The sequence below is a fragment of the Pseudomonas sp. McL0111 genome (assembly GCF_052567255.1).
On the sequence record NZ_CP199585.1, the window covers coordinates 2,152,282 to 2,209,952 of the forward strand.

Annotated in this window: 48 protein-coding genes and 1 tRNA gene (1 of these 49 running past the window's edge); 22 read left to right on the top strand and 27 right to left on the bottom strand. The window is 59.0% G+C overall.

The window, feature by feature from the left end; genetic code table 11:
• Positions 1 to 83: 83 nt before the first annotated feature.
• The 12 genes from pqqB to rpsU form a co-directional block, all read right to left on the bottom strand.
• Positions 84 to 995, bottom strand: coding sequence for a pyrroloquinoline quinone biosynthesis protein PqqB (gene pqqB / locus ACTWLJ_RS09725; RefSeq protein WP_401216447.1), 912 nt, complete (start codon positions 993 to 995; stop codon positions 84 to 86).
• An 81-nt stretch (positions 996 to 1,076) separates the two neighbouring features.
• The gene (gene pqqA / locus ACTWLJ_RS09730; protein ID WP_003444522.1) at positions 1,077 to 1,151 is read right to left on the bottom strand and encodes a pyrroloquinoline quinone precursor peptide PqqA; all 75 of its coding nucleotides are present in this window, start codon (positions 1,149 to 1,151) and stop codon (positions 1,077 to 1,079) included.
• A gap of 156 nt (positions 1,152 to 1,307) precedes the next feature.
• Positions 1,308 to 3,734, bottom strand: a complete 2,427-nt coding sequence (pqqF, locus tag ACTWLJ_RS09735; RefSeq protein ID WP_445180690.1) for a pyrroloquinoline quinone biosynthesis protein PqqF — start codon at positions 3,732 to 3,734, stop codon at positions 1,308 to 1,310.
• 38 nt (positions 3,735 to 3,772) lie between these two features.
• On the bottom strand, positions 3,773 to 4,567 hold the full coding sequence (locus tag ACTWLJ_RS09740) for a carbon-nitrogen hydrolase family protein (RefSeq protein ID WP_445180691.1): 795 nt from the start codon (positions 4,565 to 4,567) through the stop codon (positions 3,773 to 3,775).
• 12 nt (positions 4,568 to 4,579) lie between these two features.
• Positions 4,580 to 6,262 (bottom strand): flavin monoamine oxidase family protein, encoded by a 1,683-nt coding sequence (locus ACTWLJ_RS09745; RefSeq protein WP_445180692.1) that lies wholly within the window; start codon positions 6,260 to 6,262, stop codon positions 4,580 to 4,582.
• A gap of 223 nt (positions 6,263 to 6,485) precedes the next feature.
• The gene (locus ACTWLJ_RS09750) at positions 6,486 to 6,947 is read right to left on the bottom strand and encodes an Lrp/AsnC family transcriptional regulator (protein WP_445180693.1); all 462 of its coding nucleotides are present in this window, start codon (positions 6,945 to 6,947) and stop codon (positions 6,486 to 6,488) included.
• 317 nt (positions 6,948 to 7,264) lie between these two features.
• Positions 7,265 to 7,813: a PBECR2 nuclease fold domain-containing protein gene (locus ACTWLJ_RS09755; protein ID WP_445180694.1), complete on the bottom strand. Its 549-nt coding sequence runs from the start codon at positions 7,811 to 7,813 to the stop codon at positions 7,265 to 7,267.
• Between the two features lie 201 nt (positions 7,814 to 8,014).
• Positions 8,015 to 8,091 (bottom strand) — tRNA-Ile (locus ACTWLJ_RS09760).
• Between the two features lie 15 nt (positions 8,092 to 8,106).
• Positions 8,107 to 11,853 carry a bifunctional diguanylate cyclase/phosphodiesterase gene (locus tag ACTWLJ_RS09765; RefSeq protein ID WP_445180695.1) on the bottom strand — a complete coding sequence of 1,249 codons (3,747 nt, stop codon included), beginning with the start codon at positions 11,851 to 11,853 and terminating at the stop codon, positions 8,107 to 8,109.
• 126 nt (positions 11,854 to 11,979) lie between these two features.
• Positions 11,980 to 13,821 (bottom strand): RNA polymerase sigma factor RpoD, encoded by a 1,842-nt coding sequence (gene rpoD, locus ACTWLJ_RS09770; protein WP_445180696.1) that lies wholly within the window; start codon positions 13,819 to 13,821, stop codon positions 11,980 to 11,982.
• Positions 13,822 to 13,888: 67 nt separating this feature from the next.
• On the bottom strand, positions 13,889 to 15,853 hold the full coding sequence (gene dnaG / locus ACTWLJ_RS09775; protein WP_445180697.1) for a DNA primase: 1,965 nt from the start codon (positions 15,851 to 15,853) through the stop codon (positions 13,889 to 13,891).
• A gap of 486 nt (positions 15,854 to 16,339) precedes the next feature.
• A complete protein-coding gene (gene rpsU, locus ACTWLJ_RS09780; RefSeq protein ID WP_002551877.1) occupies positions 16,340 to 16,555 on the bottom strand; it encodes a 30S ribosomal protein S21 in 216 nt (71 codons plus the stop codon).
• Positions 16,556 to 16,754: 199 nt separating this feature from the next.
• Between rpsU and tsaD the strand changes: the two genes are divergently transcribed.
• Positions 16,755 to 17,780 (top strand): tRNA (adenosine(37)-N6)-threonylcarbamoyltransferase complex transferase subunit TsaD, encoded by a 1,026-nt coding sequence (tsaD, locus tag ACTWLJ_RS09785; RefSeq protein WP_401221384.1) that lies wholly within the window; start codon positions 16,755 to 16,757, stop codon positions 17,778 to 17,780.
• A 23-nt stretch (positions 17,781 to 17,803) separates the two neighbouring features.
• On the opposite strand, the gene plsY is transcribed toward tsaD, so the two are convergent.
• Positions 17,804 to 18,373 (bottom strand): glycerol-3-phosphate 1-O-acyltransferase PlsY, encoded by a 570-nt coding sequence (plsY, locus tag ACTWLJ_RS09790; RefSeq protein ID WP_445180698.1) that lies wholly within the window; start codon positions 18,371 to 18,373, stop codon positions 17,804 to 17,806.
• A 74-nt stretch (positions 18,374 to 18,447) separates the two neighbouring features.
• Here plsY and folB point away from each other — a divergent pair, with 74 nt between their 5' ends.
• Positions 18,448 to 18,804, top strand: coding sequence for a dihydroneopterin aldolase (gene folB / locus ACTWLJ_RS09795; RefSeq protein WP_445180699.1), 357 nt, complete (start codon positions 18,448 to 18,450; stop codon positions 18,802 to 18,804).
• A complete protein-coding gene (folK, locus tag ACTWLJ_RS09800) occupies positions 18,795 to 19,313 on the top strand; it encodes a 2-amino-4-hydroxy-6-hydroxymethyldihydropteridine diphosphokinase (RefSeq protein WP_445180700.1) in 519 nt (172 codons plus the stop codon). The genes folB and folK overlap by 10 nt, the downstream gene beginning before the upstream one ends.
• A gap of 81 nt (positions 19,314 to 19,394) precedes the next feature.
• Here folK and ACTWLJ_RS09805 read toward each other — a convergent pair whose 3' ends face one another.
• From ACTWLJ_RS09805 to ACTWLJ_RS09855, 11 genes are all read right to left on the bottom strand, one after another.
• Complete coding sequence (locus ACTWLJ_RS09805; protein WP_445180701.1) at positions 19,395 to 20,624, bottom strand: multifunctional CCA addition/repair protein; 1,230 nt, start codon at positions 20,622 to 20,624, stop codon at positions 19,395 to 19,397.
• Between the two features lie 63 nt (positions 20,625 to 20,687).
• The gene (locus tag ACTWLJ_RS09810) at positions 20,688 to 22,250 is read right to left on the bottom strand and encodes a SpoVR family protein (RefSeq protein WP_445180702.1); all 1,563 of its coding nucleotides are present in this window, start codon (positions 22,248 to 22,250) and stop codon (positions 20,688 to 20,690) included.
• Positions 22,247 to 23,518, bottom strand: coding sequence for a YeaH/YhbH family protein (locus tag ACTWLJ_RS09815; protein ID WP_329697247.1), 1,272 nt, complete (start codon positions 23,516 to 23,518; stop codon positions 22,247 to 22,249). The genes ACTWLJ_RS09810 and ACTWLJ_RS09815 overlap by 4 nt, the downstream gene beginning before the upstream one ends.
• Positions 23,519 to 23,637: 119 nt before the next feature.
• Positions 23,638 to 25,560, bottom strand: a complete 1,923-nt coding sequence (locus ACTWLJ_RS09820; RefSeq protein WP_007910115.1) for a PrkA family serine protein kinase — start codon at positions 25,558 to 25,560, stop codon at positions 23,638 to 23,640.
• 295 nt (positions 25,561 to 25,855) lie between these two features.
• Positions 25,856 to 26,185 (bottom strand): thiosulfate sulfurtransferase GlpE, encoded by a 330-nt coding sequence (gene glpE / locus ACTWLJ_RS09825; protein WP_445180703.1) that lies wholly within the window; start codon positions 26,183 to 26,185, stop codon positions 25,856 to 25,858.
• Positions 26,186 to 26,218: 33 nt separating this feature from the next.
• Positions 26,219 to 27,100 carry a symmetrical bis(5'-nucleosyl)-tetraphosphatase gene (locus tag ACTWLJ_RS09830; RefSeq protein WP_445180704.1) on the bottom strand — a complete coding sequence of 294 codons (882 nt, stop codon included), beginning with the start codon at positions 27,098 to 27,100 and terminating at the stop codon, positions 26,219 to 26,221.
• Positions 27,100 to 27,480, bottom strand: coding sequence for a Co2+/Mg2+ efflux protein ApaG (apaG, locus tag ACTWLJ_RS09835; RefSeq protein WP_445180705.1), 381 nt, complete (start codon positions 27,478 to 27,480; stop codon positions 27,100 to 27,102). The genes ACTWLJ_RS09830 and apaG overlap by 1 nt, the downstream gene beginning before the upstream one ends.
• 114 nt (positions 27,481 to 27,594) lie before the next feature.
• On the bottom strand, positions 27,595 to 28,413 hold the full coding sequence (rsmA, locus tag ACTWLJ_RS09840; protein WP_401217726.1) for a 16S rRNA (adenine(1518)-N(6)/adenine(1519)-N(6))-dimethyltransferase RsmA: 819 nt from the start codon (positions 28,411 to 28,413) through the stop codon (positions 27,595 to 27,597).
• Positions 28,410 to 29,399, bottom strand: coding sequence for a 4-hydroxythreonine-4-phosphate dehydrogenase PdxA (pdxA, locus tag ACTWLJ_RS09845; RefSeq protein WP_445180706.1), 990 nt, complete (start codon positions 29,397 to 29,399; stop codon positions 28,410 to 28,412). Before pdxA ends, rsmA begins: the two co-directional genes overlap by 4 nt.
• On the bottom strand, positions 29,396 to 30,718 hold the full coding sequence (gene surA / locus ACTWLJ_RS09850; protein ID WP_401217721.1) for a peptidylprolyl isomerase SurA: 1,323 nt from the start codon (positions 30,716 to 30,718) through the stop codon (positions 29,396 to 29,398). Before surA ends, pdxA begins: the two co-directional genes overlap by 4 nt.
• The gene (locus tag ACTWLJ_RS09855; RefSeq protein WP_445180707.1) at positions 30,693 to 33,491 is read right to left on the bottom strand and encodes an LPS-assembly protein LptD; all 2,799 of its coding nucleotides are present in this window, start codon (positions 33,489 to 33,491) and stop codon (positions 30,693 to 30,695) included. Before ACTWLJ_RS09855 ends, surA begins: the two co-directional genes overlap by 26 nt.
• A 130-nt stretch (positions 33,492 to 33,621) precedes the next feature.
• Here ACTWLJ_RS09855 and ACTWLJ_RS09860 point away from each other — a divergent pair, with 130 nt between their 5' ends.
• Genes ACTWLJ_RS09860 through ACTWLJ_RS09870 form a run of 3 tightly spaced genes read left to right on the top strand, consistent with a single transcriptional unit; the run spans position 33,622 to position 36,078 of the window.
• Positions 33,622 to 34,641, top strand: coding sequence for an aminoglycoside phosphotransferase family protein (locus ACTWLJ_RS09860; protein WP_445180708.1), 1,020 nt, complete (start codon positions 33,622 to 33,624; stop codon positions 34,639 to 34,641).
• The gene (gene murU, locus ACTWLJ_RS09865; RefSeq protein WP_445180709.1) at positions 34,638 to 35,309 is read left to right on the top strand and encodes an N-acetylmuramate alpha-1-phosphate uridylyltransferase MurU; all 672 of its coding nucleotides are present in this window, start codon (positions 34,638 to 34,640) and stop codon (positions 35,307 to 35,309) included. Before ACTWLJ_RS09860 ends, murU begins: the two co-directional genes overlap by 4 nt.
• A 1-nt stretch (position 35,310) precedes the next feature.
• The gene (locus ACTWLJ_RS09870) at positions 35,311 to 36,078 is read left to right on the top strand and encodes a TerB family tellurite resistance protein (RefSeq protein WP_445180710.1); all 768 of its coding nucleotides are present in this window, start codon (positions 35,311 to 35,313) and stop codon (positions 36,076 to 36,078) included.
• Positions 36,079 to 36,194: 116 nt separating this feature from the next.
• Here the strand turns inward: ACTWLJ_RS09870 and ACTWLJ_RS09875 are convergent, their stop codons facing one another.
• Positions 36,195 to 37,178 (bottom strand): alpha/beta hydrolase family protein, encoded by a 984-nt coding sequence (locus ACTWLJ_RS09875; RefSeq protein ID WP_445180711.1) that lies wholly within the window; start codon positions 37,176 to 37,178, stop codon positions 36,195 to 36,197.
• A gap of 74 nt (positions 37,179 to 37,252) precedes the next feature.
• Between ACTWLJ_RS09875 and ACTWLJ_RS09880 the strand changes: the two genes are divergently transcribed.
• The 10 genes from ACTWLJ_RS09880 to trpE all read left to right on the top strand — a co-directional run bounded on the left by ACTWLJ_RS09880 (position 37,253) and on the right by trpE (position 49,729).
• A complete protein-coding gene (locus ACTWLJ_RS09880) occupies positions 37,253 to 39,646 on the top strand; it encodes a PAS domain-containing sensor histidine kinase (protein ID WP_445180712.1) in 2,394 nt (797 codons plus the stop codon).
• 29 nt (positions 39,647 to 39,675) lie between these two features.
• Positions 39,676 to 40,305, top strand: a complete 630-nt coding sequence (locus ACTWLJ_RS09885) for a response regulator (protein WP_008085218.1) — start codon at positions 39,676 to 39,678, stop codon at positions 40,303 to 40,305.
• A gap of 344 nt (positions 40,306 to 40,649) precedes the next feature.
• Positions 40,650 to 41,774, top strand: a complete 1,125-nt coding sequence (locus ACTWLJ_RS09890) for an ABC transporter ATP-binding protein (RefSeq protein ID WP_445180713.1) — start codon at positions 40,650 to 40,652, stop codon at positions 41,772 to 41,774.
• 48 nt (positions 41,775 to 41,822) lie between these two features.
• Complete coding sequence (locus tag ACTWLJ_RS09895; RefSeq protein WP_401217701.1) at positions 41,823 to 42,866, top strand: ABC transporter substrate-binding protein; 1,044 nt, start codon at positions 41,823 to 41,825, stop codon at positions 42,864 to 42,866.
• 262 nt (positions 42,867 to 43,128) lie between these two features.
• Positions 43,129 to 44,376, top strand: a complete 1,248-nt coding sequence (locus ACTWLJ_RS09900) for an ABC transporter permease (RefSeq protein WP_445180714.1) — start codon at positions 43,129 to 43,131, stop codon at positions 44,374 to 44,376.
• A gap of 12 nt (positions 44,377 to 44,388) precedes the next feature.
• Entirely contained in the window at positions 44,389 to 45,213 is an 825-nt protein-coding gene (locus ACTWLJ_RS09905) for an ABC transporter permease (RefSeq protein WP_401217696.1), read from the top strand.
• 211 nt (positions 45,214 to 45,424) lie between these two features.
• Positions 45,425 to 46,573, top strand: coding sequence for an iron-containing alcohol dehydrogenase (locus tag ACTWLJ_RS09910; RefSeq protein WP_445180715.1), 1,149 nt, complete (start codon positions 45,425 to 45,427; stop codon positions 46,571 to 46,573).
• Positions 46,574 to 46,687: 114 nt separating this feature from the next.
• A complete protein-coding gene (gene rpe / locus ACTWLJ_RS09915) occupies positions 46,688 to 47,362 on the top strand; it encodes a ribulose-phosphate 3-epimerase (RefSeq protein ID WP_401217691.1) in 675 nt (224 codons plus the stop codon).
• Positions 47,359 to 48,177 carry a phosphoglycolate phosphatase gene (locus tag ACTWLJ_RS09920; protein ID WP_401217688.1) on the top strand — a complete coding sequence of 273 codons (819 nt, stop codon included), beginning with the start codon at positions 47,359 to 47,361 and terminating at the stop codon, positions 48,175 to 48,177. Before rpe ends, ACTWLJ_RS09920 begins: the two co-directional genes overlap by 4 nt.
• A gap of 70 nt (positions 48,178 to 48,247) precedes the next feature.
• Positions 48,248 to 49,729: an anthranilate synthase component I gene (trpE, locus tag ACTWLJ_RS09925; RefSeq protein WP_445180716.1), complete on the top strand. Its 1,482-nt coding sequence runs from the start codon at positions 48,248 to 48,250 to the stop codon at positions 49,727 to 49,729.
• A gap of 175 nt (positions 49,730 to 49,904) precedes the next feature.
• Here trpE and estP read toward each other — a convergent pair whose 3' ends face one another.
• On the bottom strand, positions 49,905 to 51,815 hold the full coding sequence (estP, locus tag ACTWLJ_RS09930) for an esterase EstP (protein WP_445180717.1): 1,911 nt from the start codon (positions 51,813 to 51,815) through the stop codon (positions 49,905 to 49,907).
• Between the two features lie 404 nt (positions 51,816 to 52,219).
• Between estP and ACTWLJ_RS09935 the strand changes: the two genes are divergently transcribed.
• The 4 genes from ACTWLJ_RS09935 to ACTWLJ_RS09950 all read left to right on the top strand — a co-directional run bounded on the left by ACTWLJ_RS09935 (position 52,220) and on the right by ACTWLJ_RS09950 (position 55,503).
• On the top strand, positions 52,220 to 52,813 hold the full coding sequence (locus tag ACTWLJ_RS09935; RefSeq protein WP_401217680.1) for an aminodeoxychorismate/anthranilate synthase component II: 594 nt from the start codon (positions 52,220 to 52,222) through the stop codon (positions 52,811 to 52,813).
• A 9-nt stretch (positions 52,814 to 52,822) separates the two neighbouring features.
• Positions 52,823 to 53,872: an anthranilate phosphoribosyltransferase gene (gene trpD, locus ACTWLJ_RS09940; RefSeq protein WP_445180718.1), complete on the top strand. Its 1,050-nt coding sequence runs from the start codon at positions 52,823 to 52,825 to the stop codon at positions 53,870 to 53,872.
• Complete coding sequence (gene trpC / locus ACTWLJ_RS09945) at positions 53,869 to 54,705, top strand: indole-3-glycerol phosphate synthase TrpC (RefSeq protein ID WP_445180719.1); 837 nt, start codon at positions 53,869 to 53,871, stop codon at positions 54,703 to 54,705. The genes trpD and trpC overlap by 4 nt, the downstream gene beginning before the upstream one ends.
• A gap of 96 nt (positions 54,706 to 54,801) precedes the next feature.
• Positions 54,802 to 55,503: a lipoate--protein ligase family protein gene (locus ACTWLJ_RS09950; RefSeq protein WP_445180720.1), complete on the top strand. Its 702-nt coding sequence runs from the start codon at positions 54,802 to 54,804 to the stop codon at positions 55,501 to 55,503.
• 8 nt (positions 55,504 to 55,511) lie between these two features.
• Here the strand turns inward: ACTWLJ_RS09950 and crp are convergent, their stop codons facing one another.
• Positions 55,512 to 56,156 (bottom strand): cAMP-activated global transcriptional regulator CRP, encoded by a 645-nt coding sequence (crp, locus tag ACTWLJ_RS09955; RefSeq protein WP_401217668.1) that lies wholly within the window; start codon positions 56,154 to 56,156, stop codon positions 55,512 to 55,514.
• A gap of 236 nt (positions 56,157 to 56,392) precedes the next feature.
• Between crp and ACTWLJ_RS09960 the strand changes: the two genes are divergently transcribed.
• Entirely contained in the window at positions 56,393 to 56,815 is a 423-nt protein-coding gene (locus ACTWLJ_RS09960; protein ID WP_007941657.1) for an OsmC family protein, read from the top strand.
• 237 nt (positions 56,816 to 57,052) lie between these two features.
• Positions 57,053 to 57,671, top strand: partial view of an adenosylmethionine decarboxylase gene (gene speD, locus ACTWLJ_RS09965; RefSeq protein ID WP_401217665.1) — the 5' portion only. The gene runs 176 nt beyond the window's last position; 619 of the gene's 795 nt are visible here — the first part of the coding sequence; its start codon is at positions 57,053 to 57,055; its stop codon lies beyond the right edge, outside the window.

Below are 57,671 nucleotides of genomic sequence, written 5' to 3' on the forward strand. Positions count from 1 at the left end.
GGCTCCCACAGGGGTTTGTGCACACCAAAACCCAATGTGGGAGCCAGCCTGCTGGCGATAGGCCGCGCCGCGGTCTCAACTGCTTACAGCACAATACTCATGCCATCAAACGCCACTTCAACATTGCGCCGCGCCAGTTCCGCGCGCTGCGGCGAATCCTCATCGAGAATCGGGTTGGTGTTGTTGATGTGGATAAGCACTTTGCGCTGTTCAGGCAATTGCTCCAGCACTTCAAGCATGCCGCCGGGGCCGTTCTGCGCCAGATGGCCCATCTCGCGACCGGTGCGGGTGCCGACGCCGCGACGCTGCATCTCATCGTCATCCCACATCGTGCCGTCCACCAGCAGGCAGTCGCTGCCAGCCATGATTTCCAGCAGCGGCGCGTCAACCTTGCCCAGCCCTGGTGCATAGAACAGCTTGCCACCGGTTTTCAGGTCTTCGACGATCAGGCCGATGTTGTCGCCCGGATGCGGATCGAACCGGTGCGGCGAGTACGGCGGCGCCGCGCTGCGCAGAGGCAGCGGGGTGAAGCGCAGGTTCGGGCACGCGGCCACGGTGAAACTCTGGTCGAGTTCGATGCGATTCCAGTTCAACCCGCCATTCCAGTGAGTGAGCATGGTGAACAGCGGAAAACCGCTGCTCAGGTCTTCATGGACCATGTCGGTGCACCAGACCTGATGCGGGCAACCTTCGCGCAGGCTGAGCAGGCCGGTGGTGTGGTCGATCTGGCTGTCCATCAGGATGATCGCGCTGATCCCGGTATCACGCAGAGCGCGGCCCGGTTGCATCGGGGCGAAGCTCTGTAACTGGGCGCGGATATCCGGCGAGGCATTGCACAGCACCCAGTTCACGCCATCGTCAGAAATCGCGATAGACGATTGGGTGCGGGCGTGGGCATTCAGGCTGCCATCACGAAAACCTGCGCAATTGACGCAGTTGCAATTCCACTGCGGAAAACCGCCACCGGCGGCCGAACCCAGAATCTGGACGAACATGAACGCTCCATCATTTCAACGCTGAAAATAAAACGCCCCGGCGAGCCGAGGCGTTGCACTGCAATGTTCCAGAAGCAGAACTCAGCGGCTGGCGAAGTACATGGTGACTTCGAAGCCGATACGCAGGTCGGTGTAAGCAGGTTTAGTCCAAGCCATGGGGTGTCTCCTTCAGGTGGGTGAGATAGCGCTATCCATAGGTATAGTCCACGGCAGCGCTGGGATGTTCCAAATAGTTAGGCTGCTATGTTACTCAAAATTTCAACGGGATTGCCCGTGAATCTTTGAGAAAGCTCCTTGCAGCCCCGGTAATGATCATTTTGCCGCTTGCCACGGCGCACCCGGCGCCGCGCAACTGGCGAGACAGCGCCAGCCGGCCTCGGCGTTGTTCAACCCTTGAGCAGCGGCAAGCAACGTCGGGCGATCCAGTTGACCGATGGCCGCGACCAGTTGTGCCAGATAATCCGACGAATGGCCGGCCAGCTTGCCCTGCCACAGGAGATCGGCGGCTTCTTTGCTGGATAGGGTCTCAATGCTGAACTGGTCAGCCAGTGACTGACGCTGCTGGTTGAAGTTGGCGTCATCAAGCTGTTCGATCAGCATCGGAATGCCATTGAGGAACTGCTGAATGTGTTCGAGCAGTTGCGCAGGGGCGACGTTGGGTGATTGCACACCGAACAGCAACCCGGTCTGACCGTGGATTTGCCGCAAGGCACTGAACACCGCATATCCCAACTGCAACTCGACCCGCAGGCGCTGATAGAACGGCGTCTGGGACAAGTGCGCTAGCAAGCGCCATGCAGCTTCATTTGCTATCTCGCCGCTGGCGGTCGGGCAGAACAGCAACAGTGCATGCTCACCGGATTGGGTGTCGATGTGGTTCCACATATGTTTGGCGTTGTTCGCCACAGGTGCAAACAGTTGATTGTCCGGTACGCCCGGGATGCGGCTCAAAGCCAGGCCCATGGCGGATTGGGTCTGCGGGTTGAGGCCCAGCGCCAGTCCGTCCCAGCGCGCAGTTGTCCACAGGTGTTTGACGTCGTCGGACTGCGCGACCGCTGGCAGGCAAGATTCGGGTAAAACCTTGAGCAGTTGCCGGATCGCAATCAACGGCGATTGCGGCTCGCCCTTGGGCGAGTCGGCGTCAACCTGCGTCAGATATTTCAGCGCGTGTTCAAGGACTTCGGGCATTGGTTCTTGCAGCCCCGTCAGTTTCAGCAACCACTGATTACCCGTCGTGGTCAGGGACACGTCGACCCCGGCCTGAAGCGCGTCGTCCCGCGTTTCCCGAAGACTGCGTTGCAACTTCGCTTGCAGGTCAGCAGTCGCCGCCGCGTCCAGTTGCCAGCGCAGATAAATCGCACCGTGATCAGTATTGTCCGGCAGCGCCAAGCTGAATTGCATAGACGACCGCTCGCGACGACCGCGGGAACGATCCTGCGCAAATGTGCGCAGGCCACGGTGAGCGCTGGTCTGGCCGCGAATCAACCCGGCGTTGGCCAAAGGTTCGGCAGCGCGCAGGAAAGGGTTGGCGGCAGGCAGGTGCCAGTGGCTGCTGAAGTTATCCACAGCGCCGATTTCGCCAAGGATGTGCTTGAGCGCAGCAACCGCGGAATCCGACAAACCGCTGTCGAGTTGTTCGCTGTCGCTGCGTGCCAATTGCAGCGCACCGCTGATTTTCTGTTGTCGCTCAAGCAGGACGGCGTACTGCTCACGCAACGACACCCAATCCTGTTGCGCAGCGAAAAAGCCCAGCCAATCCTGCAGTTGTTCACCGATGGCCGGCGCTGATTCCGCAGGCGCAACAAACTCCAGGTGCAACAAGGCTTGCCCGGCAAAGCGGTACAACGGCGTGGCAGTCAGGCTATCGGCGAGGCCTTGTTGTTGCAAGTGCGCGAGCAGACCGCCCGGTTTGCTGCTGTTCAACCAGTGGCAGAGAAACCCCAGCGCTTCGGCGGAAGACTCGGGCAATGCCTCGAATGCAAAGAGCAAATTGAGGCGTCGATCCGCGACCTGTTGATAACTTTTTGCCGCTGCGTCGATCAATGGCAACGGCGCGACTTGCGCAACGTTATCCCCAACCGGCAACGCCGCCGCAAACTGTTCCGCCAATGCGCGCAACTCTTCCAGATTCTGGGGGCCGACCAGACTCAGGGTCATCTGTCCTGTGCAGTAAAACTGCTGATGGAAGTCCTTCAGTGCCTGCTGAAACGCCGCTTGTTCCACTGGCAGGCTATCTCGGTTACCCGCATGGAATCCGCGCAACGGATGCTCCGCCGACAAGCCTTCGTACAACGCGAGTTCCTGCTGAGCCGCTGGATCTTGCGACCACGCGACAAATTCCGCATCCAACACTTCGCGTTCCCGCAACTGATCGTCCTGATTCATACGCGGGTGGGCGAGCATGTCTGACAGACGCTCAAGCCCTTCATTGAAGGATCGAGGCGGCAGCTCGAAGAAGAAGTCGGTAGTGCGCTCACGGGTGCTGGCATTTACCTGTCCGCCGTGACTCTGCACGTAGGACATCAGCGCCTGGTTTGCAGGAAAACGCTCGGCGCCGAGAAACAGCAGATGCTCAAGGAAATGCGCCAGCCCCGGCCATGCCAAAGGTACGTCGTGGCTACCGGCGGCAACCCGCAACGCCGCGGCACTGCGCGTCAGACCGGGCACGTGACGCAGGGTCACGCGCAAGCCGTTGGCCAGGGTTTCAGTGTGGGGGCGGGGGTGAGTCGGCGCAGGCATGGGCACTTCCAGAACAGTGAAGTGCCAATGCTAGCGGATTAGCGCTTGTTCAGCGCGTCGTAAAGCTCTGGGCGACGGTCATTGAGGTAGCGATTGGCGGCGCGGGAGTCGGCCATCAATTGGCGATCCAGCTCTCCGACGATCAAGGCTTCATCGAGTCCGGCCTGAGCGATGCGCTCACCATTGGGGGCGGCGATGCTACTTTGGCCGCAATAGTGGATATCACCCTCGTGGCCGCAATAGTTGGCGTAGGCCACATAACACTGGTTTTCGAAGGCCCGCGAGCGTACGGAAACGTCCGCGATGAAGTCGAAAGGAATCATGTTCGCCGTCGGCACCAGAATCAGCTCGGCGCCATCGAGGGCCAGACGCCGGGCGTTTTCCGGAAACTCCAGGTCGTAGCAGATCAGGAAGCCGAGCTTCCAGCCGTTGAGTTCTACTACCGGAAACTCACCCTCACCGGGGCTGAACATCGAGCGATCAAGATCGCCGAACAGATGCGTCTTGCGGTAATTGCACAGGCGCTCACCGTGGGCGTCGATCAACTGCACGGCGTTGTAGATCTGTCCGTCAGCGGTGCGTTCGGGGTAACCGTAGAGGATCGCCAGACCGGCAGCCTTGGCGATCCGGCCGATCTGCTGCGCCCATTCCCCGTTGTAGACCTCGGCCAACGTGCTCACCGCTTCGGCACCGATGTTGTAGCCGGTCATGTACATCTCCGGCAGTACCAGCAGGTCGGCGCCTTGAGCCTCCATCGCCAGTTGATGCAGGCGCTGGAGATTGGCGGCCGGGTCCAGCGGCATTGGCGGACATTGGTAAAGGGCTACACGCATCAGGGATTCCTCTTACTCGGGCAGGGCGATAGGGCCAATCTCTTTGAACACATCACCCGGGCCCGGGTTCTCTTTATGTGTGACGCCGCCGAAATGTTTCATGATCCCCCACACCGCATTGAGCGAAGTCTGCACCGCACCTTCGACCCATGCCGGGGTCCACGAGACGTCGTCGCCAGCGATGAAAATCCCGCGCTGCTCGGTCGGCATGTCGTCCTGCATGAAGTGCGCGTACATGCGCTGGTTGTAGCGATAGTGTCCGGGCAGGGCGCCTTTGAATGCGCCGAGGAAATGCGGATCGGCTTCCCATGACACGGTGATCGGATCGCCGATGATGCGTGCGGCGATATCGACTTTCGGGTAGATCTTTTTCAGCGAGTCGAGTGCCAGTTTCACGCGTTTTTCCACCGGGTGTGGAAGCATTTTCAACGCGTCGCTCATCCACGAGTACGACAGGCAGATCACCCCCGGCTTGTCGTCGCCGTTGTCGAACAGGTAGGTGCCACGTGTCAGGCGATCGGTAAGGGTCATGCTCATCAGGTCGCGACCGGTTTCCGGGTCCTTGTCCTTCCAGAATGGCCGGTCGACCATCACAAAAGTCTTCGACGATTGCATGTAGCGCGTGCGGTCGAGGGCCATCCACATCTTCTGCGAGAACAGCGTTTCGTCGCACTCGATCTGGGTGGTCAGCAGCCAGCTCTGGCAAGTGGTCAGCACCGCTGCGTATTCACGGGTGTCGCCGTTGTTGTCGGTGACGGCAAAACGGCCGTCCGGTGCGTGGGCGATTTTCTTCACGCCGGAACGTGGCGCGCCACGGTGCAACGATTTCAGGCTGGTGCCTTCAGGCCAGTGCACGCAGCGTTCCGGCACATGGCGCCAGATGCCTTGCGGGACCTGCTCAACGCCGCCGACCACCAAGTGCTGGTGATCGTCGCAGTTGGTCATCACCACGCGGAAGATTTCCAGCATCGAGTTAGGGAAGTCCGAGTCCCAGCCGCCCGTACCGAAACCGACCTGACCGAACACTTCGCGATGATGGAACGACAGCTTGGCGAACGCTTTGGAGGTGGCAACGAAATCGTAAAACGTGCGGTCGTCCCACAGCGGCACCAAGGTGTTCCATAGCTCCTTGAGGCGCGGAACATCTCGCTCGCGAATTGCCTGCTGGATATCGGAAAACTGTGACCCCGCCTCCAAAGCATCCGCCCAGGCGTCAGCCACTTCCTGGAACAGTGCAGGAAGATCCGCCAGTTTCTGTGCGTAATGGGTTTTGCCTTCGAGGTCGATCACCGTGCTGCCAGAGGCTGGCGTCAGCGGGTTCGGGAAAGGCTTGGTCTCAAGGCCGAGTTTGTCGACGTAGTGATAGAACGCTGTGGAAGACACCGGGAAACGCATGCCGCCGAGTTCCGCGACAATGCCATCGGTGCCGTTGAACGCCTGCGAGCGCAAACGGCCGCCCATCTTCGACGCCTCGTAAACCACTGGTTTCAGACCGAGTTTCATCAGCTCGTAAGCCGCCACCAGACCGGCGATGCCCGCGCCGACAATCGCCACTTCAGCGCCATGGTTGTGCTCGGGAATGCTACCGAGGCCAGCCGGGTGTTCGATCCAGTCGTCGAAGGCGAAAGGAAAGTCCGGGCCGAAAATGGTGATTGGCTTTTTACCGTCTGCAGGATGGCGATTGTTGTTGTTCATGGCTGACCTTGCTGGCGACTCGACGCAGGATGCGCGTCTGAGTATAGGAAAAGATGCCAGCCATTCTAGGGAGCGCAGAACACGTTAATAAGACGCAAAGTGTCGTCGATTCGCCATTTTAACGATCAATATGACGACAGTGGGCTACACAAAGATCACTGTGGGAGCGGGCTTGCCCGCGAAGAGGCCCTTAAATTCCCCCGAGAAGCCACGGCGGAAAAAATCAGACCGGCTGCCCCCGATCAATCTTGCTACTCAAAATAATCGAAGTCGTAGTCTTCTCCACCCCATCCACGCTACCAATCTGATCCAGCAACTGATCAAGCTGCTCCGGCGAATCCGTACGCAACCACGCCACATAATCAAACTCGCCACTCACCGCACACAACTGCTGCACCTGCGCCATCGCACTCAACCGGCGCAACACCTCTTTGCCAGAGCGCGGCTGCACCTTGATCCCGACATACGCCTGCAACCCGCCATCGATCACCCGCTGACCAAGGCGCACGCCATAACCAGTGATCACTTTGGCCTTTTCCAGCCGCGCCAAACGAGAGGTCACCGTGGTGCGCGCGATGTCCAACTGCCGGGCAAGCATCGCCACGCTCTCGCGGGCATTGATTTGCAGAGCAGCGATCAACTGACGGTCGATTTCATCAAGCACGGGCGGGCGAATGTCTGGCAAGGGGGACGGCTCCATTGGGCGCGGATCTTTGGGCGAGCATGTTACAGGCTCAACTGGCGAGGCGCTTGTGAGCAATAATCCAAGGGTGCATCCAAGTGTTGACCATGTTTTTTTTGTTGAAACAAAAGACCTGACAATTGATTTGACTTGCCAGCCCTCTTTGTCAAGAATGCCAACAAGAGCGCGAAATCTGCTGCCTTGCAGGGCATTAGCAGACGTAGGTACCTCAGCGATGCTGCAACATCGGTGTAAGGTGAGACCTCTTCATCCCATTTCCTGAGGATGCAAATATCAGGATTCAAATATCAAGGGCAGCCTCATGGCTGCCCTTTTTCTTTGTCCTGAAGAAAGTATCGTTTGTACAGGAGCTCGCCTAGACGGTGTTTGTTCATCGCTCTTGCGGGGGCATGCATGAAGTTCCAGAGGACGTGCCCATTGCGCACGTCAACCACGACAAGCATGTCATTTTTTGCCTCGTAGGCGTTGATGAATGCCATCCGGTATCCGCCATTGTCATAGAGCACTCGCCATATTTCGAAAGGCCCTGTCAGCGTATCGATGGCATGCCGAACGTAGCGCTCTCGAGAGTCTGGGCGTTTCTCGACGATATGCGCCAGCTTGTCTCTCATAATCGCAACGTTCCCAATGGGCGTAAGGATTGTGACGGCCAGCAATGCGTCGTCGATGAATCCAAAGTGAGCCAAGAGAATCTTCAGGGCGCCCTTTGCGTCGTCTGCCCTTTTTACTTCTTCAATCGCAGTTGATCGCAGTTCTCTCGGAAGCGTTCGCAGGTCGGGTAAAGCAAGATCGATCCATGTGTGTTGATCGGCTGCTTCCTTTATCAGTGGGGCAGCATTTACTAGCATCAAAACAATCCTGGACGGGCGGTGGCGTCCGGAGATTACGTGCTCGGAGAAAAGGTCAACAGGGCTGGAAGTGGGGTAAAGAATGGATTCAGAAGGTTCCTACAGACCTTGCGGCCGTCTTCCGAACATTGCATTCGTCGAGACCTGAGTCCGCGATCGATCACCCAAGAAAAAGCCGCGCATTTTGCGCGGCTTTCAATTTGGTGGGCCCACACGGACTTGAACCGTGGACCAAAGGATTATGAGTCCTCTGCTCTAACCAACTGAGCTATAGGCCCTCAGTAGGCCGCGGATTATAGCGACGGTTTCTCGGCTGTGCTATCCGAAAAATCCGATACGGTAATACGCAGAAACGTTGCGGCGAATTCTTCTGGTGGTAACGGCAGGCTGACGATGTAGCCCTGGATCTGTTCGCAGCCTTCGGCGGCGAGGAATTGTTGCTGCGCCTGGGTTTCCACGCCTTCGGCAATCACGGTGAATTGCATGCTGCGGCCCAGTGCGATGATGGCGCGCACAATCGCCGCGTCGTGGGGGTCGTCGGGCAATCCGCGGACGAAAGACTGATCGATCTTGAGGATATCCAGCGGCAAACGCTTGAGGTAACTGAGCGAAGAATAACCAGTGCCGAAGTCGTCAATCGCCAGTTGTACGCCGAGGTGTTTGAGTTGGTGCAGCACGGCCAGCGCTTCTTCAGCCTGACTCATGATGAAGTTTTCGGTAATTTCCAGTTGCAGTAAATCCGGCCTGAGACGGTTTTCCTTCAGCAGTTGTTCGATGCGCCCGAGCAAATTCGGCTGACGCAGTTGCGCGCCGGCGAGGTTGACCGACAGCGGCGTCTGGCAATCGTAGATCTGGCTCCACTCGAACATCTGCCGGCAGGCGGTTTCCAGCACCCAATCGCCGATCTGCAGGATCATGCCGTTCTCTTCGGCCAGCGGAATAAAGTGCTCCGGAGGTACTTCGCCGAACGTTGGGTGACGCCAGCGGATCAGTGCCTCGGCGCCCACCAAGCGATGGTCTTCGAGGCTGATTTTCGGTTGGTAATAAAGATGTAGTTCGTTGCGCTCGATGGCTCGCCGCAATTCGTGCTCCAACGCGACTCGTTCGCTGGCCTGCGCGGTGAGGTCGCGGGTGTAACTCTCGACTCGGTTGCGACCCTTGGCCTTGGAGCGGTACATCGCGGCGTCAGCGTTTTTGACCAGCGTGGCGACGTCGCAACCGTCCTGTGGATAAAGGCTGGTGCCGATACTGGCGCTGATGAAAAACTCGTGCTCGCCCGCCTGGAACGGCGCGCCGAAGCAATTGAGCAGTTTGGTGGCGATATTGTCGGCGTCACTTGCTTGTTGCAGGCCGGGCAGCAGGATGATGAATTCATCGCCACCGAGTCGCGCCACGGTGTCGATATCACGCAGCTGTTCCTTGAGGCGCACGGCGATGCCCTTGAGTAGCAGGTCACCGACCGGATGGCCGAGGCTGTCATTGATGTGTTTGAAGCGGTCGAGGTCAAGGAATAACACCGCACCTTGACCGCCATTTTCCTGTTGGCCGTTGAGCGCCATCAGCAGGCGGCTTTCAAACAGCGTGCGATTCGGCAGGCCGGTAAGCGGGTCGTGGTGTGCCTGATAATCGAGTTTGGCCTGGGCATGCTTGAGGCTGGAGATGTCAGCGAACACTGCGACAAAGTGAGTGATGAATTTGTCGCGATTGCGCACGGCGCTGATGGTCAGCCAGCTCGGATACAGCTCGCCATTTTTGCGCCGATTGGAAATCTCGCCCTGCCAGTGACCTTCGTCGGTCAACTGGTGCCACATCGCAGCATAAAACGCGCTGTCATGCAGGCCGGAGGCGAGCAGCCGCGGGGTATGGCCGAGGGCTTCGCTTTCGCTGTAGCCGGTAATTTCGGTGAAGGCACGGTTAACCGCGCTGATGTGCTGCTGAGTGTCGGTGATCAATACACCTTCGGCGGTACTCTCAAACACGGTCGCGGCCTGCTGCAGTTTTTCCTGCATCAGGTGGCGTTCGGTAATGTCCCGGGCGATGGTCAGCATGCAGTCTTCATCGCCAATCGGCAGCGGACGGCTGGAGACTTCGCAGAGGCGAATCTGCCCGTCACTGCGGCGGATATGGCAGGTAAAGTCACGGACAAACCCGTCGCGGTGCAACAGATCAAGCATCTGTTTGCGCTCGTTGAGATTGACCCAGATCCCCAGATCCAGCGCCGAACGATCCACCGACATGGCGCTGTTGAAGCCGGTGATGCGGCTAAAACCGTCGTTGACCTCCAGCAGCAAGCCATCGCTCTGGCGCGACAGCAGCAAGCCGTCCGGCGAGGCGTGGAAAGCTTTGGCGAACTTCTCTTCGGAGGTTTGCAGTTGCTGTTGGGTTTCCTTGAGCTGAGTGATGTCGCGTACCACCACCACCAGCGCCGGCGTGGTGTCGAGATCGAATGGCTCGGCAGAAATCAGCCCGGTAAACACTTGGCCGTTGTTACGGCGAAAGGGCATTTCCAGGTTGCGGATGCTGCCGGCCTGCAAGCGCTGCAACAGTCCCGGGCCGACCCCGGGAATACCCCATATATTCAGTTCGGTGGCGGTTTGGCCCACGACTTCTTCGGCTTTCAGTCCGATCTGTTCTTCAAAGGCTTCGTTGACTTCAAGCAGGCAGCCGTCGGAGAGCCGCGCGATCACCAGAATGTCCGGGCATTGCTGGAATACCGAGGCGAACTTCTGCTCCGACAGACGCAGTGCTTCTTCGGTGCGCTTGGTTTCACTGATGTCGATCATCAAACCGCGCATCACCGGCTCGTGACCATGCTCGATCAGGCTGACGATGTCGCGCACCCAGAGGCAACGCCCGTCGGCAGTAATCACCCGGTAGTCGAGGGTGTGATCGCGCCCTTCGCGCACGGCCTGATCGCAGATGCCTTGGGCTCGAGTCAGGTCGGCAGGGTGAATGATGTTGCGCCAGAAGCCCGGAATCAGCCAATGCGACTGCGGATAGCCGAGCAGATCTTCGGCGTGCGGAGAAACATAGCTGTAGGTGAAGTCGCTCATCCGCGCTTCCCAGGCGATGGCCGACAGGCTCTCGACCAAGCCGCGATAGTGATATTCGCTGCTGCGCAGTTCCTGTTCGAGGTCGACGCGGCGGGCGATTTCCGAACTCAGACGCCGATTGATGCGAATCACCACGGCCAGCACGATCACCAGCAGGAGCAGGCCGGGCAGGCCGTAGACCAGCAAGTCCGACCAGAACGTCCGGTGATCGAGGACACTGCCGACCCAGTGTTCCTGAATGCTGCTGATTTCTTCCGGGGTCATGTCGGCAATGACTTTGTCCAGAATGCCTACCAGCATCTTGTTGTCGCGGGGCACGCCCATCGCCAGTTGATAGCGGTACGGGGTTTCACCACTGACATACAAACCGTCGAGCTTGAGTTGGCGCAGGCTCCAGACACTGGAAGCGAGATCGCCGACCACAGCGTCCACTTCATCAGTCGCCAGCGCCTGCAATGCCGAGCTGACATTGGGCATGGCCACCAGATTCAGATCCGGATGGTGGGTGCGCAGCAATTCGTGAGGGGCGTAGTTTTCCACTACGGCAATCTTCAAACCGTACAGGTCTTCAATCTTGCGCGGCTGCGCGCCGCCGACGTGGGCGAGGATGACAATCGGAAAGTCGAGATAGGGGCGGGTGAACGACAGATAGTTCTGGCGCTCTGGTGTGGACATGATGCCCGGCAGCAGGTCGATTTTGCCCTTTTTCACCTGCTCCAGCACTTCGGTCCAGCTCGACGGCTCGACGGGCGTGAGTTTGATCGCCAGGCGTTGGCGGATCACGTCGATATAGTCCGCAGCGAGGCCTTGATAACGGCTCTGTTCGTCACGGAACTCAAACGGCGGCCATGAAGCATCTACACCCAGACGCAAATCGGGGTGAGCCGCCAGCCAGCTACGTTCTTCATCGGTCAGAGTCAGCGCGTCAGCCGTTGCGGTCCAGATCATCAGTGACAGCAAAAAAAGCACGGACGCCAGTCTGGGCATAACGGTCTCGTTATGGCTCGGGGGTGAATGTTTCGAGTGTAGACGGGGTATGCGGGGGAGGGGCGTTGTGAGGAATTTAATCTGCCATATAAACAAAACCCCCGGCCTGGGCCGGGGGTTCTGGTATCACTCGTCGAGGAAGGAGCGCAGATGCTCGCTTCGCGTCGGGTGGCGCAGCTTGCGCAGCGCCTTGGCTTCGATCTGACGAATCCGCTCACGCGTTACGTCAAACTGTTTGCCCACTTCTTCGAGTGTGTGGTCGGTGTTCATGTCGATACCGAAACGCATGCGCAGTACTTTGGCTTCACGGGCAGTGAGGCCGGACAGCACTTCGCGAGTCGCTTCTTTCAGGCTCTCGACAGTGGCGACATCGATTGGCGACTGCATGGTCGAGTCTTCGATGAAGTCACCCAGATGAGAGTCTTCGTCATCACCGATCGGGGTTTCCATGGAGATCGGCTCTTTAGCGATCTTCAATACCTTGCGGATTTTGTCCTCAGGCATTTCCATGCGTTCGCCCAGCTCTTCCGGCGTCGGTTCACGACCCATTTCCTGCAACATCTGGCGGGAAATACGGTTGAGCTTGTTGATCGTCTCGATCATGTGCACCGGAATACGGATGGTGCGGGCCTGGTCGGCGATCGAGCGAGTGATCGCCTGACGGATCCACCAGGTGGCATAAGTCGAGAACTTGTAACCACGACGGTATTCGAACTTGTCTACCGCTTTCATCAGACCGATGTTGCCTTCCTGGATCAGATCGAGGAATTGCAGGCCACGGTTGGTGTACTTCTTGGCGATCGAGATCACCAGACGCAAGTTGGCTTCAACCATCTCTTTCTTCGCGCGGCGGGCCTTGGCCTCACCGATCGACATGCGACGGTTGATGTCCTTGATTTCAGCGATGGTCAAACCGGTTTCGGTTTCCAGCGCGGTCAGCTTCTGCTGGCAACGGATGATGTCCGGCTGCACACGAGCAATGGCTTCGGCGTACTTGCTTTTGCCTTTGGCCAGAGCGTCGGACCAGCTTTCGTCGACTTCGTTACCCGGGAACTGACGCAGGAAATCGGCGCGTGGCATACGTGCATCACGTACACACAGTTGCATGATCGCGCGCTCTTGCTGACGCAGACGATCCAGGGCACCGCGAACACGCTCGACCAGGCCTTCGAATTGCTTCGGCACCAGTTTGATCGGCATGAACAGCTCGGCCAGTGCCAACAACTCGGCAATCGTTGCCTTATTGCTGCGACCGTGCTTTTTCAGGGCCTTGCGGGTGATTTCCATCTGGTCGGCGACTGCACCAAAACGCTGGGCAGCGATAACCGGATCAGGACCGCTTTCGGCTTCTTCTTCGTCATCGGAAGATTCGGCTTCATCTTCTTCGGTATCGTCGTCGGCCTTGGCGGCTTTCGCCTCGACTGGCGGCGGCACTTCGGCAGGCGGCGCAATGCCGTCGTCCGGGTCGATGTAACCGCTCAGGACGTCGGACAGGCGACCACCTTCGGTGGTGACGCGAGTGTACTCGGAAAGAATATGGTCGACCGTGCCAGGGAAGTGCGCGATTGCGCTCATCACTTCACGGATGCCTTCTTCGATACGTTTGGCGATTTCAATTTCGCCTTCACGAGTCAGAAGCTCGACTGTACCCATTTCACGCATGTACATGCGCACCGGGTCAGTGGTGCGACCGATATCGGTCTCCACCGCTGCCAGCGCGGCTGCTGCTTCTTCCGCAGCGGCCTCGTCGGTATCGGCGTCGGCCAACATAAGGGCGTCCGCATCCGGAGCACTCTCGTGAACGGGGATCCCCATGTCGTTAATCATGCGGATGATGTCTTCCACCTGCTCAGGATCTGAAATATCCTCGGGCAGGTGGTCGTTGACCTCGGCGTAAGTCAGATACTTCTGCTCACGACCAAGCTTGATCAACTCAATAATACGAGACTGTTGCGCTTTTCCGGACATAACACCCTATCCACTGAAGGTCTTGGCGGGCAAAAAACAAGCCGAGGATTATACCTGAGCTATGACCTCACGCGCCAGTTGAGGTCGGGCTTGATGCGGAAACATTGCGACTTAGTAGGTCGCGCAGTTGATTTTTCTCTTCGATACTCAGTTCGCTTTGACGGGCTTTCCTGAGTAACTGTTCAAGATTTCGCTCGCGTTGGCGGGCTGACAAGCTAGTAATGGTGTCGAAAAACTGTTGTTCAAGGTTGTCACCGTCAATCAGCCATTCCTTTTCTGCCAATGCCTTTAACAGGCGTCCCTGTTCAGTGCCGTGCCATCGCGCGATCAACTGAAATGAGTTTAGCTTGGGATTCTTCTGTACGGCTTCGAGCAGCGCCACAAGTAGCTGGGCATTGGTCTGATTTTCGTCCGCAATGTGCCCGGCGTCTTCGACGCGCTCGGCCAGTTGTGGGTGATGAAGCAGTGTTCGCAGGGCAGTCAGGGTCGGCGACTCGACGCCAATCGGCGTGCGCTGGCGTTGCGGTTGATCGCGATCACCGCGCTTGCCGTTCTTGTCCCATGGCTTTTTGTCCCACTTCTTGCCGCCGGCACCGGGTTTTTTCGGCGTCCACTCCTGCTGCGGCGCATACATGTCTTGCGCCTGCGGCTGATGGTAGTCGCTGTAGTCCGGCATTGCGTCGTAATCGATGCCCGGATCGTAGGCGGGCGGCGCTTCCTGCGGCGCACTTTGCGCGAGCTGACTGACGGTCTCGCTGCTCAGGCCGGTGATTTCGGTCAGGCGCTGACGCATCAGAATGCGCAGGTTGGCGCCCGGTACTTTATCGATCAGCGGTGCGGCGAGGGTGGCCATATGGGCCTTGCCTTCGAGCGAGCGTGGATCGGACTCTTCGGTCAGTTGCTGGAAGAAATAATCAGCCAGCGGCTGCGCATGCTGGTTGATCCGGGCGCGGAAGGCATCGGTGCCCTCGGCGCGAACCAGGGTGTCGGGGTCTTCGCCCTCGGGCAAAAACAGGAATCGCGCCCGGCGTCCGTCTTGCAGGCAGGGCAGCGTCGCTTCCAGTGCGCGCCACGCGGCATTACGGCCGGCCTGGTCGCCGTCGAAGCAGAACAATACGTTCGGCACGACGCGGAACAGGCGCTTGAGGTGTTCTTCGCTGGTGGCAGTGCCAAGCGTCGCGACGGCATTGCGCAGGCCTTGCTGGGCGAGGGCGATGACGTCCATATAACCTTCGACGACGATGATTTCGTCGAGGTTGCGATTGTTCTTGCGCGCTTCATAGAGGCCGTAGAGTTCCTGGCCTTTATGGAATACCGGGGTTTCCGGTGAGTTCAGGTATTTCGGTTTGTCGTCGCCAAGCACTCGACCACCGAAGGCGATGATCCGCCCGCGGGTGTCGCGAATCGGGAACATCACGCGATCGCGGAAGCGGTCATAGCGTTTGCCGGTTTCGGCGTTCTCGATCAGCAGGCCGGCGTCGACCATGGCTTTTTGTTGCAGGGTATCGCTGCTCAAGTGCTTGAACAGGTTGTCCCAGCCCGGCGGCGCGAAACCGAGGCCGAAGTCCCGTGCAATCTCGCCGGTCAGGCCGCGTCCCTTGAGGTAATCCACTGCGGCTTTGCGCGATGGATGACTCTTGAGTGACTGCCGATAAAAATCGGCGGCGGCGGTGAGCAGCGGATACAGCGGTGAATCCGTCGGCTGTCGCGGCTTGTGCGGGCGACCGCTTTCCTCGCGAGGAATCTCCATGCCGGCGGCTTTGGCCAGATCTTCGATGGCCTGGGGGAAATCCAGGTTGTCGTGATCCATGAGAAAACCGAGCGCGTTACCGCCCGCGCCGCAGCCGAAGCAATAATAGAACTGCTTGTCGGGGCTGACGCTGAAGGACGGGGTTTTCTCTTTGTGAAACGGGCAGCAGGCGGTGTAATTCTTGCCAGCCTTCTTCAATTGCACGCGCGAGCTGACCACGTCGACGATGTCGGTGCGGTTCAGCAGGTCGTCAATGAAGCTCTGGGGAATCAGCCCGGCCATGGCGTACTCGTCGTCTGTGCTGCAATAAGTCCGATACGAAAGGCGTTCGGACGCGGGTCGATGTTTGAAGCACGCAAAATGTGCGGCTCGACCGGTGTCGTCTGCGTAATCGCTGTCGGGAAGTGTATCTGCCGAAAATCCACTGACGTTAGTACCAATCAGTTTTCGACTATTTGAAAGTGTTGCGCTGAATCCGCTGACGGCCGGTTAAGGGCCTCGGATAGCTCAATAAAGCGGGCACGCATGCAGGTGCCTTGGGCTGATCGTCGTGAGAGGAATCAGTGGGTGTGCTCGTCAGTAGCCTTGAAAGGCTCGTCAGAAAAGACGTGCACCGCTGGCAAAAGAGCCAGGTCTGACGTGTGAAGCAGATTCATCTCGGTCGCGTGTGCGGCTTCGACGGTGAAGCATCAAGCGTTTTACGCAAATGCCATTAGCCCGGCTGAGAGCCGGGCTTAGGCAAAGAAGCTTGCTACGAACGTCTGTGTATTAGTACAGACGAACGGCGCGGCGCTGTTCGCGCTGAACTTTCTTGGCGTGACGCTTAACAGCGGCTGCTGCTTTGCGCTTACGCTCAGAAGTTGGCTTCTCGTAAAATTCGCGGCTACGAACTTCAGCCAGTACACCGGCTTTTTCGCAGGAGCGCTTGAAACGACGCAGAGCTACGTCGAAGGGTTCGTTCTCTTTAACTTTGACGGCTGGCATCCAGAGCTACCTTCATTCATTACCGGGGTCAACATCCTCGCGGCAAAAGAGCACTTGAAGACGTCGGTTTTTAAGGGTTGCGGATGTTAACCCCTCATCGCTCGGAATGCAAAGCCTCTGATCGAAAACCGCTGGTCGGGGCATCACTCGGGGACTATTATGCGCGCCTTCGAATTCAGCCTAAACAAGGCGCAAACCCATGCTAGTACTGGGATTAGAAACCTCCTGCGACGAAACCGGCGTCGCATTATATGACAGTGAACGTGGCCTGCTGGCCGACGCATTGTTCAGCCAGATCGACCTGCATCGCGCCTATGGTGGCGTGGTGCCGGAGCTGGCCTCGCGTGATCACGTCAAGCGCATGCTGCCTTTGATTCGTCAGGTGTTGGCCGAGGCCGACTGCGTGCCGACCGAGATCGACGCCATCGCCTATACCGCGGGTCCTGGCCTGGTCGGGGCGTTGTTGGTCGGTGCTTCCTGCGCTCAGGCTTTGGCGTTTGCCTGGGGCATTCCTGCGCTCGGCGTGCACCACATGGAAGGTCATTTGCTGGCGCCGATGCTGGAGGCACAACCGCCGGAATTCCCGTTCGTCGCTTTGTTGGTCTCCGGCGGTCATACGCAGCTGGTTCAGGTCGATGGTATCGGCCAATACACCTTGCTCGGCGAGACGCTCGACGACGCAGCCGGTGAAGCGTTCGACAAAACCGCGAAGATGATGGGGCTCAATTACCCCGGCGGTCCGGAAATCGCCAAACTGGCGGAGCAGGGCGTCGCAGGACGCTTCACTTTCCCGCGTCCGATGTGCGATCGCCCGGGGCTGGATTTCAGCTTCAGCGGCTTGAAAACCTCCGCGCTCAACACCTGGCAGCAATGTGTCAGCGCCGGGGACGACGGCGAACAAGCCCGTTGCGACATCGCTCTGGCGTTCCAGCAGGCCGTGGTGGAGACTTTGACCTTCAAGTGCAAGCGAGCCCTGAAACAGGCTGGCATGAAGCGCCTGGTGATCGCTGGCGGCGTCAGCGCCAATAAGGCGCTGCGTGTTTCGCTGGAAAAAATGCTCGGCGACATGAAGGGCGATGTGTTTTACGCACGTCCGGAGTTCTGCACCGATAACGGCGCGATGATCGCGTTCGCCGGATGCCAGCGTCTACAGGCGGGTCAGCACGAAAGTCTGGCGATCAGCGTGCAGGCGCGCTGGCCGATGGAGCAGTTGTCGGCGCTGTGATGAGTGGTATTCATGGGCGGCATTTAAAAATGCCGTTCGCGCCCGGCAAACAGGTCGCGTAGATTGCCGCGATGGCGCCAGACGATCAGCAGCGTCAACGCGCTCATCGGCAACAGCGCCTCGGGTTCTTGCCAGGCGAGCAGTGGCAAGGTCAGCGGCGTGGCAATCAGCGCCGCCAGCGAGCTGGTGCGAGTCAGGTAGAACGTCAGCAGCCAGGCGCACACCGCCAGCAGCGCGGCGGGTGGGTACAGGCCCAGCAGCATACCGGCGGCGGTGGCGACACCTTTGCCGCCGCGAAAACGGAAATACAGTGGGAACAGGTGACCGATCACGGCGCAGACGCCGATCCAGGCCTGGTCCTGCAGCGACAGGCCGATTGCCGAGGCGAGCAGCACCGGCAGCAGGCCTTTGCACAGATCACCCAGCAGGGTCAGGATCGCGAGTTTGCGACCGGCCAGGCGCAGCATGTTGGTAGCGCCGGCATTGCCCGAGCCACTCATTCGCGGGTCCGGATTTCCGGTCAGGCGGCTGAGCAAAATGGCGAAGGACAGAGAGCCGAGCAGGTAGGCGAGAGTCGCCAGTAACCAAAACATGCTAACTATTCCGGGCGAGGACGCCCTGATTCTAACGGCGCATTGCGCCCTTGTCGTGCAGTGGAGAGAAGTGCGTGGACAGAGTGTTTATCGAGGGCCTGGAAGTCGACACCGTGATTGGTGCCTACGACTGGGAGCGCGGCATCCGACAGTGTCTGCGCCTTGATCTGAGCTTCGCCTGGGACAACCGCCCGGCAGCGGCCGGCGACGATCTGACCATGGCGCTCGATTACGCCAGTGTTTCCACGCGAATTCAGGACTTTGCCGAGCAGGCTCAGTTCCAACTGGTCGAGACCTTTGCCGAGCGTCTGGTCGAAGTGCTGATGAGCGAATTCAAGATCACCTGGATTCGTTTGAAGCTGACCAAACCAGGTGCCGTCCCGGCTGCCAAGGGTGGCGTGGGTGTGGAGATCGAGCGCGGATGTCGCTGACTCAGGTTTACCTCGGGCTCGGTAGCAATATCGAGCGCGAAACCCATTTGCGTGCGGGGCTGGATGCGCTGGACGCGTTTCTGGTAGATATCCGCTGTTCGGCGGTGTTCGAGAGTCAGCCAGTGGGGATCAAGAGCGGGCCGTTCTTCAATTTCGTGGTGTCGGCATATACCGATCTGCCCTTGATGGAGCTGGATCGTCGCTTGAAATTCATTGAGGCGGACAACGGGCGTTATGCACCGGATCGCAAGGGTTTGCCGCTGGACATCGACGTGTTGTTGTACGGCGATCTGGTGGGCAACTTTGACGGTTTGATCCTGCCTCGGGCAGAAATTCTGAAAAATGCTTTTGTGTTGTGGCCGCTGTCGCTGATTGCGCCGGATCGTGTGCATCCTGGTGTAGGCAAAAGCTTCGCCGCTATGTGGGCTGAAGCGCAGATTGATCAGGTGTTGGCGCCGGTTGCGTTCGAGTGGAGGGGCGAACAGCTCACGCCTTCGGATCTGCTTTGATCTGGCGGACGCTTTCGCGAGCAGGCTCGCTCCCACAGGAGACCCGGTCCAATGTGGGAGCGAGCCTGCTCGCGAAGTTCTTCACGCTGACGCCTTTTCTCTATAAGCCTTCAACGCCTTGAGCCGCTCGCGCTTGAGCGCTTCGCCCAGCTCCGGGCCCTTGAAACCCTGCTCCAGCAACGGCTGCACCGCCACACCACGCGCAACAGTCGCCGCGCCGCGCAGATAATCCGCTTGTGGATAACTGCGCTGCTCCAGTCCTTTGCGTCCTCGGGCATCCATTTCGCAAGCGACGATGAATTCCTCAAAGCGCTGCGGCCGACGATACACGTCAAAACTCTGCAGCAGCTCCAGCAACGTCGAGGCCTTCAACTCCAGGGCGCGGTGCCCGTGGGTGTGATATTGGCCGACGAGCAGTGCCAGTTCCTGGCAATCCTTCGGTGCCTTGAACCGTTCGTTGACCGCACTGATCAGCTTCAGCCCCTTGTGCTCGTGGGCGATGTGCCGTGGCCACTCTTCTTCGGGCGTCAGGCCTTTGCCGAGATCATGCAGCAGGCAGGCCCAACGCACGGTCAGCGGTTGTTTATGGATGGCCGACTGCTCGAGCACGCTCAGAGTGTGGATGCCACTGTCGATTTCCGGGTGATGCGCCTCGGGTTGCGGAACCCCGAACAATGCGTCGACTTCAGGCATCAGCACCTTCAGCGCGCCGCAGTCGCGCAACACCTGGATAAACACCTGTGGTTGATCTTCCATCAGCGCCCGGGAGATTTCTTTCCAGCTGCGCTCGGCGGTCAGCGCTTCAAGTTCGCCGGATTCACTGAGCTGACGCATCAGTTCCAGAGTCTCGGGGGCGACGGTAAAGCCCAGGCCGGCGTAGCGGGCAGCGAAGCGCGCAACCCGCAGTACACGGAGAGGATCTTCGGCGAACGCCGGGGAAACGTGGCGTAAAATTCGCGCTTCAAGATCGCGCTGGCCGTGATAGGGGTCGGTCAATTGTTGCTGATTGTCCTCGGCCATGGCGTTGATAGTCAGGTCGCGACGGATCAAATCTTCTTCAAGTGTGACGTCAGGGCTGGCGTGAAAAGTGAAACCGCCATAACCGCGACCACTCTTGCGCTCGGTGCGGGCGAGGGCGTATTCCTCGCCGCTTTTCGGGTGCAGGAATACCGGAAAATCGGCTCCCACTGGACGATAGCCCTTGGCGAGCATCTCTTCGGCGGTAGCGCCAACCACCACCCAATCGATATCGGTGACCGGTTTACCCAGCAAGCGATCACGTACCGCGCCGCCGACCTTATAAATCTGCATAAAAAACCTCCGTTAGCCCGACAGAATAACCCTTGCGTCGGACTTTCGGAGGCCAGAACCGATTCAAAGATGAATGACGGCCAGATCGAGTCGGCCGTAATCACCTTCGCTATGTTCGCCGCGTGGCGGAACGTGATGGGTTTTCATGATCTGGTCGCCTTGCAGGGTTTCCAGATGAATGTCGAAGCCCCACAACCGATGCAGATGTTTGAGCACTTCGTCGGTGGAGTCGCCCAGCGGTTTGCGGTCGTGTTGCTGATGACGAAGGGTAAGTGAGCGGTCGCCGCGCCGGTCGATGCTGTAAATCTGCACGTTCGGCTCACGATTGCCGAGGTTGTACTGCGCTGCCAGGGTTTCGCGGATGATCCGATAGCCCGTCTCATCGTGGATTGCTGGCACCAGCAGATCGTCTTTCTGGTCGTCATCGAGAATGCTGAACAGCTTCAGATCGCGGATCACCTGCGGTGACAGGTACTGCAGGATGAAGCTCTCGTCCTTGAAGCTGCTCATGGCGAACTTGATGGTCGACAACCAGTCGGTACCGGCAATGTCCGGGAACCAGCGGTAGTCCTCTTCGGTAGGTTTCTCGCACATGCGCCGAATGTCGCGGTACATGGCAAAGCCCAGTGCATAGGGGTTGATGCCGCTGTAATAGGGGCTGTCGAAGCCTGGCTGAAATACCACACTGGTGTGGGAAGTCAGGAACTCCATCATGAAACCTTCGGTGACCAGCCCTTCGTCGTACAGGTCGTTCATCAAGGTGTAGTGCCAGAACGTCGCCCAGCCTTCGTTCATCACCTGTGTCTGGCGTTGCGGGTAGAAATACTGGGCGATCTTGCGCACGATCCGCACGATTTCCCGCTGCCATGGCTCCAGCAGCGGCGCGTGTTTCTCGATGAAATACAGAATGTTTTCCTGGGGCTCGGCCGGGAAGCGCGCGTTGTCCTTGTCGCTGTACTTGTCAGCGCCTTTGGGAATGGTGCGCCAGAGGTCGTTGATCTGCTTTTGCATGTGCTCTTCGCGATCCTTTTGCCGCCGGCGTTCTTCTTCGGCGGAAATCGGATACGGGCGTTTGTAGCGATCCACGCCGTAGTTCATCAGTGCATGGCAGGAGTCGAGCAAGTCCTCTACCGCATCGATACCGTGGCGCTCTTCGCATTGCATGATGTACTGCTTGGCAAACACCAGGTAATCGATGATCGAACTGGCATCGGTCCATGTGCGGAACAGGTAATTACCCTTGAAGAAACTGTTGTGACCGTAACACGCATGCGCCACCACCAGTGCCTGCATGCAGATGGTGTTCTCTTCCATCAGATAGGCGATGCACGGGTCCGAGTTGATCACGATCTCGTAGGCCAGCCCCATCTGGCCGCGACTGTAGGATTTCTCGGTGCTGAGGAAGTGTTTGCCATAGGACCAATGGTGATAGCCCAAAGGCATGCCGACCGAGGCGTAGGCGTCCATCATTTGCTCGGCGGTGATCACTTCGATCTGGTTGGGATAGGTGTCCAGCGCATAACCGGCCGCGATACGGGCGATTTCACGGTCGTAGGTCTGGATCAGCTCGAACGTCCATTCGGAGCCGGTGGAGATAGGTTGGCGCTTCTGCTCTTTGGCGGTCATGTCACTAACCTGCGCTGGAAGAGTTCACGGAAGACCGGATAGATATCCCCGGCCGAGACCAGTTGCTGTTGGGCAAACGTGTCGGAAAAGGCTTCAGCAATGCGCTCGTATTCGTACCACAGGGCCTGGTGTTCGCGCGGTGTGATCTCTACGTAAGTGTAGTACTGCACAAACGGCATGATCTGGTTGATCAGAATGTCGCGGCAGATCGGCGAATCATCATTCCAGTTGTCGCCGTCGGAGGCCTGAGCGGCATAAATGTTCCACTCGTTGCTCGGATAACGCTCGGCCATGATCTCCTGCATCAGTTTCAGTGCACTGGAAACAATGGTGCCGCCGGTTTCCCGCGAGTAGAAAAACTCTTCTTCGTCGACTTCCCGGGCGCTGGTGTGGTGCCGGATGAATACCACATCAATCTTGTCGTAATTGCGCTTGAGGAACAGATACAACAGGATGAAAAAGCGCTTGGCGATGTCCTTGGTCGCCTGGGTCATGGAGCCGGAAACGTCCATCAGGCAAAACATCACTGCCTTCGAGCTGGGGTTGGGCTGCTTGATCAGCAAGTTGTACTTGAGATCGAAGGTGTCGAGAAACGGCACGCGATGGATACGCGCACTGAGTTTTTCGATTTCCGCTTCGATTTCCTGAATATCGCCGAAGTTATCCGGTTCTTCGCGTTTTAACCGCGCCAGCTCTTCCTTGGCTTCGCGAAGTTTTGCCCGGCTGCTGCCGGACAGCGCAATACGTCGCGCATGAGCTGAACGCAGAGTGCGGATGATATTGATCCGCGACGGGTTGCCCTCGTTGCTGATGCCCGCGCGTACGGTTTTGAAGGTGTCGGTGCCGCTCAGGTTGCGCTTGACCAGATTCGGCAGTTCGAGGTCTTCGAACATGAACTCGAGAAATTCTTCCTGGGTGATCTGGAAAACAAACTCGTCCATGCCTTCGCCGGAGTTACCGGCCTTGCCCGGCCCGCGTCCGCCGCCACCTCCAGGAGGGCGGGCGATGTGCTCGCCAGCGGTGAACTCCTTGTTGCCCGGGTGAACCACGGTCTGTTTGCCGCCGCGACCATGGTGAAGCACCGGTTCGTCGATATCGCGACCGGGAATGCTGATCTGTTCGCCGTGTTCCATATCGGTGATGGAGCGCCGGCTGACCGCCTCTTCGACGGCCTTCTTGATGTGATCACGGTAACGCCGCAAAAAGCGCTGGCGGTTCACCGTGCTCTTGTTCTTGCCATTGAGGCGTCGGTCGATCACATAGCTCATAGAGGCCCTCCGGGCAGCTTCAAGTTGTGAGCTGCAAGCTGCAAGTAGAAGCAGTTGCCCGGACTTCAGGGCTTGCGCGCTTTCTAAATGCAGCTCGTAACTTGTCGCTTGCAACTACCTCACTGCGATTTACGGACCCGTAGGTACCATTCGGAAAGAAGCCGTACCTGCTTGTCGGTGTAGCCGCGTTCGACCATGCGTGTGACGAAGTCGTTGTGCTTTTGCTGGTCCTCCTTGCTGGCCTTGGCGTTGAAACTGATGACCGGCAGCAGGTCTTCGGTGTTCGAGAACATTTTCTTCTCGATGACCACCCGCAGTTTTTCGTAGCTGAGCCAGGTCGGGTTCTTGCCGTTGTTGTTGGCGCGGGCTCGCAGTACGAAGTTGACGATCTCGTTGCGGAAATCCTTCGGATTGCTGATGCCGGCCGGTTTTTCGATTTTTTCCAGTTCTTCGTTCAGTGCGACGCGGTTGAGAATTTCGCCGGTCTCCGGATCGCGGTATTCCTGATCCTGAATCCAGAAGTCTGCGTACAGCACGTAGCGGTCGAAAATGTTCTGGCCGTACTCGCTGTAAGACTCGAGGTAAGCGGTCTGGATTTCCTTGCCGATGAATTCGATATAGCGCGGTGCCAGGTACTCTTTCAGGTAGCGCAGGTAGCGCTCGCGGGTTTCCGCCTGGAACTGTTCCTGCTCGATCTGCTGTTCCAGCACATAAAGGAGGTGCACCGGATTGGCAGCGATTTCGTGCGGATCGAAGTTGAAAACCTTGGACAGGATCTTGAACGCGAAGCGCGTCGACAGTCCGTTCATGCCCTCGTCGACACCGGCGGAGTCGCGATATTCCTGGATCGACTTGGCCTTAGGATCGGTATCCTTGAGGTTTTCGCCGTCATACACGCGCATTTTCGAATAGATGTTGGAGTTTTCCGGCTCCTTGAGGCGCGAAAGCACGGTGAACTGCGCCAGCATCTTCAGGGTGTCTGGCGCGCAATGCGCCTTGGCCAGGGAGCTGTTGAACAGCAGCTTGTCGTAGATCTTCACTTCGTCGCTGACCCGCAGGCAATACGGCACTTTGACGATGTAGATCCGGTCGATGAAGGCTTCGTTGTTCTTGTTGTTGCGGAAGGTGTGCCACTCCGATTCGTTGGAGTGAGCCAGCAAAATCCCGGTGAACGGAATCGCGCCGAGGCCTTCGGTACTGTTGTAGTTGCCTTCCTGTGTGGCGGTCAGCAATGGGTGCAGCACCTTGATCGGTGCCTTGAACATTTCGACGAATTCCATCAGGCCCTGGTTGGCCCGGCACAGCGCACCGGAGTAGCTGTAGGCATCGGCGTCGTTCTGTGGGTATTCCTCAAGTTTGCGGATATCGACCTTACCCACCAGCGCCGAGATGTCCTGGTTGTTCTCATCACCCGGTTCGGTCTTGGCCACGGCGATCTGGTTGAGGATCGACGGATACAGTTTGACCACGCGGAACTGGCTGATGTCGCCGCCGAATTCGGCCAGGCGTTTGGTCGCCCATGGCGACATGATGGTGTTCAGGTAGCGCCGTGGAATGCCGAAGTCTTCCTCGAGGATTGCGCCATCTTCAGTGGCGTTGAACAGACCCAGAGGCGATTCGAATACCGGCGAGCCCTTGATGGCGTAGAACGGCACTTTTTCGATCAGTTGTTTCAGCTTTTCGGCCAGCGACGATTTACCGCCACCGACGGGGCCGAGCAGATAAAGGATCTGTTTCTTCTCTTCCAGGCCTTGGGCTGCATGGCGGAAATACGACACGATCTGGTCGATGCATTCTTCCATCCCGTGGAAGTCTTCAAAGGCCGGATAGCGGCGGATCACCTTGTTGGAGAAGATTCGCGACAGCCTCGAGTTGGTCGAGGTGTCGAGCAGCTCTGGTTCTCCGATGGCCAGCAGTAGACGCTCGGCGGCGGAAACGTAGGCGCTGCGGTCCTTTTTGCACAGCTCCAGATACTCTTGCAGCGAGAGTTCTTCCTGGCGTGTGGACTCGAAGCGTTGTTGGAAGTGGCTAAAGATACTCATGACGTCACCTCGCTCGATACGTGGAGCCGACGCCGGATCACTCAGTCGATGCTGGCAACAGTCGTTTTGGCGGCTGTTGTTTACCCCCCAGAACTCTCCCGGAGCCGACAACCCCGAAAGCTACTCCCGATGACCCGTGCGCCGGTGTACCGGCTCTCCCCTGTTTTGGATGGCCTGCGCTTAAGGATAGTTGGGAATTCAGGAGGTAAAGGCGAGATACGTAATTAGTTGTGGCAGACCGTTCGTCTGCCGCGCGCAGGCCCGCGGGAGCCGGGGCCTGCGCGTGACAAAAAAATTATTCGGAGGTGCTTTGCGCGGTTTCCGAAGGATAAGTCGAGCGCCACAACTCGAAGCCGCCGTCCATGCTGTAGACGTCGGAGAAGCCTTGGCTGATCAGGTAGGCGGCAGCGCTTTGGCTGGAGTTGCCGTGATAGCAGACCACTACAGTCGGCGCATCCAGGTCGGCGGCACGGATAAAGTCCGAGATGGAAACGTTGTCCAGATGCTTCGAACCACTGATGTGCAGAGCGGCGAAAGTGGCTGGATCACGTACGTCGACCACTACTGCGCCTTGTTCGCGCAAGGCCTGGGCCTGTTCCGGGGGGATTCGTTTGAATTCGCTCATGGCGGGTTCCTGTAGCTTGGCGGTATGCGCAGTCTAACGCGGGGCGCTGACTGGCGAAGATTCTGGGATAGGGGAGGCGACTGGCGGCAGTACAGCGCCGTGTTCGTCGCATTTGCAGGACAGTCGTTCACCGCTGTCGACGTTCATAAGGGTCAGGCTACCGCCCCAGACGCATCCGGTGTCGAGGGCCGAGATGCCCGGCTCAGTGACCAGCCCCTCAAGCGCCGCCCAGTGGCCAAAAATGATGCGCAGGCCTTTGGTCTTGCGGTCCTTGTGCTGAAACCACGGTTTGTAACCTGGCGGCGCAGTGTCGAGGCCTTCTTTGCTCTTGAGGTCGAGCTTGCCTTCGGCGGTGCAGAAACGCATGCGCGTGAAATAGTTGGTGATGACTCGCAGGCGGGTCACGCCTTTGAGGTCGTTGTCCCATTTCGCCGGCTCGTTGCCGTACATGCCATCGAGGAACGCTGGAAACAGGTTGTCGTCACGCAACGCGGTTTCCACTTCTGCAGCACATTTGAGTGCCTTGCGCAGCGACCACTGCGGCGCAATGCCGGCATGGGTCATGGCGACATCACGTTGTTCGTCGTAGTGCATAAGTTTTTGCTGGCGCAGCCACAACATCAGTTCGGCGCAATCGGGCGCCTCGATGATCTCGCGCAGGGTGTCGTTTTTCTTCAGGCGTTCGATGTTCTGCGAGGCGGCCAGCAGGTGCAGGTCGTGGTTGCCGAGCACGCAGACCAGAGATTCGCGCATGCCATAAAGGAAGCGCAGGGTTTCCAGTGACTGCGGGCCACGGTTGACCAGATCGCCGACCAGCCACAAACGATCCAGTTTCGGGTCGAACGCGACTTGCTTGAGCAGGCACTTGAGCGGATCAAGACAGCCTTGCAGGTCACCGACGGCATACGTCGCCATCAGTGCAGGGCCCCGGGTACGGCGAGGCGGAACGGTTTGATGATTGCGTCGAAATGCTTGCCGTCTTCGGCGACCATTTCGTAGCTGCCCTGCATATTGCCGACCTTGGTTGTCATCACCGTGCCGCTGCTGTAGGTGTGGCTTTTACCGGTGTCGATCAATGGCTGCTGACCGACGACACCGGCGCCGCGAACTTCTTCGACATGGCCGTCGCCGTCAGTGATGACCCAGTGCCGTGAAATCAATCGGGCAGGCATCTGACCGTTGTTTTGCACGGTGATGGTATAGGCGAAGGCGAAGCGGTCTTGCTCGGGTTGCGATTGGTCTGCCAGATAGTGGGTGACCACGCTGACATCGACCTGATAACGAGGATCGGACATTCAAAAAGGCCTTAAACAAAGCGGAACGCGGGGCGTAGCTGATGGGGAGTCAGTCTAGGCAAGTATCGGGCAGTAAACCAGAGCGGCGTCCTGCCCGATAGCGTTCATCGCCTGTCAGTCGGCGGCGGGCGTTTCTACAACCTGTTCTGCGAGCTTGTCGGCGAGGCGCACGAATGCTGCCAGATCGAGCTGTTCAGGACGCAGACTGCCATCGACACCAGCGGCTTCGATCTCGTCATTGGTCATCAATTGCTTGAGGGTGTTGCGCAGGGTCTTGCGGCGTTGGTTGAACGCTTCGCGCACTACGCGCTCCAGCAGGCGATGATCCTTGGCCGGGTGCGGCAGTACCGCGTGTGGCACCAGACGGACGATTGCCGAATCAACCTTTGGCGGCGGATTAAACGCGCCGGGGCCAACGTTAAACAGGTGCTCCACGCGGCAATGGTACTGAACCATGATCGACAGACGACCCCAGTCGCCACCACCTGGACCCGCTGCCAGACGCTCGACCACTTCTTTTTGCAGCATGAAGTGCATGTCGCGAATGATGCCGGCATTGTTCAGCAGGTGGAAAATCAGCGGCGTCGAGATGTTGTACGGCAGGTTACCGACTACGCGCAGGCTGTTCGGTGCAGCGTTGAGCGTGTTGAAGTCGAACTTCAGTGCATCACCCTGATGCAGGTTGAAGTTGCTCTTGCCGGCGAACTGCTGGTTGAGGATCGGGATCAGATCCTTGTCCAGTTCCACCACGTCGAGCTGGCCGCCGCTGTTGAGCAGGCCGGCGGTCAGCGCACCCTGGCCCGGGCCGATTTCCAGCAGGCGGTCGTCAGGCTTGGCGCTGATGGAGCGCAGGATGCGGTCGATGACGCCGGCATCGTGCAGGAAGTTCTGGCCAAAGCGTTTGCGCGCCTTGTGTTGGTATTGCTCGGTCATAAACGGGTCTCGGCCATCTGGTAGGCGGTTTCCAGGGCGACTTGCAGGCTGCCGGTATCGATCTTGCCGCTGCCGGCCAGATCCAGGGCGGTGCCGTGATCGACCGATGTGCGGATGATCGGCAGGCCAAGGGTCACGTTGACTGCTGCGCCGAAGCCTTTGTACTTCAGCACGGGCAGGCCCTGGTCGTGGTACATCGCCAGCACTGCGTCGCAGTGCTCCAGATATTTGGGGGTAAACAGAGTGTCGGCAGGCAGCGGGCCACGAAGGTCCATGCCCTCGCCGCGCAGGCGCTCTAATGTCGGTTCAATGATGTCGATTTCTTCATGGCCCAGGTGTCCGCCTTCGCCGGCATGCGGGTTGAGTCCGCAGACGAGGATGCGTGGCTGGGCGATGCCGAATTTGTCTTGCAGGTCGGCGTGCAGAATCCGTGTGACCCGCTCCAGACGCTCCGGCGTGATCGCATCGGCAATCTCGCGCAACGGCAGGTGAGTGGTGACCAGCGCCACGCGCAAGCCGCGAGTGGCAAGCATCATCACCACTTGTGCAGTGTGGGTCAGGTCGGCAAGGAATTCTGTGTGGCCGGAAAACGCGATACCCGATTCGTTGATCACGCCCTTGTGTACCGGCGCGGTGATCATCCCGGCGAAATCGCCGTTCAGGCAGCCATTGCCGGCGCGGGTCAGGGTTTCCAGGACGAAAGCCGCGTTGGCCTTGTCCAGTTGCCCGGCGACGACGGGGGCGCTGAGCGGCGTATCCCAGACATAAAGACTATTGGCGGGCGCCGGAGCGTCCGGCCAGTGATCAGGGGTGACGGCCAGCAGATTGACGGCCAGCCCCAGTTGCGCGGCCCGCTCGATGAGCAGGTCGCGACTGGTGATGGCAATCAGGGGGTGTGGCTGGGCTTGCGAGGCGAGCAGCAGGCACAGGTCGGGACCGATGCCGGCTGGTTCGCCGGGTGTCAGCGCGAAACGCTGGGGTTTCACTGCGCTGCCTGGTCTGCACCAGGAAGTTTGATCTCTACGTACGCTTCGTCACGGATCTGACGCAGCCAGGTTTGCAGCTCTTCGTCGTATTTCTTGTTGCGCAGAACCGTCATTGCCTGCTGTTCGCGGGCTTTTTCGGTGCTGTCGGTAGCGCGACGACCAAGCACTTCCAGAACATGCCAGCCGTATTGGGTCTGGAATGGCTTGGACAGTTGACCTTGTGGGGTCTTGTTCATCACTTCGCGGAATTCCGGTACCAGTGCGTTCGGGTCGATCCAGGTCAGATCGCCACCGTTGAGCGCTGAACCCGGGTCTTCGGAATAGCTTTTCGCCAGAGTGGCGAAGTCTTCGCCCGCCAGAATGCGCTCATACAACGATTGAACAAGCGCCTTGGTCTTGGCTTCGTCGCGAATCGGACTTGGCTTGACCAGAATGTGGCGTACATGAACTTCGTCGCTCATCTGGCTTTCGCCACCACGTTTTGCCAGCACTTTGAGGATGATGAAACCACCCGGGGTGCGTGCAGGTTGGGTGATGTCGCCAACGGCCATGCTGCTCAGTTCGCGGTCGAACGGCGGTGGCAATTGAGCGGCTTTACGCCAGCCCATGTCGCCGCCTTCCAGTGCGTTGTCGCTGCCGGATTTGGCGACGGCCAGTTGGCCGAAGTCAGCACCTTGCTTGAGCTGCTGGTAGATATCCATCGCCTGGCGTGCGGCGCTCTGAATCGCTTCGGAGCTGGCACTTTCCGGGGTTGGAATCAGGATGTTGGCCAGGTGCAGTTCTTCGGACAGTTGCATCTTGCCCAGATCGGAGGCGAGGAAGTTCTTCACTTCCTGCTCGGAGATCTGGATGCGTTCTGCCACGCGGCGCTGACGCACACGGCTGATGATCATTTCGCGTTTGATCTGGTCACGGGCGTCGTCGTAGTTCAGACCGTCGTGTGCCAAAGCGGCGCGGAATTGATCAATAGTCATGTTGTTGCGCTGGGCAATGGTGCCGACAGCCTGGTTCAGCTCTTCATCGGTAATGCGGATGCCGGAACGGTCGCCGATCTGCAATTGCAGGTTTTCGACGATCAGGCGCTCAAGCACCTGTTGATCCAGTACGCCTGGAGGCGGCATGCCGCCTCCACGTTTGGCGATGGTCTGCTGAACTTCGTGGACACGCTGGTCCAGTTGGCTCTGCATGACCACGTCGTTGTCGACGATGGCGACCACTTTATCGATGGACTGAACTGCGGCGTTAGCCGCAGTACCCAGGAACAGCGCGCCCAGCATCAGCGGGCGCAGACAATCAGAAAGCTTGGTCTTCACGTTCACGATAACCTTGAATGCCTTTGTCGAGGAAGCTCTCTACTTTGGCGCCGGTGAGGCCGCCGAGTCCCTTCAGAACAATTTGGAGGAAGACGCCGTGGTCGCCCTTTTCGTTTTGCGGAGCTTCCTGACTGAATTCGTCGTAGGAAACCCAGTAACGGTTGATCAGGCGCAATTTCCAGCAGCAGTTGTCGTACTCGAAACCACCGAAGGCTTCCAGCGTACGGTTGCGGTTGTAGTCGTACTGCCAGCGGCTGATGGCATTCCATTGCGGCACGATCGGCCAGATGACCGAGAAGTCATGCTGTTGGATCTTGTAGTAGTCCTTCACGTAGCCAGGCTGGCCCGGGGTACCGTAGTCACCGCCGCCCACCGTCCATTTACCGGTGCTCTGGTCGTAACGAACCTGGTCATTGCGATAGCGATAACCGGCGTTGATAACCTTGTTCGGGTTGTCTTCAGGCTGGTAGTGGAACATCGCGCTGCCGGAACGAGGGCTGCGGCTGTCCGGATCCCAGTTGTAGTCGGCAGTGGTGCGCCAGTCACGGTTCCAGCGATATTCGTATTCCAGTGCGTACGGCGAAACGTTGGATTGGGCGTCCGCACGGGTTTTGGCATCGATACCTGGCAGTTGCACTTCGCGATCCTTGAAGTACAGGGCCTGACCGACGCTGACGCGTTGACGTTCGAAACCGTCGTCTTCGATCCAGCGGCTGGTTACGCCCAGCGACAGTTTGTTCTCGTCACCGACACGGTCGGAACCCGAGAAGCGGTTGTCACGGAACAGCGACGCATAGTTGAAGGTGTATTCGCTGGTGTCGAACACCGGAATATCCGACTGGTCTTCCTCAGGTACATAGAGGTAGAACAGGCGTGGTTCCAGAGTCTGGCGGTAGTTCTTGCCGAAGAACGACGTGTTGCGGTCGAAGTAGAGGCCGCTGTCGATGCTGGCGATCGGTACGCCACGGTTCTGATTGCTGCCGAACTGGCCGTACAGCTTCTGATTTTCCGGCGACATAGCAGCGATCTGGGATTTGCCAGTACCGTCCAGATCCAGTTGATACTGGGTGTACTGGTACTTGAGCGATGGCTTCAGGAAGCCATAGGTCCAGTTCATCGGCAGGCTGACGCCAGGCTTCAGGTTCAAACGGTCGCCGTTGGCGCGCGCGAGGCCTGTGACGTTATTGTCCAGACGAGTCTCGACGGTGCCGTCTTCGTTGGTGAAGTTGCCGTTTTCCAGATCGCGATCGAAACGAACCAGTTCGGTCTCGTAATCGAAATTCAGACCTTCCGGGTGATAAGGCAGCTGACCATTGAAGGTGATCTGCGGCAGACGGTCATATGGCGTGATGTTCGACACGGTCGCCAATTGATACGCCTGCGCGTTCAATCGTGCGGTATAGCTGTCGCCACGGTAGGTGACCGAACCTTGCTGGTTCACGTAGTCAGCACTCTTCACACCGATCTGATCAGTCGTCAGATCCTGGAAGTAATACGGATCGCTGATCTTCGTGTAGTCAACCTGGGTAAACACGCGGGAGTCGAGACCGCCCTTGTGCTGCCAGTTGTACATGTAGCGGGTTTTTTCGTAGTCGGTCTGCTTGCTGCGTTCGGTGTCGTCATCGTTCAGGTACGCAGCGCCGAACTGGCCTTCGCTGGACTTGGTCAGGTAACGGAACTCGCCTTCAACCAACATGCCGCGCTTGCTCATGTAACGCGGATACAACGTGGCGTCGTAGTTAGGCGCCAGGTTGAAGTAGTACGGGGTGACCAGCATGAAGCCGGTATCGGTACCGGTGCCGATAGTCGGCGGCAAGAAGCCGGACTGGCGACGGTCATCGATCGGGAAGTAGATGTACGGCGTGTACAGGATCGGAATGTCCTTGACCCGCAGCGTCACGTTGGTCGCAGTACCGAAACCGGTGGCCGGGTTCAAGGTGATGTTGTTGCCCTTGAGCTGCCAGGCGTTGCTGTTCGGTTCGCACGTGGTGTACGTGCCGTCCTTCAAGCGGATGATCGCGTTCTCGGCACGCTTGGCGTACAGCGCACTACCGCGGATACGCGATTTGTGCAGCACGTACTCGGCGTTGTCGACCTTGGCTTCACCGGTGTCGAGCTGCACATCGGCGTGGTCGCCGACGATCAGAGCACCGTTGTCGCGAATGCGCACGTCACCATTGAGTTCGGCGCGGCTCTCGGCCTGATACAGGCTGGCTTCGTCGGACTCGACCTGCATGCTGCCCTGACGCAACACGACATCGCCGGCCAATGTGCCAACTTGATCATCGGTGTTATAGCGCGAAGCTTTTGCGCCGATAAAGGTCGGAGCATCGCTTTTATTCGTCTTGTCATTCATGCCAGGACGAGTCGGTTCGATATAGGAACCAGAGCAGTAAGGACCGGTCTCGGCCAGCTGGGCGGCGGTAAGCTTCTCGCGCGGAACCCAGTCGAGGTGACTGTAGTCTTCGCTACGGGCTTTCAGGCCGCGGCCTTTGGCTTCGGTGACCAGAGCGGTTTTAGTGCCAGTGTCGGCAACCGAACCGTCCTGCGCCGGGGCTTCGCCAGTAGCGCTGACGGCACTGCCGTCATGCACCGGACGCGGAGGCAATGCAGCCGCCGGCGTCTTTGGCGAACAGTCCCAGGCACCCGTAGCCGATACGGAGCAGTCATACTGCTCGGCGGCGAAAACGAATGGGCTGGCCAGAGGTTGCATAGCCAGCAGACTGCCGGTTACCAACAACGGAAATTTTTTACGAAACGCGGGGGATTTCAATGCCATCTTATTAGTCCGGGCTTCCTGCGTGCCATCTGCCCGCGGTGTGGGCCGCACGCCTCTCGATGGTCTGAAAAAGATGCTGGATAATAAAGCATGACCCGCTTGACGGCTAGCGCCGTCGGAGACCCTTGCAATGCCTGACCAAGATGTACGCTTGCAACACCTGAAAGTTTGGCTCGATGAGCAGTTGGCAAACCTGTTTGCAGATCAGGGCTGGGGCGCCGTGCCCCCGGCCACGTTGACCGCGGCCAGCAGCGACGCGAGTTTCCGCCGTTACTTCCGCTGGGAAGGCGCGGGTCGCAGCTTCGTCGTGATGGACGCGCCGCCACCCCAGGAAAACTGCAAACCGTTCGTGGATATCGCTTTTTTACTGGCGAAATCCGGAATAAATGTGCCGAAAATTTATGCAGAAGACCTCGAACGCGGATTTCTTTTGCTCAATGACCTGGGCAACAAGACCTTTCTCGACGTGATCGACAGCGAAAATGCTGACGCTTTGTTCGGCGATGCCCTGCAAGCGTTGCTGGCTTTTCAGCAATTGCCGATGGTTGCACCGCTGCCGAGTTACGACGTTGCTTTGTTGCGCCGTGAGCTGGAATTGTTCCCGGAGTGGTACGTGAAGCGTGAACTCGGTATCGAATTCGACACCGCGCAACAGCAACTGTGGAAGAACGTCAGCGATCTGCTGATCGACAGCGCGCTGGCCCAGCCGAAAGTTTTGGTGCATCGCGACTACATGCCGCGCAATCTGATGCTCAGCGAGCCGAATCCCGGCGTGCTGGATTTTCAGGATGCGGTTTACGGCCCGGTGACCTACGACGTGACGTGCCTGTTCAAGGACGCCTTCCTCAGTTGGCCGGAAGAGCGTGTACGTGGCTGGCTGGAAAATTACTGGCAGCAAGCCTCGGCGCTGAACATCCCGGTACAGCCAGACTTCGAAGACTTCCTGCGTGCCAGCGACTTGATGGGCGTGCAGCGTCACCTGAAAGTCATCGGCATCTTCGCGCGTATCTGCCATCGCGATGGCAAGCCACGTTATCTGGCCGATGTGCCGCGTTTCTTCTCTTATATAGAAGCGGTGGTCGCACGCCGTCCGGAACTGGCGGACCTGCAAGCGTTGCTGGCGAGCCTGCGTGACGGAGCGCAAGCATGAAGGCAATGATTCTGGCGGCGGGCAAAGGCGAGCGCATGCGCCCGCTGACCCTGACCACGCCGAAACCGCTGGTGCGAGCGGGCGGCGTGCCGCTTATCGAGTATCACCTGCGCGCCCTCGCGGTAGCCGGTTTCAAAGAGATCGTGATCAACCTCGCCTGGCTCGGTCAGCAGATCGAGGATTACCTGGGCGACGGCTCGCAATATGGCGTGAGCATTCAATATTCGCGTGAAGGCGAGCCTCTGGAAACCGGTGGCGCAATTTTCCGTGCGCTGCCGCTGCTCGGCGACGATGCGTTTCTGGTGGTCAATGGCGACATCTGGACTGATTACGATTTCAGCGTGCTGCATCAGCCGATCACTGGCCTGGCGCATCTGGTGCTGGCGGACAACCCGGCCCATCACCCGACCGGCGATTTCACCTTGGTCGACGGCCAGGTGAATGATGCTGAGCCGGGCGCTACCACCCTGACGTACTGCGGCATAGCGGTGCTGCATCCGCAATTGTTCGACGGCTGCAAGGCCGAGGCTTTCAAATTGGCGCCGCTGCTGCGCAAGGCGATGGCCAACGGTCAAGTGAGCGGTGAGCGCTTGAAAGGCCTGTGGGTCGATGTCGGTACGCATGAACGACTGGCAGAAGCAGAAGCCTTGATAGAAGCGAGACGTTGATATGTTGTGGCCAGGGACTCTGATTGGAGCCGGGGCGGGTTTTGCTATCGCCAGCATTCCGGGGGCCATGCTTGGGGCATTGTTGGGTCAGGCGCTGGATCGGCGCCTGCACTTGCAAAGCTGGGGGCATTTGCGGGAAAAACTCGGCGGCCAGCCGATGTTGCGCAACGACGAATTGTTGTTCGTGTTGCTCGGACGTCTGGCCAAGAGTGATGGTCGGGTGACGGATGGGCATATTCAGCAGGCGCGTCAGGAGATGCGCTCTCTGGAAATGAGCGACTCGGCACAGCGTCGGGCGATTGCCGCGTTTAATCGCGGCAAGTCGGGCAACGATAATCTGCGTGGGTATCTGCGTCGCCTGAGCGCTCAACCGCATGCAACCGAAGGCGTACTGCGCGCCTGTTGGCGAATGGTCTGGGCCGATGGTCGGGCCGGCGTTGCTGAGCGGGAGTTGTTGGCGAAGTGGGGCAAGTGGCTGGGCTGGACAACTCAGCAGGTGCAAGCGCTGGCCAGCGACTACGAACCGGGCAAGCGTCCGGTGATCAGTGCCGCAGTGAGTTATCAGGAAGCGATGCGCCTGCTCGGCGTGTCGGTGACCAGCGAGCCGGCGCAGATCAAACGGGCTTATCGGCGACTGCTCAGCCGTCATCACCCGGACAAGATTGCCGGCAGTGGCGCGACGGTGGCACAGGTTCGCGAGGCCACGGACCGGACTCGCGAACTGCATAACGCTTACACGCTGATTCGTGAGCGGCGCGATTTTCGTTAGCGGATAGACCTGTGTTGTCTGCGTTGGCCTCTTCGCGAGCAAGCTCGCTCCCACATTCGATCTCCGCCTGATGTGGGAGCGAGCTTGCTCGCGAATGGGGCGACGCGGTCTTTCTGTCAGTCCACGTTCTGCGGATTCAACCAGCCACGAACCCGGCGAAACAACTGTTCCTGCTCAGCCTTGCTGTCCGGCAACGCCTTGAGCGCGACCTGACTGAACGCCGAAGTCTTCAACCGCTTGCTGGCCTGCATGCGTTCCAGCGCGGCATTGCGATCCAGCGGTTTGTCCGTGTAGAAAATGTCGGCCGTCGGCAGCTTCAACGTTGGCGTCAATTCCGCAAGCTGCGGTTTGGCCTTGGTCGGCGTCTGCGCGTCGATCATCACAAACTTCTCCACCTGAGATGTCTGCTTCTCGCTCAGGTAACGCGCCGCCCAATAAGCGCCAGTGCCATGACCGAGCACCACGATACGCCGCGCACTTTGCTGTTCGGCGTAAGCAATCGCGGCATCGATGCGCGCAAAAATCCGCTCGGCATCAGCCTTGGACTGTTCTTCGGTGGTTTCGGCCACGACCTGATCCGCTACGTCGGCTTCACCGCCAGCGGCCTGTTCGATCGGTTGCGCGGTGGTCGAATCCTTGCTGCCGGTCTCGGCCGCTTTCGGCGCCGCCGGGGCTGCGATTACGCGCGGTGCGATGGCGTCGCTTTGCAGATCGGGCAGGGTGATACTCAGGCTGCTCCACTCGACGTCTGGCAACTTGCGTCGCAACGGGCCGATTGCTTGTGGCCAGTCAGCAGTTTCGCCTGCGCCCGGGATGATAATCACCGCGCCCTTGGGTTCGGCGGTGTTGGCCGGTTTCCACAGTGCGAGGAAGGTTTCGGCACCGGACTGCAACTGTTGTTGTTCCTGAACCGGAACCGTGAGTGCAAGTGCCGCGGCCTCTTCCTGACTACGCTCAAGCAGTGGCTGGCGTTCAGCCGGTTTTGCTTCGGTGGATTTTTCCGTGGCGGGCGCCGGATCGGCGGCTTCGACGGAAAACGCACAAGGCAGGAGCAGCGACAGGCACAATGCTGGCATTGCCAGGCGGTAGACAGAGGGCATCGGTTATTCCAGGCCAGAAAAGTATCCCGGCAGCCTAATGGGTTGGTCAGAATTTGTCAGTGTATGAGACTTCAATGAAGCGATTTTGCTGCCTGTGGGTTATCGGCTGTTTGTGGTTTCCCTTGATGGGCCGGGCGGCGCCTGCGCCACCGAGCCATCTAGTGCAACTGTCGGCGAGCCAGCAGCAATGGCTGGCGCAGCACAACGAACTGCGCGTCGGTCTGGTGTTGCAAGCGCCCTATGCGCAATACGATCGGCGTTTGCAGCGCTTGTCCGGGGCCAATGTCGAGTTGATGAAGTCACTGGCGAAAGCCCTGAACGTCGAACTGAGCTGGCGCAACTTTCAGGATCTTGAGCAACTGGAAACCGCCGCCCGCGACGGTGAAATCGATCTGGCCCCGGGCCTGACCCAGACCCCAAGCGCGCTGCGCCTGTGGCTGTTTTCCGATCCATATATGCGCGTGCCGCAACTGGTGGTCAGCGACCAGAAGACCGGCGGCGTGGTTGAGCTGGAAAAACTCGACAGCCAGTCCCGCGTCGCGGTGCGTATGCCGAGTGCGACCGCTGATTACCTGCGTGGCAACTATCCCCATCTGAATCTGCAAGGCGTGCCAGTGGAGCGTCAGGCGTTGCAGTTGCTGTTGAGTCAGCAGGCGTCCTACGCCGTGGTAGATGAGGCTCAGTTGGGTCGATTGTCAGCCGAGCCCGAGTTCGCGGGATTGGTGGTGGTTGGCGATATCGGTCTGCCGCAGTTGCTGCGGGTTGCGACCCGGCGCGACTGGCCGGAACTGGCCGGCATCGTTGAAAGCGCCTTGCGCGCGATCCCCGCCAAGGAGCTGGAGCGCCTGCACAATCAGTGGCTGCAACCCAAATACCCGAGACTCTCGGAATCGCCGGGTTTCTGGCAGAACCTCAGCCTGTTATTCGCGGTGTTGCTGCTCAGTTGCGCGGCGATTGTGTTCTGGCAACGGCGTCAGCAGCACAGCCTCGAACAACGCCTGCTGGCCGCGCGCGAAGACATCGCCCAGCGCACCGCCAGTGAAGAAGCGCTGCGGCTGACGCAGTTTTCCATCGATCAAAGCACCGTCGGCATTCTCTGGGTCAATTGGGACAGCCATGTGCGCTACGCCAATCGTGCGGCGGAAAACATGCTCGGTTATCCATCGGGCGGGATCATCGAGCGGCCGCTGATCGATTTCGAACCCGGGCTGCACATGGACCGCTGGCTCAGTCTGTGGAAGCGTGCCCGCGCCAGCGAAGAGGGCCCGCTGAGTTTTGAAACCAATTGCGTGCGCGCCGATGGCAGTGTCTTGCCGGCGGATGTCTCGCTGAGTTTCCTGCGGTTTCGCGACGGTGAATATCTGGTGGTCTATCTGACGGACGTCACCGAGCGACGCCGCGCGTTGGCCGCGCTGCAAGAAAGTGAAGCGCGGCTGCAGGGCATCGCCGCCAACGTGCCGGGGTTGGTGTTTCGCCTGGAGCGGGCACCGGTGACCGGGCAGATCGATTTCGCCTACATCAGTGAGGGCAGTGAAAGTCTGGTTGGTTATGCTCCGGCCGCCATCGCCCATCGCGACATGGGCTTGCGCAGTCTGGTGCATCCGGACGACAAGGCCAGTTATCACCAGACCCAGGATCAGGCGCTGGACACAGATCGCGACTGGTCATGGCAAGGGCGGATTCTCACCCGTCAGGGCGAGCAACGCTGGGCCGAGATCAAAGCCATTACCCGGCAACTGGAAGACGGCGCGTACGTCTGGGACGGCATCGTCTGGGACATCACCGAGAGCAAGCGCATCGAACTGGAACTGGCCGCGAGTCGCGAGCAACTGCGCGAACTGTCGGCGCACCTTGAAAGCGTGCGTGAGGAAGAAAAGGCGCGCATCGCCCGCGAGGTCCACGATGAGCTGGGGCAGATGCTCACGGTGCTGAAACTCGAGACATCGATGTGCGAACTGGCCTACGCGCAACTTGATCCTGGCCTGCATGATCGCCTGAACAGCATGAAACGCCTGATCGCCCAGCTGTTTCAGTTGGTGCGCGATGTTGCCACGGCGTTGCGTCCGCCGATTCTCGACGCCGGGATTGCCTCGGCGATTGAATGGCAGGCGCGGCGCTTCGAGGCGCGCACGCAGATTCCGTGTCTGGTGCAGGTGCCGGAGAATCTGCCGCCGCTCAGCGATGCCAAGGCGATTGGCTTGTTCCGAATTCTGCAGGAAGCGCTGACCAACGTTATGCGGCATGCCCAGGCGCATACTGTCGAACTGAGGCTGGCGCTTGAGGGTGACGAGTTGTGTCTGACGATCAGCGATGACGGCGTAGGATTTGTCGCCGCGACGGGTCGGCCGACTTCGTTCGGTTTGGTCGGCATGCGCGAGCGAGTGCTGATCATGGGCGGGCGGCTGCGGCTTGAGAGTGAGCCGGGGGAGGGCACCAGTCTGAATGTCTGGGTGCCGCTGGATAGCTAGAAGATCAACCCATCAGTTAGGAGAGGCAAGTGATCCGTGTACTGGTAGCCGAAGACCACACCATCGTCCGTGAAGGCATCAAGCAATTGATCGGCCTGGCCAAGGATCTGCAAGTCGTCGGTGAGGCGAGCAATGGCGAGCAGTTGCTTGAGACCCTGCGGCATGTGCCGTGTGAAGTGGTGTTGCTGGATATCTCCATGCCCGGCGTCAACGGTCTGGAAGCGATTCCGCGCATCCGTGCACTGAACAATCCACCGGCGATTCTGGTGCTGTCGATGCACGACGAAGCCCAGATGGCTGCCCGGGCGCTGAAGGTTGGCGCGGCCGGTTATGCGACCAAGGACAGCGATCCGGCGCTGCTGCTAACGGCCATTCGCAAAGTCGCGGCGGGTGGGCGCTATATCGATCCGGATCTGGCTGATCGCATGGTTTTCGAAGTCGGCCTGACTGACGCGCGGCCACTGCACTCGCTGTTGTCCGAGCGCGAGTTCTCGGTGTTTGAGCGCTTGGCTCAAGGCGCCAACGTCAACGACATCGCCCAGCAACTGGCCCTGAGCAGCAAGACCATCAGCACCCACAAGGCGCGGCTGATGCAGAAGCTCAACATCACCTCCCTGGCGGAGTTGGTGAAGTACGCGATGGAACACAAACTCCTCTAAAGATCACTGCTTATCCAATGTGGGAGCTAGCCTGCTAGCGATTGCTTTATGTCAGCTAGCTCAGTAGCGACTGACCTGCCGCCATCGCTAGCAGGCTAGCTCCCACAGTCTCGGTATAGGCATGTTCATTTGCGACGTTACTGATAGCGCGTTTTTGCCGTTGCATGTGGCTTGCAGCTCAACGCTCGCAACTGCCATATCCAAACGCGCCATCCTTGTAGGGCAATCCCTACCCCCAACCTTCCATCCGGCTGAGGCGATTCTCTCCTGCGCCCCGATTTGCGTGCCTGTCAGTAGCCACTAGGCTTAGTCCCACAGCAGTCATCAATAACAAAGGTGTGGGTATGAGCCAGGTCGATTCAAACGCAGGGGCCAGTGATGTGCTGGTCAGCTTTCGTGGTGTGCAGAAGAGCTACGACGGCGAGAACCTGATCGTCAAAGACCTCAACCTGGACATTCGCAAAGGTGAGTTTCTGACCCTGCTCGGGCCGTCCGGCTCCGGCAAGACCACCAGCCTGATGATGCTTGCCGGTTTCGAAACTCCGACCGCCGGGGAAATTCTGCTGGCCGGGCGTTCGATCAACAACGTGCCGCCGCACAAGCGCGACATCGGCATGGTGTTCCAGAACTACGCGCTGTTCCCGCACATGACCGTGGCCGAGAACCTCGCCTTCCCGCTGACCGTGCGCGGGCTGAACAAGAGTGACGTCAGCGACAAGGTCAAGAAAGTCCTGAGCATGGTTCAGCTCGATGCCTTCGCCCAACGTTACCCGGCGCAATTGTCCGGTGGTCAGCAACAGCGCGTGGCGCTGGCTCGGGCGCTGGTGTTCGAACCGCAACTGGTGCTGATGGACGAACCACTCGGCGCCCTCGACAAGCAACTGCGTGAACACATGCAGATGGAGATCAAACATCTGCACCAGCGTCTCGGCGTGACCGTGGTCTACGTGACCCACGATCAGGGTGAGGCGCTGACCATGTCTGACCGCGTCGCGGTATTTCATCAAGGCGAAATCCAGCAGATCGCCCCGCCGCGCAGCCTCTATGAAGAACCAAAAAACACCTTCGTCGCCAACTTCATCGGCGAGAACAACCGTCTTAACGGCCGTTTGCTCAGCCAGAGTGGCGACCGCTGCGTGGTCGAGTTGGGCCGTGGCGAAAAGGTCGAGGCGCTGGCGGTCAACGTCGGCCAGACCGGCGAGCCGGTGACCCTGTCGATTCGTCCGGAACGCGTCAGCCTCAACGGCTCCAGCGACCAATGCGTCAACCGCTTCTCAGGGAGGGTGGCGGAATTCATCTATCTGGGCGACCACGTCCGGGTGCGCCTCGAAGTCTGCGGCAAGACCGACTTCTTCGTGAAACAACCGATTGCCGAGCTCGATCCCGGGCTCGCGGTCGGTGACGTGGTACCGCTTGGCTGGCAGGTCGAGCACGTTCGTGCGCTCGATCCCCTTTTAGAGGCGAACTGATCGCCCCGGCACTACCAACACCAACCCTGCACGTGGAGAGAACAATAAATGTTGAGATCCCTGAAGTTCACCGCCCTGACCCTGGGCCTGATGGGTGCGGCAAGCGCAATGGCCGCTGGCCCGGATTTGACCGTGGTGTCGTTTGGCGGGGCGAACAAGGCTGCGCAGGTCAAAGCCTTCTATGCACCGTGGGAAGCGGCGGGCAACGGCAAGATCGTCGCCGGCGAATACAACGGTGAAATGGCCAAGGTCAAAGCCATGGTCGACACCAAGAGCGTGTCGTGGGATCTGGTGGAAGTCGAATCGCCGGAACTGGCCCGTGGCTGCGACGAAGACATGTTCGAACCCCTCGACCCTGCGCTGTTCGGCAAGTCCGAAGACTACGTCAAAGGCGCTATCCAGCCATGCGGTGTGGGCTTTTTCGTCTGGTCGACCGTACTCGCCTATAACGCTGACAAGCTGAAAACCGCGCCGACCAGTTGGGCGGATTTCTGGGACACCAAGAAATTCCCGGGCAAGCGTGGCCTGCGCAAAGGCGCCAAGTACACCCTCGAGTTCGCACTGATGGCGGACGGCGTTGCGCCGAAAGACGTCTACAAAGTGCTGGCCGGCAAGGATGGTCAGGATCGCGCGTTCAAGAAACTTGATGAGCTGAAGCCAAGCATTCAGTGGTGGGAAGCGGGCGCTCAGCCGCCGCAATACCTCGCTTCGGGTGACGTAGTGATGAGCTCGGCCTACAACGGTCGCATCGCTGCCGTGCAGAAAGAATCCAACCTGAAAGTGGTGTGGAACGGCGGCATCTACGACTTCGACGCATGGGCCATCCCTAAAGGTCTGGACGCCAAGCGCGCTGAAGCGGCGAAGAAATTCATCGCCTACTCGGTGCAGCCGCAGCAACAGAAGACCTACTCGGAAAACATCGCCTACGGCCCGGCTAATACCCAAGCCGTACCGTTGCTGAGCAAGGACGTGCTGAAAGACATGCCGACCACCCCGGAAAACATCGCCAATCAGGTGCAGATCGACGTCAGCTTCTGGGCTGACAACGGCGAGCAACTGGAGCAGCGCTTCAATTCCTGGGCTGCGAAGTAAGTAGTCGTCTACTGCGCAGGGAGATTTTTGTGGCGAGTAAGCTTTTGTGGTGAGGGGATTTATCCCCGTTGGGTTGCGAAGCAGCCCCGAAACCATAGCGCTCGGTATGTCGGGAACCCCGTTCTGAGGTTTACGACTGCTGCGCAGCCGAACGGGGATAAATCCCCTCGCCACAAAAACTCGCTGTCACAGGCTGCGGTGTTTCAACACAACAGAGGTGGTCCGCCACTTCTGTAACGATCAAAGATTTGCGGAGTACGTCATGGCCATCGCCGTTCCCTTGAACGAGGGCACCAGCCCCACCTTGAAGCAGAAGCTCAAGCGCGCCGAGCGGGTCAACCGCTGGAAGGCTCAGGCGCTGATTGCGCCGCTGGTGCTGTTTCTGTTGCTGGTGTTTCTGGTGCCGATCGTGGCGCTGCTCTACAAAAGCGTGGGCAACCCGGAAGTGGTCGGCGGCATGCCGCGCACCGTGGCGGCCATCGCCAGTTGGGACGGTCGCGGCCTGCCCGCCGAGCCGGTCTACAAGGCAGCCAGCGACGACCTCGCCGAAGCCCGCAAAAACTCGACGCTGGGCGATCTGTCCAAGCGCTTGAACATGGAGTTGGCCGGCTATCGCAGCCTGCTGACCAAAACCGCCCGGGCGTTGCCATTCGCCAGCGAACCGGCCTCTTATAAAGAAGCACTGGAAGCCCTCGACGAACGTTGGGGCGATCCGGCCTACTGGCAAGCGGTGCGCCGCAACACCAGCAGCATCACGCCTTACTACTTGCTGGCGGCAGTCGATCACCGCATCGACGACCTCGGCGAAGTAGCCCCGGCCACCCCGGACCAGGCGATCTACCTCGACATCTTCGCCCGCACCTTCTGGATGGGCCTGGTCATCACCGTGACCTGCCTGTTCCTCGCCTATCCCTTGGCCTATTTGCTGGCGAACCTGCCATCACGCCAAAGCAACCTGCTGATGATTCTGGTGCTGCTGCCGTTCTGGACCTCGATTCTGGTGCGGGTCGCCGCGTGGATCGTGTTGCTGCAATCGGGCGGGCTGATCAACAGCGGTCTGATGGCGATGGGCATTATCGATAAGCCGCTGGAACTGGTGTTCAACCGCACCGGCGTGTACATCTCGATGGTGCACATCCTGCTGCCGTTCATGATCCTGCCGATCTACAGCGTGATGAAAGGCATCTCGCCAACCTACATGCGCGCAGCGATTTCACTGGGCTGCCATCCGTTCGCCAGTTTCTGGCGGGTGTATTTTCCGCAGACCTATGCCGGTGTCGGCGCCGGTTGCCTGTTGGTGTTCATCCTCGCCATCGGCTACTACATCACTCCGGCGTTGCTCGGCAGCCCGAACGATCAAATGGTCAGCTACTTCGTCGCCTTCTATACCAACACCAGCATCAACTGGGGCATGGCCACCGCGCTGGGCGGCTTGCTGCTGCTGGCGACCGTGGTGCTTTATCTGATTTACAGCTGGCTGGTGGGCGCCAGTCGCCTGCGCCTGAGCTAAGGGGAATTTGAGATGCTGAGTCCTTACATGTCGCCCATCGAACGGGTGTGGTTCTACAGCTTGCGGATTCTCTGCGGCCTGATTCTGTTGTTCCTGATCCTGCCGGTGCTGGTGATCATTCCGCTGTCGTTCAACTCGGGCAGTTTCCTCGTGTACCCGCTGCAAGGCTTTTCGCTGCACTGGTATCAGGACTTCTTCGCCTCGGCGGAATGGATGCGTTCGTTGAAGAACAGCATCATCGTTGCTCCGGCAGCCACGGTGCTGGCGATGGTCTTCGGCACGCTGGCGGCGATTGGCCTCACCCGTGGTGACTTCCCCGGTAAAGCACTGGTGATGGCGCTGGTGATTTCGCCGATGGTGGTGCCGGTGGTGATTATCGGCGTGGCGAGTTATCTGTTCTTCGCGCCGCTAGGGCTGGGCAACAGCTTCTTCTCGCTGATCGTGGTGCATGCGGTGCTAGGCGTGCCGTTTGTGATCATTACGGTGTCGGCGACCTTGCAGGGCTTCAACCATAATCTGGTGCGAGCTGCGGCCAGCCTCGGTGCGTCACCGTTGACCGCATTTCGCCGGGTGACCTTGCCGCTGATTGCACCGGGAGTGATTTCCGGGGCGCTGTTTGCTTTTGCGACTTCATTCGACGAAGTTGTAGTGACCTTATTCCTCGCCGGCCCCGAACAAGCCACGCTGCCTAGGCAGATGTTCAGCGGCATTCGTGAAAACCTCAGCCCGACCATTGCTGCTGCCGCTACGTTGTTGATCGCGTTTTCGGTGATCCTGCTGCTGACCCTGGAATGGTTGCGTGGCCGCAGCGAAAAACTGCGCACCGCCCAGGTCTGAGGCGCCATTTGTAGGAGTGAGCCTGCTCGCGATGACGGACTGACAGTCACTATAAGTGTCGACTGAACGACTGCTATCGCGAGCAGGCTCACTCCTACATTGATTTGTGATGTCCTCAGGGTCGGGGTCATTCATAAGGTGAATGGCAGACAACTCCAAATCTCCAGCTAATCTTGTGCCCAGCTCCCACATCTATAAGAGGCTGCGCACGATGAGTCTTTCCCAGTTCAAAATCGCTCACAAACTGATCACCGGCGCCGGAGCCATCGAGCAACTGGCGGCGGAGCTGACACGTCTGGACATCGACAACCCGCTGATCGTCACCGATGCCGCGCTGGTCAAGTCCGGCACCGTGGAGCTGGCGCTGTGTCAGCTCGGCGGGCGCGAGTACGAGATTTTCGACCGGGTGCTGCCGGACCCGGAAATCGCCATCGTCGAGGATTGCATGCGCGTTTACCGCGAGGGCGGGCATGACGGCTTGATCGGTCTCGGTGGCGGCAGTGCCATCGACATCGCCAAGAGTGTTGCGGCGTATGCCGGTTACCACGGTGCGCTGGAGGATTTGTTCGGTGTCGATCAGGTGCCGCGCAAAGGCCCGCCGCTGATCGCCATTCCGACCACCGCCGGCACCGGTTCGGAAGTGACCAATGTGGCGATTCTTTCGGACAAGGTCGCGCAACTGAAGAAAGGCATCGTCAGCGACTTTCTATTACCGGACGTGGCGCTGGTCAGTCCGCAAATGACCCTGACTTGCCCACGCAGCGTCACCGCCGCCAGTGGTGTCGATGCGCTGGTGCATGCCATCGAGTCCTATCTGTCGGTGAATGCATCGCCGATCACCGATTCGCTGGCGCTTGGCGCAATCAAGCTGATCGCCCGGTCATTGCCCAAGGCCTACGCCAACGGCGCCAACCTGCAAGCCCGCGAAGACATGGCCACCGCCAGCCTGATGGCCGGCATGGCATTCGGTAATGCCGGGGTCGGCGCGGTGCATGCGCTGGCGTATCCGCTGGGCGGGCGCTTCAACATCGCTCACGGTGTGAGCAACGCCTTGCTGCTGCCGTATGTCATGACCTGGAACAAGATGGCCTGCGTCGAACGGATGCAGGATATTGCCGAAGCCATGGGGGTGAAAACTGCCCATCTGAGCGCCAACGACGCGGCGGACAAAGCCGTGCAGGCGATGACCGATCTGTGCGCGGCGGTGGAAATCCCCAGCGGCTTGCGCAGTTTCGGCGTGCCGGAAGAGGCGATCCCGTCGATGGCCGTGGAGGCCGCAGGAATCGAGCGCCTGATGCGCAACAACCCGCGCAAACTCAGCGCCATTGATATCGAGAAGATCTACCGGGCGGCCTACTGAAAGGTTATCTGCCACCGGTCATGGCACAACCCAATCATCGCGGTCACGGTGCGCGCGCGGAAACTTGAGGTATACAATGCGCGCCATCGTGATTTAGCTCAGAAAAGGTGCGTCATGCAGCCCTTCGTAATTGCTCCGTCGATTCTCTCCGCCGACTTCGCCCGCCTGGGTGAAGAAGTGGACAACGTTCTGGCCGCCGGTGCCGACTTCGTCCACTTCGATGTCATGGACAACCACTACGTTCCGAACCTGACCATCGGTCCGATGGTTTGTGCGGCACTGCGCAAGTACGGCGTTACCGCGCCAATCGACGCGCACCTGATGGTCAGCCCGGTGGATCGCATCGTTGGCGACTTCATCGAGGCCGGCGCGACATACATTACCTTCCACCCGGAAGCCACGCTGCACGTTGATCGCTCCTTGCAGCTGATCCGCGAAGGCGGCTGCAAATCCGGTCTGGTGTTCAACCCGGCGACCCCGCTGGACGTGCTCAAGTACGTGATCGACAAGGTCGACATGGTCTTGCTGATGAGCGTCAATCCGGGCTTCGGCGGGCAGAAGTTCATTCCCGGCACCCTCGACAAGCTGCGCGAAGCGCGGGCGATCATTGATGCGTCGGGCCGTGATATCCGTCTGGAAATCGACGGCGGCGTCAACGTCAACAACATCCGTGAAATCGCCGCTGCCGGTGCTGACACCTTTGTTGCCGGCTCGGCGATTTTCAACGCACCGAACTATCAGGAAGTCATCGACAAGATGCGCTCCGAACTGGCACTGAGCCGCCCATGAGTGGTTTTGAGCAGCTGTTCCCGGGGAAACTGCCACGGTTGGTGATGTTCGATCTGGATGGCACGCTGATCGATTCGGTTCCCGACCTGGCGGCGGCGGTGGACAACATGCTGCTCACCCTCGGCCGCAAGCCGGCGGGCATCGAATCGGTACGCGAGTGGGTCGGCAACGGCGCGCCGGTGCTGGTGCGTCGTGCGCTGGCCGGTGGCATCGAGCACTCGGCGGTGGATGATGTCGAGGCCGAGCACGCGCTGGAGATTTTCATGGAAGCCTACGGCGCCAGCCATGAGCTGACCGTGGTCTATCCCGGCGTGCGCGACACTTTGAAATGGCTGTACAAGCAAGGTGTGGTGATGGCGCTGATCACCAACAAGCCCGAGCGTTTTGTAGCACCGTTGCTGGATCAGATGAAAATCGGTCGTTACTTCAAGTGGATCATCGGCGGCGATACCTTGCCGCAGAAGAAGCCTGACCCGGCGGCACTGTTTTTCGTGATGAAAATGGCCAACATTCCGGCCTCGCAATCGCTGTTTGTCGGTGATTCGCGCAGCGACGTGCTGGCGGCGAAAGCGGCGGGGGTCAAGTGCGTGGCGTTGAGCTACGGCTACAACCACGGCCGACCGATTGCCGAGGAATCCCCGGCTCTGGTGATCGACGATCTGCGCAAGCTAATTCCCGGTTGCCTGGATCTGGCCGGTGGGATAACGTTGCCCGACGCTGTTCAACCTCCTTCTGGAAACGCCATCGTGGTGGTCACCCGCAAACTCTGGATGAAAGTCATCAAGGCCCTGGCCCGCTGGCGTTGGCGCGCCTGACTTGTTCCTGGCCGGCCTGCCGGCACGTTTGCACACCTGACTGTTAGCACCTCACACCACGAGGCACCTCATGATCCGAGAAGAATTCCTGCGCTTGGCCGCTGATGGCTACAACCGCATTCCGTTGGCCTGCGAAACCCTGGCCGACTTCGACACGCCGCTGTCGATCTACCTGAAACTGGCTGACCAGCCCAACTCCTACCTGCTCGAATCCGTACAGGGCGGGGAGAAGTGGGGGCGTTATTCGATCATCGGCCTGCCGTGCCGCACCGTGATGCGGGTTCATGACCATCACGTCAGCGTGACCATCGACGGCGTCGAAACCGAAAGCCATGACGTCGAAGACCCGCTGGCCTTCGTCGAAACCTTCAAGGCCCGTTACAACGTGCCGACCATTGCCGGTCTGCCGCGTTTCAACGGTGGTCTGGTCGGTTACTTCGGTTATGACTGCGTGCGTTATGTGGAGAAGCGCCTGGGCAAATGCCCGAACCCGGACCCGCTGGGCGTGCCGGACATTCTGTTGATGGTTTCCGACGCGGTGGTGGTGTTCGACAACCTCGCGGGCAAGATGCATGCAATCGTGCTGGCCGATCCGGCGCAGGCCGATGCTTTCGAGCAAGGTCAGGCGCAATTGCAGGCACTGCTGGAAAAACTGCGTCAGCCGATCACCCCGCGCCGAGGTCTGGATTTCAGCAAACAGCAATCGGCTGATCCGGTGTTCCGCTCCAGTTTCACTCAGGACGACTACGAAAGAGCTGTCGACACCATCAAGGAATACATCCTTGCCGGTGACTGCATGCAGGTCGTGCCGTCGCAGCGTATGTCGATCGACTTCAAGGCTGCGCCGATCGATCTGTACCGCGCACTGCGTTGCTTCAACCCGACGCCGTACATGTACTTCTTCAACTTCGGCGATTTCCATGTCGTTGGCAGTTCGCCGGAAGTGCTGGTGCGGGTCGAAGACAATCTGATCACCGTGCGCCCGATTGCCGGTACTCGCCCACGCGGCGCGACCGAAGAAGCTGATGTGGCGCTGGAAGAAGACCTGCTGTCCGACGACAAAGAGATTGCCGAGCACCTGATGCTGATCGACCTCGGTCGTAACGACACCGGGCGCGTTTCGGAAATCGGCTCGGTGAAACTCACCGAGAAAATGGTCATCGAGCGTTATTCCAACGTGATGCACATCGTCTCCAACGTTACCGGCCAATTGAAAGCCGGACTGACGGCGATGGACGCACTGCGGGCGATTCTGCCGGCGGGGACTTTGTCCGGTGCACCGAAGATTCGCGCGATGGAAATCATCGACGAACTGGAGCCGGTCAAGCGTGGCGTTTATGGCGGTGCGGTCGGTTACTTCGCCTGGAACGGCAATATGGACACTGCGATTGCGATCCGCACCGCGGTGATCAAGAACGGCGAACTGCACGTGCAGGCCGGTGGCGGCATCGTTGCCGACTCGGTGCCGGCACTGGAATGGGAAGAAACCCTGAACAAGCGCCGGGCGATGTTCCGTGCGGTTGCACTGGCCGAACAAACCCCGGAAAGCTGAGTTACCTCAAAATCATTGTAGGAGTGAGCCTGCTCGCGATAGCGGTCTGACATTCACCATTAATGTCGACAGATACACCGTTTTCGCGAGCAAGCTCACTCCTACATTTGATTGTGTGTAGCCATAAAAAAACGCGGCGCCCGTAAGGACGTCGCGTTTTTTATTGGCCTGCGATTTAGAAATCCAGACTCACACCTACGTTGATACCTTGCTGGGTAAAGTCATCATCCTTGCGAATGTTGTAGCTCGCGCGCAACGCCAGGTCCTGAGTCAGCTTGTGGCTCACGCCCAGGTTCAGGCGGTTCAGGTTGGTCTGCGGCGTGTAGCCTTCCAGCGTGAAGTGGTTGTTTGGCAGGCTGTTGAGGTTGATGGTCAGGTCCTGAGTGTCATCGTTGTATTCACGCTCATGCGCGAATTCGCCGAACACTTCGGTTTTCGGGGTGATCTGGTACTTGCCTTGAATACCCAGACCCAGACGCCGGGAGTTGCGCGACTGATCATCGAAGGTCAGCGCCGTGGAATCCGCGCCGTTTTCCGAGTAACCGTTCACTTCGGTTTTGCCGAAGTCGGCGCTGATGAATGGCGACAGGTGCCAAGGGCTGCTGGCTAGCGGGGCAATGTCGTAACCGATGCGGCCACTGATGGCCAATACATAGCCGTCGGTATCGCCTTTTTCGCCACGCTCGTTGACCCCGAGCTGGAATTTACGCTTGAGGCTGTCGTAATCCAGATGCCCGGCAGTCAAAGCCAGATCACCCCACCAGCGATTTTGCTGATACTGGGCGAACGCTGTGCCCATGTAGGAATTGAGCTTGTACTCGGAGTCGCTGTCGCCAGCTTCGATTTTCTGGTGGTACAGACCGGCTGCCAGACCCACGCGCCAGGCTTCGTTGACACGGTAGCTGCCGCCGATGTTCAGGTTGTAGCCATTACCGTCGCCACTCGCTGCGCTGCTCTGGTCATCGAAGTCCTGATGCTGACCGCCACCGGCGACAATCGCCCGCCATTGACCGACAGCCTGCCAGTCTTCCCAGTCAGCCAGCCATTGGTTGCGCAACTCGTCCTGATGCGAACGCAACGCGCCTTGGGCCATTTCCGGTAGCAGGGTCAGTTCCCATGGCGCCGACAGCAGCGAATAGGTGTAGTCAGCAATCAGGCGTTGACCGGCTTCGGTCGGGTGTACCGAGTCGTTGTAGATCAGCTTGAACGGATCAGGCGTGGCGCTGTTGATGCCGTACCTGGCGTTTTCCGTGCAGCTGTTGCCGCTGAAGCAGGTGGCCGTAAGATTCTGGTCAGTGGCCAGACCAAACTGTGCCGGGTTGGCGAACGCTTCCTTGAGCAGTACCGGAATGTTCAGCGGAATGATTTCGGCGTTGATGGTTTGCAACTGGCTGACCAGTTCGGTGTTGAACTGGGCGCTGAGCTGCGAGGTGAATCCCTGCAACGGCGAACCATTGATGGCCGGGGTCAGGCCGATGTCCGGCAACAGCCAGACCACTATGTATTTGGCGCCGGCTGATTGCAGGGTGCGTGCGCTGTCTGCGAGGCGGTCGGCGGCGGAGCTGGCCTGATCGAGGCTGAGGATGCGTCCTTGCAGGAAGTCGTTACCGCCACCCGAGAGGTAATACAGCGCATTCGGATCGGCGCGGAAGCCATTCGACGGCAAATAACCGGCACGGGTGCGCTCGCCAGTGGCTGATTGGGTGGTGATCGAGTCGAGAATCTGGTCGGTACGATAGCCGCCGACAGCCCAGTTGTTGCCGTCGGGCAAGCCTTCGCCGGCACGGACTGCCGAGGACGAGGACGCGGTCTGATCAGGGCTGAAACCCAGTTTGCCACCGAGGATTTGTGTGGCGTTGAGGTCGCGATTTTCCCCGGTGCCATCCTTGTACAGTGGCCCGGTACGGTTGGTGTAGCGCTGGGTCGCGCCGGCCGGGCCGCCAGTGTCGGCGAATGTCCCGGCATCGTTCAGGCTGTCGCCGAAGACGATGAAATTAGAGTAAGGATGAGGGGCTGCAATCGCCTGGGCACACGCCATGGCGAGCAGGCAGCCGGCGAGCGGTACAAACAACGTCTGTTTGATCATGAGCAAGTCCGTTTATTTATTGTTGTAGTGAACGAAACGACAGTACCAAAAACTTCCGGCCTTTTGCCATCGGTCGCGAACCCTCACATAGTTTTATCCCCCGTCGGCCCCGCCATATTGCACGCTCTGCCCAGCTAAGTTACTGTGCGGGAACGTATGAACGAGACCTTCCCCGTGTTGATCGTCAGCAAACTCCTGGATCAAGTCATCAAGGCACACGCCCGTTGGCGTTGGCGCGCCTGAATCTTTCCTGCCGGCCCCGCCGGATCTGTATCGCTTTGCCTTCCTTGCCCGTTTGAAATCCCGCTGTACCGATGCGACCTGCGCGTCCGACATCGCAGCGCCCTGCGGGCAAGTCATCTGAAGGCTGTCTTCAAGTCAGAATTCAAGAGGTTCGAAACGCCATGTTGCTGATGATCGACAACTACGACTCCTTTACTTACAACGTTGTGCAATACCTCGGCGAGCTGGGTGCCGAGGTCAAGGTTGTGCGCAACGATGAACTCACCGTTGCCCAGATCGAAGCGCTCAACCCGGAGCGCATCGTGGTTTCTCCCGGCCCGTGCACACCGACCGAAGCCGGTATCTCCATCGAAGCCATCAAGCACTTTGCCGGCAAACTGCCAATCCTCGGCGTCTGCCTTGGCCACCAGTCCATCGGCCAGGCCTTTGGCGGTGACGTGGTGCGTGCCCGACAAGTGATGCACGGTAAGACTAGCCCGGTATTCCACGAGGACAAGGGTGTCTTTGCCGGTCTGAATCATCCGCTGACGGTTACCCGCTACCATTCGCTGATCGTCAAGCACGATACTTTGCCCGATTGTCTGGAACTGACCGCCTGGACCCAGCACGATGACGGCAGCGTCGACGAAATCATGGGCCTGCGTCACAAGACCCTGAACATTGAGGGCGTACAGTTCCACCCCGAGTCGATCCTGACTGAGCAGGGCCATGAACTGTTTGCCAACTTCCTCAAACAAACCGGCGGCACGCGCTAAGGACTTTGCATGAATATCAAGACAGCCCTGAGCCGTATCGTCGAGCACCTCGACCTCAGCACCGATGAAATGCGCGACGTGATGCGCGAAATCATGACTGGCCAATGCACTGACGCGCAGATTGGCGCGTTCATGATGGCCATGCGCATGAAGAGCGAAAGCATCGACGAAATCGTCGGCGCCGTATCAGTGATGCGCGAGCTGGCAGACAAAGTCGAACTCAAGACCCTCGACGGCGTGGTCGATGTGGTCGGCACCGGCGGTGACGGCGCGAACATTTTCAACGTATCGACGGCGTCCTCGTTCGTCGTTGCAGCGGCTGGTTGCACCGTGGCCAAACACGGCAACCGTGCTGTTTCGGGCAAGAGCGGCAGCGCCGATCTGCTGGAAGCGGCCGGGATCTACCTCAATTTGACGCCTGTCCAGGTCGCCCGCTGCATCGACAACGTCGGCATCGGCTTCATGTTTGCCCAGACCCACCATAAAGCGATGAAGTACGCCGCTAGCCCGCGCCGCGATCTGGGCCTGCGCACGCTGTTCAACATGCTCGGCCCGCTTACGAATCCGGCCGGTGTGAAGCATCAGGTGGTGGGGGTGTTCAACGTCGCGCTGTGCCGGCCATTGGCTGAAGTCTTGCAGCGTCTGGGCAGCAAACATGTATTGGTGGTGCATTCGAAGGACGGTCTGGACGAATTCAGCCTGGCTGCACCGACCTTTGTTGCCGAGCTGAAAAACGACCAGATCACCGAGTATTGGGTAGAGCCGGAAGATCTCGGCATGAAAAGCCAGAGCCTGCACGGTCTGTCGGTTGATGGCCCGGAGGCTTCGCTGGCGCTGATTCGTGATGCGCTGGGCAAACGCAAAACCGAAAACGGCCAGAAAGCCGCTGAAATGATTGTGCTCAACGCTGGTGCAGCGCTGTACGCCGCCGACGTGGCCAGTAGTTTGAAACAGGGCGTGGAGCTTGCGCACGACGCTCTGCACACCGGACTTGCTCGTGAGAAACTCGAGGAGCTGGGTGCCTTTACCGCGGTATTCAAAGTGGAGAATGAGGGATGAGTGTACCGACGGTTCTGGAAAACATTCTGGCCCGCAAAGTTCTGGAAATCGCCGAGCGTAGCGCCCGTGTGAGCCTGAGCGAGCTGGAAAGTCTGGCCAAGGCGGCCGATGCACCCCGTGGTTTTGCCCAGGCATTACTGGCGCAAGCGAAAAAGAAACAACCTGCGGTGATTGCCGAAATCAAAAAGGCTTCGCCGAGCAAAGGTGTGATTCGCGAGAACTTCATCCCGGCCGACATCGCCAAAAGCTACGAGAAGGGCGGGGCGACCTGTCTTTCGGTGCTGACTGATATCGACTACTTCCAGGGCGCCGACGCGTATCTGCAGCAGGCTCGTTCCGCGTGCAAGCTGCCGGTAATCCGCAAAGACTTCATGATCGATCCGTATCAGATCGTTGAAGCCCGTGCGCTGGGCGCCGACTGCGTGCTGTTGATCGTTTCCGCACTGGACGACGTGAAAATGGCCGAACTGGCAGCGGTGGCCAAAGGTGTTGGCCTCGATGTGCTGGTGGAAGTGCATGACGGCGATGAGCTTGAGCGTGCGCTGAAAACCCTCGACACACCGCTGGTCGGGGTCAACAACCGCAACCTGCACACTTTTGAAGTCAGCCTTGAAACCACTCTCGACCTGCTGCCGCGCATCCCGCGCGACCGACTGGTGATCACCGAGAGCGGCATCCTCAATCGTGCCGATGTCGAGCTGATGGAAATCAGTGACGTCTACGCATTCCTGGTCGGCGAAGCGTTCATGCGCGCCGAAAGCCCGGGCACTGAACTGCAACGCCTGTTCTTCCCGGAGCGTGGCGGAGTGGTGAACGGTTCTACCCTCGACTGATTGATCTTTGGCAGGCGCCCGTTCCCTGTGGGAGCGGGCTTGCCCGCGAAGAGGCCCTCGAATTCGCTGAAGGTCTCAAATCTGCTGGAGCTGTCCATGTCGCTGCCAACCTCCCTGACCATCGAAGCCGGCCTGCAAGCCGAACAGGACTTGCTCGCTTCAGTCTGCGCCGGCGACGCCGAATTCGGTCTGCTGTTCTGGCAACCCAGCGATCGCGCTCTGGTCATGCCGCGCCGCCTCAATCGCCTGCCCGGATTCGAACACGCCTGCGAAGTTTCCGCTGCTGCCGGCTGGCCGGTACTGCTGCGCGAAACCGGTGGCGAGCCGGTGCCGCAATCAGCCGCGACGATCAACATCGCACTGGTCTATGCACCGCCGCGCAGCGAGGGCGATCTGAATCGCATCGAAACAGGCTACCGTCGTCTGTGCGATCCGATCTGCCAATTGCTCAATGAGTTGGGCGGCACTTCGTCACTGGGCGAAATCGACGGCGCATTTTGCGACGGTCGCTTCAACGTCAACCTCGACGGCCGCAAAATGGTCGGCACTGCCCAGCGCTGGCGCCAGAGTCAGGGCGGTCAGCGTCCGGTCGGACTGATGCACGGTGCGATGCTGATGGATAACGAGCGTGAGTCGATGGTCGCAGCGGTCAATCGCTTTAACGAAGCCTGCGGTCTGGAGCAGCGGGTGCGGGCTGAAAGCCACATCGCCCTGCATGAGAAATTCAACGCGCCACAGGCGTTGGCGCGTCTCGATGAACTGTTTCGTCTGATGCTGGCGCAGATGTACAGCGTTTAGGCTTTCGCTTAGCGCGTGCCGAAGACCACCATGGTCTTGCCCTTCACATCGACCAGGTTGCGTTCCTCAAGATCCTTGAGCACGCGGCCGACCATCTCTCTCGAACACCCGACAATCCGCCCGATTTCCTGACGAGTCACCTTGATCTGCATGCCGTCCGGATGGGTCATCGCGTCGGGCTGTTTGCACAGTTCCAGCAGGCAACGAGCTACACGGCCGGTCACGTCGAAGAACGCCAGATCGCCGACCTTGCGCGTGGTGTTGCGCAGGCGTTGTGCGATTTGTCCGCTGAGGACGTAAAGAATGTCTGGATCTTGCTGCGACAACTCGCGGAATTTTGCGTAGCTGATTTCCGCAACTTCGCATTCGACCTTGGCCCGCACCCAGGCACTGCGTTCCTGCTCCTGGCCAGCCTGTTCGAACAGGCCCAGTTCGCCGAAGAAGTCCCCGGCGTTCAGGTAGGCGATGATCATCTCGCGTCCGTCATCGTCTTCGATCAGGATCGTCACCGAACCCTTGATGATGAAGTACAGCGTGTCCGAGCGGTCGCCGGCACAGATGATGTTGCTCTTGGCCGCATGGCGACGCCGCTGGCAATGCATCAGCAGCTTGTCGAGGTTTTTGATTTTGGGTGTGGGGGTAATAGCAACCATGGTTGTATCCCGAAAAGACTGCACGGTGATGTTTGATTTTTTTATGAGGCGCTGAAGGCGGTCGCTACACAGCTGGCATAGGCGCCAGCGAATTGGCGCCAGCTTAACAGACACTTCGTCGAAAATTCGAGAAATTACCTACGCCCTAGACGCATCCGTCCTAGGAAAGCCGCCGCTGTCAGAGCAAAGCCCTGTGCTAAGCTGGCGACCCTTTTTTCTACAGTGGAGTCTTGGCGATGAAGGCACGCATCCAATGGGCTGGCGAAGCCATGTTCCTCGGCGAATCCGGTAGCGGTCATGTCGTGGTCATGGATGGTCCGCCGGACGCCGGTGGTCGTAATCTGGGCGTGCGCCCGATGGAAATGCTCCTGCTCGGCGTTGGCGGTTGCAGCAACTTCGACGTGGTGAGCATTCTGAAGAAGTCGCGCCAGGCCGTTGAAAGCTGCGAAGCCTTCCTCGAAGCAGAGCGTGCGACCGAAGATCCGAAGGTCTTCACCAAGATCCACATGCATTTCGTGGTCAAGGGCCGTGGCCTGAAAGAAGCCCAGGTCAAGCGCGCCATCGAACTGTCCGCAGAGAAGTATTGCTCGGCCTCGATCATGCTCGGCGCCGCTGGCGTAGCGATCACTCACGATTACGAAATCATCGAACTCGGTTGAACCGACATTCAACTATCATAAAAGCAGTGCAGACTCTGGCGATCCCCCGCTGACGTCTGCATAATGCGCCACTTTTTTCAGGGCAGTGATCGGTCAACCGACGGATCAGCCGCCTGAACAGATAACCAAAATCGCCATCGCGAAGAGGTGTTAACCGTCCTACGCAGGTGCGTTGTTCGCATTTGACGGGCATGCTTGATCACGCGGCTGCGCCGCATACATAGAGAGTTTTTAACGGTGAAAAGCAAACTCAAGCTCCACGGGTTCAATAACCTGACAAAGACCTTGAGCTTCAACATCTATGACATCTGCTACGCGGAAACCCCGCAAGACCAGCAGGCTTACGTCGAGTACATCAATCAAGAGTACAACGCGAAACGCCTGACGCAGATTCTCACAGAAGTTGTCGAGATCATTGGTGCCAACATCCTGAACATTGCCAGTCAGGACTATGAACCTCAGGGCGCCAGCGTCACGATTCTGATTTCTGAAGAGCCGGTAACCCCGACTGAAAGTCAGATTGAAGAGTCGCCGGGCCCGTTGCCCGAAATCATCCTGGCCCACCTCGACAAGAGCCACATCACGGTGCACACCTATCCGGAAATTCATCCGGACGACGGTATTGCAACCTTCCGTGTGGATATCGATGTGTCGACGTGTGGTGTCATTTCACCGCTGAAAGCGCTCAATTTCCTGATTCACCAGTTCGATTCGGACATAGTGACCGTGGATTATCGTGTGCGCGGCTTCACCCGTGACGTTGAAGGCAACAAGCACTTCATCGACCACGAGATCAATTCGATCCAGAACTACCTTTCCGAAGACACTCGCGACGCGTATCAGATGACCGACGTGA

Coding starts and splice junctions, on each gene's coding strand:
- pqqB (WP_401216447.1), bottom strand. CDS start 995: ATGTTCGTCCAGATTCTGGGTTCGGCCGCCGGTGGCGGTTTTCCGCAG.
- pqqF (WP_445180690.1), bottom strand. CDS start 3,734: ATGCCTGCGCCGACTCACCCCCGCCCCCACACTGAAACCCTGGCCAAC.
- ACTWLJ_RS09740 (WP_445180691.1), bottom strand. CDS start 4,567: ATGCGTGTAGCCCTTTACCAATGTCCGCCAATGCCGCTGGACCCGGCC.
- ACTWLJ_RS09745 (WP_445180692.1), bottom strand. CDS start 6,262: ATGAACAACAACAATCGCCATCCTGCAGACGGTAAAAAGCCAATCACC.
- ACTWLJ_RS09755 (WP_445180694.1), bottom strand. CDS start 7,813: ATGCTAGTAAATGCTGCCCCACTGATAAAGGAAGCAGCCGATCAACAC.
- ACTWLJ_RS09765 (WP_445180695.1), bottom strand. CDS start 11,853: ATGCCCAGACTGGCGTCCGTGCTTTTTTTGCTGTCACTGATGATCTGG.
- rpoD (WP_445180696.1), bottom strand. CDS start 13,821: ATGTCCGGAAAAGCGCAACAGTCTCGTATTATTGAGTTGATCAAGCTT.
- dnaG (WP_445180697.1), bottom strand. CDS start 15,853: ATGGCCGGGCTGATTCCCCAGAGCTTCATTGACGACCTGCTGAACCGC.
- rpsU (WP_002551877.1), bottom strand. CDS start 16,555: ATGCCAGCCGTCAAAGTTAAAGAGAACGAACCCTTCGACGTAGCTCTG.
- tsaD (WP_401221384.1), top strand. CDS start 16,755: ATGCTAGTACTGGGATTAGAAACCTCCTGCGACGAAACCGGCGTCGCA.
- plsY (WP_445180698.1), bottom strand. CDS start 18,373: ATGTTTTGGTTACTGGCGACTCTCGCCTACCTGCTCGGCTCTCTGTCC.
- folK (WP_445180700.1), top strand. CDS start 18,795: ATGTCGCTGACTCAGGTTTACCTCGGGCTCGGTAGCAATATCGAGCGC.
- ACTWLJ_RS09805 (WP_445180701.1), bottom strand. CDS start 20,624: ATGCAGATTTATAAGGTCGGCGGCGCGGTACGTGATCGCTTGCTGGGT.
- ACTWLJ_RS09810 (WP_445180702.1), bottom strand. CDS start 22,250: ATGACCGCCAAAGAGCAGAAGCGCCAACCTATCTCCACCGGCTCCGAA.
- ACTWLJ_RS09815 (WP_329697247.1), bottom strand. CDS start 23,518: ATGAGCTATGTGATCGACCGACGCCTCAATGGCAAGAACAAGAGCACG.
- ACTWLJ_RS09820 (WP_007910115.1), bottom strand. CDS start 25,560: ATGAGTATCTTTAGCCACTTCCAACAACGCTTCGAGTCCACACGCCAG.
- glpE (WP_445180703.1), bottom strand. CDS start 26,185: ATGAGCGAATTCAAACGAATCCCCCCGGAACAGGCCCAGGCCTTGCGC.
- ACTWLJ_RS09830 (WP_445180704.1), bottom strand. CDS start 27,100: ATGGCGACGTATGCCGTCGGTGACCTGCAAGGCTGTCTTGATCCGCTC.
- apaG (WP_445180705.1), bottom strand. CDS start 27,480: ATGTCCGATCCTCGTTATCAGGTCGATGTCAGCGTGGTCACCCACTAT.
- rsmA (WP_401217726.1), bottom strand. CDS start 28,413: ATGACCGAGCAATACCAACACAAGGCGCGCAAACGCTTTGGCCAGAAC.
- ACTWLJ_RS09855 (WP_445180707.1), bottom strand. CDS start 33,491: ATGGCATTGAAATCCCCCGCGTTTCGTAAAAAATTTCCGTTGTTGGTA.
- ACTWLJ_RS09860 (WP_445180708.1), top strand. CDS start 33,622: ATGCCTGACCAAGATGTACGCTTGCAACACCTGAAAGTTTGGCTCGAT.
- murU (WP_445180709.1), top strand. CDS start 34,638: ATGAAGGCAATGATTCTGGCGGCGGGCAAAGGCGAGCGCATGCGCCCG.
- ACTWLJ_RS09870 (WP_445180710.1), top strand. CDS start 35,311: ATGTTGTGGCCAGGGACTCTGATTGGAGCCGGGGCGGGTTTTGCTATC.
- ACTWLJ_RS09875 (WP_445180711.1), bottom strand. CDS start 37,178: ATGCCCTCTGTCTACCGCCTGGCAATGCCAGCATTGTGCCTGTCGCTG.
- ACTWLJ_RS09880 (WP_445180712.1), top strand. CDS start 37,253: ATGAAGCGATTTTGCTGCCTGTGGGTTATCGGCTGTTTGTGGTTTCCC.
- ACTWLJ_RS09890 (WP_445180713.1), top strand. CDS start 40,650: ATGAGCCAGGTCGATTCAAACGCAGGGGCCAGTGATGTGCTGGTCAGC.
- ACTWLJ_RS09895 (WP_401217701.1), top strand. CDS start 41,823: ATGTTGAGATCCCTGAAGTTCACCGCCCTGACCCTGGGCCTGATGGGT.
- ACTWLJ_RS09900 (WP_445180714.1), top strand. CDS start 43,129: ATGGCCATCGCCGTTCCCTTGAACGAGGGCACCAGCCCCACCTTGAAG.
- ACTWLJ_RS09905 (WP_401217696.1), top strand. CDS start 44,389: ATGCTGAGTCCTTACATGTCGCCCATCGAACGGGTGTGGTTCTACAGC.
- ACTWLJ_RS09910 (WP_445180715.1), top strand. CDS start 45,425: ATGAGTCTTTCCCAGTTCAAAATCGCTCACAAACTGATCACCGGCGCC.
- rpe (WP_401217691.1), top strand. CDS start 46,688: ATGCAGCCCTTCGTAATTGCTCCGTCGATTCTCTCCGCCGACTTCGCC.
- ACTWLJ_RS09920 (WP_401217688.1), top strand. CDS start 47,359: ATGAGTGGTTTTGAGCAGCTGTTCCCGGGGAAACTGCCACGGTTGGTG.
- trpE (WP_445180716.1), top strand. CDS start 48,248: ATGATCCGAGAAGAATTCCTGCGCTTGGCCGCTGATGGCTACAACCGC.
- estP (WP_445180717.1), bottom strand. CDS start 51,815: ATGATCAAACAGACGTTGTTTGTACCGCTCGCCGGCTGCCTGCTCGCC.
- ACTWLJ_RS09935 (WP_401217680.1), top strand. CDS start 52,220: ATGTTGCTGATGATCGACAACTACGACTCCTTTACTTACAACGTTGTG.
- trpD (WP_445180718.1), top strand. CDS start 52,823: ATGAATATCAAGACAGCCCTGAGCCGTATCGTCGAGCACCTCGACCTC.
- trpC (WP_445180719.1), top strand. CDS start 53,869: ATGAGTGTACCGACGGTTCTGGAAAACATTCTGGCCCGCAAAGTTCTG.
- ACTWLJ_RS09950 (WP_445180720.1), top strand. CDS start 54,802: ATGTCGCTGCCAACCTCCCTGACCATCGAAGCCGGCCTGCAAGCCGAA.
- crp (WP_401217668.1), bottom strand. CDS start 56,156: ATGGTTGCTATTACCCCCACACCCAAAATCAAAAACCTCGACAAGCTG.
- ACTWLJ_RS09960 (WP_007941657.1), top strand. CDS start 56,393: ATGAAGGCACGCATCCAATGGGCTGGCGAAGCCATGTTCCTCGGCGAA.